The organism is Xylophilus sp. PBN-3R, from assembly GCF_057747805.1.
Window position 1 is genome coordinate 3,951,104 of the sequence record NZ_CM173225.1, and the last position, 55,447, is coordinate 4,006,550.

General features: G+C 64.4%; 54 protein-coding genes, 2 tRNA genes and 1 pseudogene (2 of these 57 cut by a window edge). 31 read left to right on the forward strand and 26 right to left on the reverse strand.

The annotated features are described in order from the left end of the window. The 6 genes from AC3ANW_RS18880 to AC3ANW_RS18905 all read right to left on the reverse strand — a co-directional run. On the reverse strand, window positions 1-348 hold the 5' portion of the coding sequence (locus tag AC3ANW_RS18880) for a cytochrome c oxidase assembly protein (protein ID WP_488342371.1). The gene continues 225 nt to the left of window position 1, outside the view; only the first 348 of its 573 coding nucleotides appear in the window; its start codon is at window positions 346-348; the stop codon falls past the left edge of the window. 10 nt (window positions 349-358) lie between these two features. After that, complete coding sequence (locus AC3ANW_RS18885; protein WP_488342372.1) at window positions 359-469, reverse strand: cytochrome oxidase small assembly protein; 111 nt, start codon at window positions 467-469, stop codon at window positions 359-361. Window positions 470-481: 12 nt separating this feature from the next. Then, on the reverse strand, window positions 482-2,116 hold the full coding sequence (gene ctaD / locus AC3ANW_RS18890; protein ID WP_488342373.1) for a cytochrome c oxidase subunit I: 1,635 nt from the start codon (window positions 2,114-2,116) through the stop codon (window positions 482-484). 28 nt (window positions 2,117-2,144) lie between these two features. Continuing rightward, on the reverse strand, window positions 2,145-3,323 hold the full coding sequence (gene coxB / locus AC3ANW_RS18895) for a cytochrome c oxidase subunit II (protein WP_488342374.1): 1,179 nt from the start codon (window positions 3,321-3,323) through the stop codon (window positions 2,145-2,147). An 89-nt stretch (window positions 3,324-3,412) separates the two neighbouring features. Beyond that, window positions 3,413-3,889 carry a DUF2244 domain-containing protein gene (locus AC3ANW_RS18900; protein ID WP_488342375.1) on the reverse strand — a complete coding sequence of 159 codons (477 nt, stop codon included), beginning with the start codon at window positions 3,887-3,889 and terminating at the stop codon, window positions 3,413-3,415. A 164-nt stretch (window positions 3,890-4,053) separates the two neighbouring features. Beyond that, the gene (locus tag AC3ANW_RS18905) at window positions 4,054-5,031 is read right to left on the reverse strand and encodes a class I SAM-dependent methyltransferase (protein ID WP_488342376.1); all 978 of its coding nucleotides are present in this window, start codon (window positions 5,029-5,031) and stop codon (window positions 4,054-4,056) included. 72 nt (window positions 5,032-5,103) lie between these two features. Here AC3ANW_RS18905 and AC3ANW_RS18910 point away from each other — a divergent pair, with 72 nt between their 5' ends. Together AC3ANW_RS18910 and AC3ANW_RS18915 are read left to right on the forward strand one after the other, a co-directional pair. Continuing rightward, window positions 5,104-5,832: a ComF family protein gene (locus AC3ANW_RS18910; RefSeq protein ID WP_488342377.1), complete on the forward strand. Its 729-nt coding sequence runs from the start codon at window positions 5,104-5,106 to the stop codon at window positions 5,830-5,832. 27 nt (window positions 5,833-5,859) lie between these two features. Continuing rightward, a complete protein-coding gene (locus AC3ANW_RS18915) occupies window positions 5,860-6,333 on the forward strand; it encodes a tRNA (cytidine(34)-2'-O)-methyltransferase (RefSeq protein ID WP_488342378.1) in 474 nt (157 codons plus the stop codon). On the opposite strand, the gene AC3ANW_RS18920 is transcribed toward AC3ANW_RS18915, so the two are convergent. Beyond that, a complete protein-coding gene (locus tag AC3ANW_RS18920) occupies window positions 6,330-7,256 on the reverse strand; it encodes a LysR family transcriptional regulator (protein ID WP_488342379.1) in 927 nt (308 codons plus the stop codon). The two genes, AC3ANW_RS18915 and AC3ANW_RS18920, sit on opposite strands and share 4 nt — an antisense overlap. A gap of 227 nt (window positions 7,257-7,483) precedes the next feature. Here AC3ANW_RS18920 and AC3ANW_RS18925 point away from each other — a divergent pair, with 227 nt between their 5' ends. Further along, window positions 7,484-7,807 carry a hypothetical protein gene (locus AC3ANW_RS18925; protein WP_488342380.1) on the forward strand — a complete coding sequence of 108 codons (324 nt, stop codon included), beginning with the start codon at window positions 7,484-7,486 and terminating at the stop codon, window positions 7,805-7,807. A 76-nt stretch (window positions 7,808-7,883) separates the two neighbouring features. Here the strand turns inward: AC3ANW_RS18925 and AC3ANW_RS18930 are convergent, their stop codons facing one another. From AC3ANW_RS18930 to AC3ANW_RS18960, 7 genes are all read right to left on the reverse strand, one after another. Next, the gene (locus AC3ANW_RS18930) at window positions 7,884-8,468 is read right to left on the reverse strand and encodes a malonic semialdehyde reductase (protein WP_488342381.1); all 585 of its coding nucleotides are present in this window, start codon (window positions 8,466-8,468) and stop codon (window positions 7,884-7,886) included. Window positions 8,469-8,548: 80 nt separating this feature from the next. Next, window positions 8,549-9,550 carry a Bug family tripartite tricarboxylate transporter substrate binding protein gene (locus tag AC3ANW_RS18935; RefSeq protein WP_488342382.1) on the reverse strand — a complete coding sequence of 334 codons (1,002 nt, stop codon included), beginning with the start codon at window positions 9,548-9,550 and terminating at the stop codon, window positions 8,549-8,551. Window positions 9,551-9,639: 89 nt separating this feature from the next. Beyond that, the gene (locus tag AC3ANW_RS18940; protein WP_488342383.1) at window positions 9,640-10,374 is read right to left on the reverse strand and encodes an SDR family NAD(P)-dependent oxidoreductase; all 735 of its coding nucleotides are present in this window, start codon (window positions 10,372-10,374) and stop codon (window positions 9,640-9,642) included. Window positions 10,375-10,409: 35 nt separating this feature from the next. Next, window positions 10,410-11,396, reverse strand: coding sequence for a Bug family tripartite tricarboxylate transporter substrate binding protein (locus AC3ANW_RS18945; protein ID WP_488342384.1), 987 nt, complete (start codon window positions 11,394-11,396; stop codon window positions 10,410-10,412). Further along, on the reverse strand, window positions 11,393-12,598 hold the full coding sequence (pcaF, locus tag AC3ANW_RS18950) for a 3-oxoadipyl-CoA thiolase (RefSeq protein WP_488342385.1): 1,206 nt from the start codon (window positions 12,596-12,598) through the stop codon (window positions 11,393-11,395). The genes AC3ANW_RS18945 and pcaF overlap by 4 nt, the downstream gene beginning before the upstream one ends. A 31-nt stretch (window positions 12,599-12,629) precedes the next feature. After that, window positions 12,630-13,292, reverse strand: coding sequence for a 3-oxoacid CoA-transferase subunit B (locus AC3ANW_RS18955; protein WP_488342386.1), 663 nt, complete (start codon window positions 13,290-13,292; stop codon window positions 12,630-12,632). A gap of 17 nt (window positions 13,293-13,309) precedes the next feature. Continuing rightward, window positions 13,310-14,011, reverse strand: a complete 702-nt coding sequence (locus AC3ANW_RS18960; RefSeq protein WP_488342387.1) for a 3-oxoacid CoA-transferase subunit A — start codon at window positions 14,009-14,011, stop codon at window positions 13,310-13,312. Between the two features lie 135 nt (window positions 14,012-14,146). On the opposite strand from AC3ANW_RS18960, the gene AC3ANW_RS18965 reads away from it, so the two are divergent. Next, window positions 14,147-14,581, forward strand: coding sequence for a DUF1841 family protein (locus tag AC3ANW_RS18965; RefSeq protein ID WP_488342388.1), 435 nt, complete (start codon window positions 14,147-14,149; stop codon window positions 14,579-14,581). 12 nt (window positions 14,582-14,593) lie between these two features. On the opposite strand, the gene AC3ANW_RS18970 is transcribed toward AC3ANW_RS18965, so the two are convergent. Next, window positions 14,594-15,259, reverse strand: coding sequence for a c-type cytochrome (locus AC3ANW_RS18970; RefSeq protein WP_488345463.1), 666 nt, complete (start codon window positions 15,257-15,259; stop codon window positions 14,594-14,596). 193 nt (window positions 15,260-15,452) lie between these two features. Here AC3ANW_RS18970 and AC3ANW_RS18975 point away from each other — a divergent pair, with 193 nt between their 5' ends. The 8 genes from AC3ANW_RS18975 (at window position 15,453) to AC3ANW_RS19010 (ending at window position 25,429) form a co-directional block, all read left to right on the forward strand. Continuing rightward, a complete protein-coding gene (locus tag AC3ANW_RS18975) occupies window positions 15,453-16,307 on the forward strand; it encodes an AAA family ATPase (RefSeq protein WP_488342389.1) in 855 nt (284 codons plus the stop codon). A 1-nt stretch (window position 16,308) separates the two neighbouring features. Continuing rightward, on the forward strand, window positions 16,309-16,926 hold the full coding sequence (locus tag AC3ANW_RS18980) for a GNAT family N-acetyltransferase (protein WP_488342390.1): 618 nt from the start codon (window positions 16,309-16,311) through the stop codon (window positions 16,924-16,926). Between the two features lie 34 nt (window positions 16,927-16,960). Next, window positions 16,961-18,157 (forward strand): vWA domain-containing protein, encoded by a 1,197-nt coding sequence (locus tag AC3ANW_RS18985; protein ID WP_488342391.1) that lies wholly within the window; start codon window positions 16,961-16,963, stop codon window positions 18,155-18,157. A gap of 121 nt (window positions 18,158-18,278) precedes the next feature. Then, window positions 18,279-20,180: an autotransporter assembly complex protein TamA gene (locus AC3ANW_RS18990; RefSeq protein ID WP_488342392.1), complete on the forward strand. Its 1,902-nt coding sequence runs from the start codon at window positions 18,279-18,281 to the stop codon at window positions 20,178-20,180. An 8-nt stretch (window positions 20,181-20,188) separates the two neighbouring features. Beyond that, the gene (locus tag AC3ANW_RS18995) at window positions 20,189-24,268 is read left to right on the forward strand and encodes a translocation/assembly module TamB domain-containing protein (RefSeq protein WP_488342393.1); all 4,080 of its coding nucleotides are present in this window, start codon (window positions 20,189-20,191) and stop codon (window positions 24,266-24,268) included. Between the two features lie 104 nt (window positions 24,269-24,372). Further along, complete coding sequence (locus AC3ANW_RS19000; protein ID WP_488342394.1) at window positions 24,373-24,612, forward strand: hypothetical protein; 240 nt, start codon at window positions 24,373-24,375, stop codon at window positions 24,610-24,612. A gap of 73 nt (window positions 24,613-24,685) precedes the next feature. Next, window positions 24,686-25,279 (forward strand): hypothetical protein, encoded by a 594-nt coding sequence (locus tag AC3ANW_RS19005; RefSeq protein WP_488342395.1) that lies wholly within the window; start codon window positions 24,686-24,688, stop codon window positions 25,277-25,279. Window positions 25,280-25,354: 75 nt separating this feature from the next. Beyond that, window positions 25,355-25,429, forward strand: a tRNA-Arg gene (locus AC3ANW_RS19010). Between the two features lie 293 nt (window positions 25,430-25,722). Here AC3ANW_RS19010 and AC3ANW_RS19015 read toward each other — a convergent pair. Continuing rightward, complete coding sequence (locus AC3ANW_RS19015) at window positions 25,723-26,370, reverse strand: FMN-binding negative transcriptional regulator (protein ID WP_488342396.1); 648 nt, start codon at window positions 26,368-26,370, stop codon at window positions 25,723-25,725. 38 nt (window positions 26,371-26,408) lie between these two features. Next, window positions 26,409-27,068 (reverse strand): MCP four helix bundle domain-containing protein, encoded by a 660-nt coding sequence (locus AC3ANW_RS19020; RefSeq protein WP_488342397.1) that lies wholly within the window; start codon window positions 27,066-27,068, stop codon window positions 26,409-26,411. A 148-nt stretch (window positions 27,069-27,216) separates the two neighbouring features. Here AC3ANW_RS19020 and dmeF point away from each other — a divergent pair, with 148 nt between their 5' ends. The 6 genes from dmeF (at window position 27,217) to AC3ANW_RS19050 (ending at window position 32,817) form a co-directional block, all read left to right on the forward strand. After that, complete coding sequence (gene dmeF / locus AC3ANW_RS19025) at window positions 27,217-28,200, forward strand: CDF family Co(II)/Ni(II) efflux transporter DmeF (protein WP_488342398.1); 984 nt, start codon at window positions 27,217-27,219, stop codon at window positions 28,198-28,200. After that, window positions 28,197-28,742: a cysteine hydrolase family protein gene (locus tag AC3ANW_RS19030; protein WP_488342399.1), complete on the forward strand. Its 546-nt coding sequence runs from the start codon at window positions 28,197-28,199 to the stop codon at window positions 28,740-28,742. The genes dmeF and AC3ANW_RS19030 overlap by 4 nt, the downstream gene beginning before the upstream one ends. Before the next feature lie 66 nt (window positions 28,743-28,808). After that, window positions 28,809-29,384: a glutathione transferase gene (yfcF, locus tag AC3ANW_RS19035; RefSeq protein ID WP_488342400.1), complete on the forward strand. Its 576-nt coding sequence runs from the start codon at window positions 28,809-28,811 to the stop codon at window positions 29,382-29,384. 265 nt (window positions 29,385-29,649) lie between these two features. Next, complete coding sequence (locus tag AC3ANW_RS19040; RefSeq protein WP_488342401.1) at window positions 29,650-29,928, forward strand: hypothetical protein; 279 nt, start codon at window positions 29,650-29,652, stop codon at window positions 29,926-29,928. An 89-nt stretch (window positions 29,929-30,017) separates the two neighbouring features. Next, window positions 30,018-30,947, forward strand: coding sequence for a rhodanese-like domain-containing protein (locus AC3ANW_RS19045; protein WP_488342402.1), 930 nt, complete (start codon window positions 30,018-30,020; stop codon window positions 30,945-30,947). 91 nt (window positions 30,948-31,038) lie between these two features. Further along, entirely contained in the window at window positions 31,039-32,817 is a 1,779-nt protein-coding gene (locus tag AC3ANW_RS19050; protein WP_488342403.1) for a peptidoglycan D,D-transpeptidase FtsI family protein, read from the forward strand. A 23-nt stretch (window positions 32,818-32,840) separates the two neighbouring features. Here the strand turns inward: AC3ANW_RS19050 and AC3ANW_RS19055 are convergent, their stop codons facing one another. The 3 genes from AC3ANW_RS19055 to AC3ANW_RS19065 all read right to left on the reverse strand — a co-directional run bounded on the left by AC3ANW_RS19055 (window position 32,841) and on the right by AC3ANW_RS19065 (window position 36,256). Next, window positions 32,841-34,214, reverse strand: coding sequence for a hypothetical protein (locus AC3ANW_RS19055; protein ID WP_488342404.1), 1,374 nt, complete (start codon window positions 34,212-34,214; stop codon window positions 32,841-32,843). A 123-nt stretch (window positions 34,215-34,337) separates the two neighbouring features. Beyond that, entirely contained in the window at window positions 34,338-35,843 is a 1,506-nt protein-coding gene (locus AC3ANW_RS19060; RefSeq protein WP_488342405.1) for a lyase family protein, read from the reverse strand. Window positions 35,844-35,962: 119 nt separating this feature from the next. Next, a complete protein-coding gene (locus AC3ANW_RS19065) occupies window positions 35,963-36,256 on the reverse strand; it encodes a hypothetical protein (RefSeq protein ID WP_488342406.1) in 294 nt (97 codons plus the stop codon). Between the two features lie 126 nt (window positions 36,257-36,382). Here AC3ANW_RS19065 and AC3ANW_RS19070 point away from each other — a divergent pair, with 126 nt between their 5' ends. Further along, on the forward strand, window positions 36,383-37,297 hold the full coding sequence (locus AC3ANW_RS19070) for a LysR family transcriptional regulator (protein ID WP_488342407.1): 915 nt from the start codon (window positions 36,383-36,385) through the stop codon (window positions 37,295-37,297). 14 nt (window positions 37,298-37,311) lie between these two features. Here AC3ANW_RS19070 and AC3ANW_RS19075 read toward each other — a convergent pair whose 3' ends face one another. After that, window positions 37,312-38,634, reverse strand: coding sequence for an Nramp family divalent metal transporter (locus AC3ANW_RS19075; protein ID WP_488342408.1), 1,323 nt, complete (start codon window positions 38,632-38,634; stop codon window positions 37,312-37,314). 400 nt (window positions 38,635-39,034) lie between these two features. Here AC3ANW_RS19075 and AC3ANW_RS19080 point away from each other — a divergent pair, with 400 nt between their 5' ends. Genes AC3ANW_RS19080 through AC3ANW_RS19090 form a run of 3 tightly spaced genes read left to right on the forward strand, consistent with a single transcriptional unit; the run spans window position 39,035 to window position 39,727 of the window. After that, entirely contained in the window at window positions 39,035-39,169 is a 135-nt protein-coding gene (locus tag AC3ANW_RS19080; protein ID WP_488342409.1) for a hypothetical protein, read from the forward strand. Window positions 39,170-39,200: 31 nt separating this feature from the next. Then, entirely contained in the window at window positions 39,201-39,551 is a 351-nt protein-coding gene (locus tag AC3ANW_RS19085; RefSeq protein ID WP_488342410.1) for a hypothetical protein, read from the forward strand. Window positions 39,552-39,568: 17 nt separating this feature from the next. Continuing rightward, on the forward strand, window positions 39,569-39,727 hold the full coding sequence (locus AC3ANW_RS19090; RefSeq protein WP_488342411.1) for a hypothetical protein: 159 nt from the start codon (window positions 39,569-39,571) through the stop codon (window positions 39,725-39,727). 50 nt (window positions 39,728-39,777) lie between these two features. Here AC3ANW_RS19090 and AC3ANW_RS19095 read toward each other — a convergent pair whose 3' ends face one another. Next, window positions 39,778-40,071 carry a hypothetical protein gene (locus AC3ANW_RS19095; protein ID WP_488342412.1) on the reverse strand — a complete coding sequence of 98 codons (294 nt, stop codon included), beginning with the start codon at window positions 40,069-40,071 and terminating at the stop codon, window positions 39,778-39,780. 256 nt (window positions 40,072-40,327) lie between these two features. Between AC3ANW_RS19095 and gcvH the strand changes: the two genes are divergently transcribed. Beyond that, window positions 40,328-40,702 (forward strand): glycine cleavage system protein GcvH, encoded by a 375-nt coding sequence (gcvH, locus tag AC3ANW_RS19100; RefSeq protein ID WP_488342413.1) that lies wholly within the window; start codon window positions 40,328-40,330, stop codon window positions 40,700-40,702. Here gcvH and AC3ANW_RS19105 read toward each other — a convergent pair. From AC3ANW_RS19105 to AC3ANW_RS19115, 3 genes are all read right to left on the reverse strand, one after another. Further along, a complete protein-coding gene (locus AC3ANW_RS19105; RefSeq protein ID WP_488342414.1) occupies window positions 40,675-41,409 on the reverse strand; it encodes a phosphatase PAP2 family protein in 735 nt (244 codons plus the stop codon). The genes gcvH and AC3ANW_RS19105 overlap by 28 nt on opposite strands. Window positions 41,410-41,517: 108 nt before the next feature. Continuing rightward, on the reverse strand, window positions 41,518-42,612 hold the full coding sequence (ychF, locus tag AC3ANW_RS19110; protein WP_488342415.1) for a redox-regulated ATPase YchF: 1,095 nt from the start codon (window positions 42,610-42,612) through the stop codon (window positions 41,518-41,520). Window positions 42,613-42,823: 211 nt separating this feature from the next. Then, window positions 42,824-43,870 carry a restriction endonuclease gene (locus tag AC3ANW_RS19115; protein ID WP_488342416.1) on the reverse strand — a complete coding sequence of 349 codons (1,047 nt, stop codon included), beginning with the start codon at window positions 43,868-43,870 and terminating at the stop codon, window positions 42,824-42,826. A gap of 212 nt (window positions 43,871-44,082) precedes the next feature. On the opposite strand from AC3ANW_RS19115, the gene AC3ANW_RS19120 reads away from it, so the two are divergent. The 4 genes from AC3ANW_RS19120 (at window position 44,083) to AC3ANW_RS19135 (ending at window position 51,078) form a co-directional block, all read left to right on the forward strand. Continuing rightward, window positions 44,083-45,234 carry a tyrosine-type recombinase/integrase gene (locus tag AC3ANW_RS19120; RefSeq protein WP_488342417.1) on the forward strand — a complete coding sequence of 384 codons (1,152 nt, stop codon included), beginning with the start codon at window positions 44,083-44,085 and terminating at the stop codon, window positions 45,232-45,234. An 833-nt stretch (window positions 45,235-46,067) separates the two neighbouring features. Beyond that, window positions 46,068-47,039 (forward strand): hypothetical protein, encoded by a 972-nt coding sequence (locus tag AC3ANW_RS19125; protein ID WP_488342418.1) that lies wholly within the window; start codon window positions 46,068-46,070, stop codon window positions 47,037-47,039. Between the two features lie 275 nt (window positions 47,040-47,314). Continuing rightward, window positions 47,315-48,049 carry a recombinase family protein gene (locus AC3ANW_RS19130; RefSeq protein ID WP_488342419.1) on the forward strand — a complete coding sequence of 245 codons (735 nt, stop codon included), beginning with the start codon at window positions 47,315-47,317 and terminating at the stop codon, window positions 48,047-48,049. A 260-nt stretch (window positions 48,050-48,309) separates the two neighbouring features. Then, window positions 48,310-51,078 carry an N-6 DNA methylase gene (locus AC3ANW_RS19135; RefSeq protein WP_488342420.1) on the forward strand — a complete coding sequence of 923 codons (2,769 nt, stop codon included), beginning with the start codon at window positions 48,310-48,312 and terminating at the stop codon, window positions 51,076-51,078. A gap of 276 nt (window positions 51,079-51,354) precedes the next feature. Here AC3ANW_RS19135 and AC3ANW_RS19140 read toward each other — a convergent pair. Further along, window positions 51,355-51,456 (reverse strand): annotated as a pseudogene (locus AC3ANW_RS19140) (GTPase); the annotation flags it as partial. A 102-nt stretch (window positions 51,457-51,558) separates the two neighbouring features. On the opposite strand from AC3ANW_RS19140, the gene AC3ANW_RS19145 reads away from it, so the two are divergent. From AC3ANW_RS19145 to AC3ANW_RS19160, 4 genes are all read left to right on the forward strand, one after another. After that, a complete protein-coding gene (locus tag AC3ANW_RS19145) occupies window positions 51,559-52,707 on the forward strand; it encodes an FAD-dependent monooxygenase (protein ID WP_488342421.1) in 1,149 nt (382 codons plus the stop codon). Window positions 52,708-52,754: 47 nt separating this feature from the next. Beyond that, window positions 52,755-53,483 (forward strand): DsbC family protein, encoded by a 729-nt coding sequence (locus AC3ANW_RS19150; RefSeq protein ID WP_488342422.1) that lies wholly within the window; start codon window positions 52,755-52,757, stop codon window positions 53,481-53,483. Window positions 53,484-53,522: 39 nt separating this feature from the next. After that, window positions 53,523-55,355 carry a M61 family metallopeptidase gene (locus AC3ANW_RS19155; RefSeq protein WP_488342423.1) on the forward strand — a complete coding sequence of 611 codons (1,833 nt, stop codon included), beginning with the start codon at window positions 53,523-53,525 and terminating at the stop codon, window positions 55,353-55,355. Window positions 55,356-55,393: 38 nt separating this feature from the next. Next, window positions 55,394-55,447 (forward strand) — tRNA-Met (locus AC3ANW_RS19160) (it continues 23 nt past the right edge of the window).

Here is a 55,447-nt window from a genome sequence, read left to right on the forward strand (position 1 = left end):
GGCGGCCATGCGCCGGTCCTGCGTGTTCTGGAATTCGTACATCACCGTAGCCAGTTCACCCGGATGCACCTTCAGCGACCGCACCGCCGGATGGAAAGACCAGGGCCCACGGGCATTGGCGTCGAACTCGACCGTGATGGTGCGGCTGGTGTCCACCTGCGTGTTGGCCGGCAGCTTGGCCGCGCCTGGCAGGTTGAGTTCGGAGCGCGCCAGCACGTTGATGCCGGTCGCCTCGCAAATGGCGTTGTAGAGCGGCACCAGCGCATAACCGAAGGCGAACATGCCGGCCGCCACGACGACCAGCTTGCCGAGCATGCGGGCGTTCAGGCTGAGGCTGCGCGGTTTCATGTCTGCCGGCCTAGCGGCCGCTCAAGGCCATGCGGGCGAGAAAGCCCAGGAAGAACACCACCGCGATCGACGCCAGGATCAGGCCCAGCCGGCGGTTGGCACGTTTCTGTTCGGGTGTCATGGCCATGGATGTTCAGCCGACGATGCGGGTGGCCGTGGGGTCCAGCCTGGGCGGCGTCTCGAAGGTATGGAAAGGCGCCGGCGACGGCACTTCCCACTCCAGCCCCTCGGCGCCCTCCCAAGGCCGCTGCGGCGCCGCCTCGCCCTTGCCGCGCATCATCGGAAGCACCACGAAGATGAAGAAATACAGCTGGGCGAAACCGAAGAAGAAGGCACCGACCGAGGCCACCGCATTGAAGTCCGCAAACTGCATCGGATAGTCGGCATAACGGCGCGGCATGCCCGCCAGACCCAGGAAATGCATGGGGAAGAAGGTGACGTTGAACGAGATCAGCGACCACCAGAAATGGATCTTGCCGCGCCGTTCGTCGTACATCACGCCGGTCCACTTGGGCGCCCAGTAGTACACCGCCGAAAACATCGAGAACAGCGAGCCCGCCACCAGCACGTAGTGGAAATGCGCCACCACGTAATAGGTGTCCTGCAGCTGGATGTCGACCGGCGCCATGGCCAGGATGAGGCCGGTGAAACCGCCCATGGTGAACACGAAGATGAAACCCACCGCGAACAGCATCGGGGTCTCGAAGGTCATCGAGCCCTGCCACATGGTGGCGATCCAGTTGAAGATCTTCACCGCCGTCGGTACCGCGATCAGCATGGTCGCGTACATGAAGAACAGCTGGCCTGTGACCGGCATGCCGGTGGTGAACATGTGGTGGGCCCACACGATGAAACTCAGGATGGCGATGGACGAGGTGGCGTACACCATCGAGGCATAACCGAACAGGCGCTTGCGGGCGAAGGCCGGCACCACCTGGCTGATGATGCCGAAGGCCGGCAGGATCATGATGTAGACCTCGGGATGGCCGAAAAACCAGAAGATGTGCTGGTACATCACCGGGTCGCCGCCGCCCGCCGGGTTGAAGAAACTCGTGCCGAAATGGCGGTCGGTGAGTGTCATGGTGATGGCGCCTGCCAGCACCGGCATCACCGCGATCAGCAGGTAGGCCGTGATCAGCCAGGTCCAGGCGAACATCGGCATCTTCATCAGCGTCATGCCGGGGGCGCGCATGTTCAGGATGGTGACGATGATGTTGATCGAACCCATGATCGACGAGGCACCCAGGATGTGCATCGCGAAGATGCCGGAGTCCATCGAAGGGCCCATCTGCAGGGTGAGCGGCGCGTACAGCGTCCAGCCGGCCGCGGGTGCGCCGCCGGGCATGAAGAACGAGGTCACCAGCATCAGCGCCGCGGGAATCATCAGCCAGAAGCTGAAGTTGTTCATGCGGGCGAAGGCCATGTCGGATGCCCCGATCTGCAGCGGGATCATCCAGTTAGCAAAACCCACGAAGGCCGGCATGATGGCCCCGAACACCATGATCAGCCCGTGCATGGTGGTGAGCTGGTTGAAAAGCTCGGGGTTGACCAACTGCAGACCCGGCTGGAACAGCTCGGCACGGATCATCAGCGCCAGCAGCCCGCCCACCATCAGCATGGTGAAACTGAACAGCAGGTAAAGGGTGCCGATGTCCTTGTGGTTGGTGGCGAACACCCAGCGCCGCCAGCCGTGCGGCGCACCGTGGTGGTCGTCATGGCCGTCGTGGCCGTGTTCGTCGTGGCCGTGGGGATGCAGTACTGCGCTCATGGTGGAATCCTGTTTGCCTCTGGCCGTCTTATTTGTCGCGCAGTGCCAGCACTTCGGAAGGCTGCACGATCTGGCCGGTCTTGTTGGACCAGCTGTTCTTGGTGTAGGTGGCGACGGCCGCGATGTCGGTGTCGCTCAGCTGTTTCCACGAGGGCATGGTGCCGTTGTTCTGGCCGTGCAGCAGCACGAGGATCTGCACCGAATGGTCGGGGTTGAGCACCTTCTCGTCGCCATCCAGCGCCTTGATGGGGCCGCCTCCCTTGCCGTTGGCCTGGTGGCAGGCAGCGCAGTTGGCCGAATACACCTTTTCGCCGCGGGCGATGCTGTCTTCGAGTGTCCAGACCTTGTTCGGATCGTCGGCCTTGGCGGCCGCCTTCTTCTGCTCTTCGCCGACCCATTTGGTGAAGTCGGCAGCCGACACCACCTTCACGTGGATCGGCATGTAGGCGTGTTCCTTGCCGCACAGTTCCTGGCACTGGCCGTAGTAGTCGCCGATCTTCTCGGCGCGGAACCAGGTATCGCGCACGAAGCCCGGAATGGCGTCCTGCTTGATGCCGAACTGCGGCACCGCGAAGGCGTGGATCACATCGTTGGCGGTGGTGATGATGCGGATCTTCTTGTCGACCGGAACCACCAGCGGGTTGTCGACTTCCAGCAGGTAGTTGTCGGGGATGGTGCCCTTGGCGCCGTTGTTCGAAAGCTCGCGGTGCGCCGGCAGCAGGGTCGAGATGAACGCCAGTCCCGAGCCTTCGCCGGCCAGGTAGTCGTAACCCCACTTCCACTGGTAGCCGGTCGCCTTGATGGTCAGGTCGGCGTTGGTGGTGTCCTTCTGCGCGACCAGGGTCTTGGTGGCGGTGAGCGCCATCACGACCACGATGACGAAGGGCACGATGGTCCAGGCGATCTCGACGACCACCGATTCATGGAAGTTGGCCGCCTTGTAGCCCTTGGACTTGCGATGCTTCCAGATGGAATAGAACATCACCGCGAACACCGCGATGAAGATCACCGTGCAGGTGATCAGCATGCCGGTATGCAGCAGATGCTGGTCGGCGGAAATCCTGGTGACACCGAGGGGAAGATTGAGCTGGCGCACCGAAGGCCCGCCCGGCAGGTCGCCCACGGCATGGGCCGAACCGGCCACGCCGGCAGCCGCCAGGGGTAGCCACCTGGCGAGCTTCTGCAGCTTTTCGGTCGTGCGCTTCATCGTCTTCATTTGTGTCATTTTTAAAACCAAACTTCCAGGCTTCGATCACCACCGGAAACCGCGGCGCGGCAGCAGCCGCGCCTTCGGCCTCAGACCGTGCGCAGCGCCCTGCGGATCTCGGTTGCCAACGCGGGCCGTAGCTCGGGACGCACGAAACGCCCCACCTCGACCGACTTTCCCTGAGCCGACACCCGGATCAGCGAACCATCGCCGACCACCGGTTCGACCCGAACCCATTCACGCCGGAATTCGGCACGCTCCAGCCGGCCCGCGGTTTCTCGTTCGACGACCAGCCGGGCCTCGGTGAGCGAAATGCGCTCGCCGTCGGCGGCATGGCGTGCATAAGCCAGGAAGGCAAAACCAATGGCAGCCAGTTCGAGGCCTGCGAAAGGCATGACCAGCCATGCACCCAGCATCCAGAACATGGCGGCGATGCCGGCCGACAGGACGCAGAGCGATGCATAGACCCACCCCAGTTGCACCGGCGTGACCGAGCAGTTGCGCTTGAGCAACCAGTGCCGGCCCTGGCCCGATACGGTAGCGAAGCGGAGAACGGGGTTCGACACGAATGTTTGGTGGGGGTGGGACGACCGGTGCGGTCGTCGCGCTGAGGGAGGATTCCCGGGGCCTTGTCAGCCCGGATTCTATCGTCGCGCTCACTCCCGCATACCCGTGCAACCCCGGTATCAAGGACCGGGAAAGCCAGTGTTGACGCCGTTCTCCGGTCCTATCAGGGGCCTGCGGATGGTCCGCGGCGGAGCATTCGGCGCATGTCTTCGAGTCCGACCGCGCTTTCCGGCGCCATCCGGGCGCGCGGTACCGGCTTGAAAGCGTGCCCGTAGACAATTTCGAAGGTGATCACGAGGCGGCCGTCTTCGGACGGCGTCGCCAGCCCTTCGGCCAGTGCGCGGACCAGCTTCTCGCGGAAACCACGGCCGCGCAGCGTCGGGAAACGCGCCGGATGCAGGTTGCGGCCGATCTCCCGCAGCTCGGCCAGCAGGCGTTCGGGCGTCTCGTAGGTCAGGACGATGCGCTCCATGTCCATCACCGGCTCGGCAAATCCGGCGTGGACCAGCATGTCGCCCCAGTCGTGCATGTCGGTGAAGGCATGGCCCGCCGCCGGCCAGCCGTTGGCGGCATACACCCGGTGCAGCTCGCGCAGGGTGTCCGGGCCGAAACACGAGAACATCAGGTAGCCGTCGACCGCCAGCGCCTGGTGCCACTGGGCGATCAGGGCCTGCGGATCGGCTGCCGTGTGCAATGCCATGTTGGCCCACAGCATGTCGATGCTGCGCGGTCCAGGCAGTTGCCCGGGCGCGGCCATGAAACGCGGTGCCGCCTGGCCGACACCCCAGCGGCGCGGGCTCCACCAGGGACCTTCCAGCGCGGCACGGGCGGCTTCTGCGCGTTCGGCGGTGGACTCGACCACATCGAAACCGGCGTCGGCATAACGTTTCTGCACCAGGGCGTGGCCCGCCAGGCCGCCGCGCAAGGCCTCCCAGTGGCCCCAGCGTTTTGGTCTGGCGACAATCCATTCCAGCCGTTGTTCCATCCGCCGCGCCACTTCCTCGTGCAGCCAGGGTGATGCCGGCGTTTTGCCGGGCGGCAGGCGTTGCCACCGGCCGGCGGCTGCGGGCGAGATGGTGGGCGGGAGATCGGCAGGCGCCGTGGGAGCGGTTGGAACCGAGGAATTGGAAGACGTGGCCATGTTCTTTGCAGCCGGGGCGCCGCCGGTGCGGCACAGCCACGGCCGAGGCCGCCGAGTATATTGAGCCGACCCATGTTTCGCCCGATCACCGCCCGCATGTCCCGCATCGGCCGCTGGCTTGCCGGAATTCCCGGCCCAGCAGCCGTCTGCGTCGTGTGTTGCGCCTGGCCAGCCCGCACCTTCTGCGACAGCTGTGTCCAGCGATTCGCCCAGCCGGTCCGGCGCTGCCGCAGTTGTGCCGTGCCGGTCGCCAGCGGCATCCACCGCTGCGGTGCCTGCCTGACGAATCCGCCACCGCTCGACAGCTGCCTGGCCGCGGTGAATTACGCATATCCCTGGGACCGCAGCATCGCCGCCCTCAAGTTCCGGGGTCAGGCTGGAATGGCAAGCGCCCTGGGCCTGCTGTTGCGCAGCGCACCGTGGGTCGAGCCGCTGCTCGAATCGACCGACATCCTGCTGCCGCTGCCGCTGTCCGCAGAACGCCTGCGGGAGCGCGGTTTCAACCAGGCCGCCGTGCTGGCTCGCCAGCTGGCATCCGAACGGGTCGACGTGCACAGCCTGCTGCGCATCCGCCACACCGCCGCACTGAGCGGCATGGATCTGAAAACCCGCCATGCCAGCGTGCGCGGCGCCTTTGCCATCGAACCCGCGCGGGCCGGGCTGCTGGCCGGCCGCAGGGTGCTGCTGGTCGACGATGTGATGACCACCGGGGCCACCCTGCACGAGGCCGCGCGCACCTTGCGCCTTGCCGGCGTGGCCACGGTTTCGGCACTGGTCGTCGCACGCACTTCGCTCGACTGAGCGCGCCGGCCCGCGACAATCGCGGCCATGTTCAACATTGTTCTCGTCTCGCCGGAGATTCCTCCCAACACCGGCAATGTGATCCGCCTGGCGGCCAATACAGGATGCGCGCTGCATCTGGTCGAGCCGCTCGGTTTTTCGATGGAAGACCGGCTCCTGCGCCGCGCCGGTCTGGACTATCACGAGTTTGCCGAGGTACGCCGCCATGCCGACTGGCAGGCGCTGATCGACACCCTGCAACCGCTGCCCGACCGCATGTTCGCCCTGACCACGCACGGCTCCCGGCCGGCCCACGACATCGCGTTCCGGCCCGGCGACTGGCTGGTCTTCGGCTCCGAAACCCGCGGCCTGCCACCGGACCTGCGCGAGGGATTCTTTCCGCCGACGCAACGATTGCGACTGCCGATGCTGCCCGGCCAGCGCAGCCTGAACCTGTCGAACGCGGTGGCGGTGACGGTTTTCGAGGCCTGGCGGCAAAACGGCTTCGGTGGAGTCAGCTAGACGCGCAGCAACGGCTGGCGCGGTACGTGCGACAAGGCCATCGGCTCCCGCATGAACTCCATGAAAGCCAGGGTGCGCGCCGGCACCATCTTGCGGGTCGGCATCGCTCCCCAAAGGGTGTAACGCCCACCGATCCAATGCGGCAGCAGGTGCACCAGCTCACCGCTTTCGATCTGTGATTCGGTGAGCAGCCTCGACAGCAGGGCTACACCGGCACCGTCGAGCGCAGCACGGTGCAGCACGTCGGAATGCTGGGTCTGCAGGGTGATCCGCGCCTCCACCTCGACCGGCGCCGCGTCGCCGCTGGCCGGCAGCAGCCGCAGGCGACGGCCCGACGGATGTCGGCTGTTGCGCAGCCAGTGGTGGTCGCGCAGGTCGAGCGGCGACTTCGGCATACCGGCGCGCGCGAGGTACGAAGGCGATGCGCACAGCACCCACTCGCCGCGCATGAGCGGGCGGGCCACCAGGTTGGCATCGAAGCTGTCGTCCTCGATGAGGAAGGCGAGGTCGAACGCTTCCACGTGTTTCTGCGGCTCGGCCTCTGCGGTGATGTCCAGCACCACACGCGGATGCCGGCGGCTCCATTCGGCCACCCGCGGCGCCAGGAAATACGAGGCCAGCACAGGCGTGCTGACGATGTGCAGCACGCCTTGCAGTTCGCGGGTGTGGGCAGTGGCGGCACCTTCGGCTTCTTCGAGCTCCAGAAGGATGCCGCGCAGCCTTTGCAGGTAGTGGTCGCCCGCTTCGGTCAGGGCCAGGCGTCGGGTAGTGCGCTGCAACAGCCGGGTGCCGAGGTGCCGTTCCAGGTCGCCTACCAGCCGGGTGACACCGGCCGGCGACAGGTCGAGTGCACGGGCCGCCGCTGCAAAACTGCCTTCGTCGGCAACCCGCTGGAAAACCTTCATCGACAACAAACGATCCATTCGAAACCCTGGCTGTAATGGCTGCCGTCTGTCGGACGCCGAGCCTCGATTATTTCATCTGGAGCAATGGTGATTTGCCAGCTATCGGGTTTTCACCAAGCGGTCAAAAGCCTAAAGTCCACCCATCGATGAGCCGCAACCGAAACGCTACGACACACCGAGACGGATCGCCGGCAAGCAGAGGCGGACGGAAAAAAACTGAAAAACATCATCTGAAGGAACACATCATGAACGCTCGCAACCTCGCCCAAGCTACCCTGATCGCAGCACTTTTCGCAGCAGGCGCCGCTGCCCAGGCATCCCCGATGGGTGAAGCCGACCTGCAATACACCCAGCCGATGCAGGTCCAGTCGACCCGCTCGTTCGCTGCCCAGCAAGCCGCCAGCCTGGGTTCGTCGCAGGGCCGTGCCGTCGCCAACTCCAGCGAAGGCTACGGCGAAAACGTGCACACCGCCGGCAACACCAACGTCGACCGCAACGCTGTCCGCGCCGCCGCCATCCAGGCTTCGCGTTCGGGCACCATCGAACGCGGTGACGCACTGAGCTTCTAAGCGCCGACGTGCAAGGGCCGCAAGGGCCCTGCAAAAACGCCTGTCTACCTTTCGAGGTCGGCAGGCGTCGTCGTTTTCAGAGCACCGTCACGGCCTGCTCGAACGACAGGCGCGGGTTGCGGTTGAAGGTCTTGGTGCTGTCGATGTAACCGACGTTGATGAGGAAGTTGGCCTGCAGGCGACCGTCGGGGAAAAACTCGGCATTGACCTTGGCGATGTCGAAACCGCTCATCGGGCCGGCGTCCAGGCCCACCGCACGCAACGCCAGCAGGAAGTAGGCGCCGCCCATGGTGCCGTTGCGCGTGGCGGTGGCCTGTGCCATGGGCGGATTGCCCTCGAACATCTCTTTCGCACCCGGGCCATGCCAAACCTGCGGCATGTTTTCGTAGAACTGGGTGTCGGTGGCGACGATCACGGTGACCGGCGCGTTTTTGGTCTTCTCGACATTGCCGGGCGACAGCGTGGGCAGCAGGCGCTCCTTGGCTTCGGGAGTCGTCAGGAACACATAACGCGTGGGCTGCGTGTTCATCGAGGTGGGCGCGAAGCGGGCCAGTTCGTAGGCTTCCTGCAGCAGTTCCTTCGGCACCGGCTGGTCGGTGAAACCGTTGGCGGTGCGGGCTTCGAGGAAAAGCTGGTTGAGCGCCTGGCGGTCGATGGTCATGTCGGGTCTTCCGTGTTTGAAAAAACCCGAGCATAGAGGCAGCGCCAGCGCTGCGCCGGCGCCGCCTCCACTTGGCCGACTTAGTCGACGGTCGCGCCGGATTCCTTCACGACCTTGCCCCACTTGGCGGTTTCGGCCTTGATGAAAGTGGCGAATTGGGCGGGTGTTTCCACGACCGGTTCTGCGCCCTGGTCGGCGATCTTCTTCAGCAACTCGGGGTTCTTGTAGACCTTCATCAGCGCCGCGTCGATCTTGTCGACGATGGGCGCGGGCGTGTTGGCCGGGGCCAGCAGGCCGAACCAGGAAGTCGCCTCGTAGCCGGGCACGCCGGCTTCGGCGATGGTCGGCACGTCGGGCAGTTCGGGCGAACGTTTGGCGGTGGTCACGGCCAGCGGGCGCAGCTTGCCGGCGCGCACGTGCTGGATGGCCGAAGGCATGTTGTCGAACATGATGGCGATCTGGTTGCCCAGCAGGTCGTTCATGGCCGGTGCGCTGCCCTTGTAGGGCACGTGGATCATGTCGACCTTGGTCATCATCTTGAACAGCTCGCCCGACAGGTGGATGGAGCTGCCGTTGCCCGACGAACCGAAGTTGATCTTGCCCGGGTTGGCCTTGGCATAGGCGATCAGTTCCTTCACATTCTTGAAGGGCTGCTGCGGGTTGGCGACCAGCAGGTTGGGCACGTTGGCCACACGCGAGATCGGCGCGAAGTCCTTGATCGGGTCGAAGGGCATCTTCGAGTACAGCGACTGGTTGATGGCGTGGGTGCCCACGGTGCCCATGAACAGCGTGTAGCCGTCGGCCGGCGAACGGGCGGCCAGCTGGCCGCCGATGTTGCCGCCAGCGCCCACACGGTTGTCCACCAGCACCGGCTGGCCGAGTTCCGTCCCCAGGTACTGGCCGACCAGGCGCGCCAGGATGTCGGTGGTGCCGCCGGCCGCGAAGGGCACGATGATGGTGATCGGCTTGCCGGGGTAGGCAGACGCCGTCTGCGCCGCTGCCGGCAAGGCAGTGGCGACTGTCGCCAGCGCGGCGGATGCGAGCAGCGCGCGGCGCGCCAGCAGCTTGAATTGGATGGACATGATTTTTTGACTCCCTTGGAAAAGACCCGCTCGTATCTGGCGGGCCGATGGCCGGCTGTCGCTCGGAAACAGCCGCTGAAAAACCTGGGTCAGACCGGCGCCTGGCCGAGCGTCACTCCGCCGCAGACATACAGGATCTGGCCGGTGACGAAACCGTTGTCGGCCGACAGGAAGAACATCGCGGCGCGCGCTACGTCTTCCGCCGTGCCCATGCGCCCGACGGCGATGCCGTCGAGGATGCGCCGGGTCTGCGGCGCGCCTTCCGGGTTGCTCTTGCGGAACAGGTCGGTGGCGATGGGCCCCGGGCCGATGGCGTTGACGGTGATGCCGTCTCGGCCCAGCTCCAGTGCCATGGTGCGGGTCAGGCCGACCATGCCGGCCTTGGTCGCCGAATAGACGATGCGGTCGGCCTTGCCCAGTGCGGCGCGCGAGGACATGTTGACCACACGACCATGGCCGCAGGCCCGCAGGGACGGCAAAAAGGCCTGGGTCAGCAGCATCGGCGCCCGCAGGTGGAGGCCGACCACGTCGTCCAGGTGGGCGGTGGTGGCGTTGTCGATGGTGCCGGGACGGGTGGCGCCGGCATTGTTCACCAGCGCTTCCACGTCATAGGCGGCGGCCACTTCGGCGGCGCGTTCGCGGGTGGCCTGTTCGCTGGTCAGGTCGGCCTGGAACGACACCAGGTTTTCATGCGTCCAGCCGGGCAGGTTGTAGTCGATGTTGACCACGGTGCGGCCCTGCGCCAGCAGCGCTTCTGCGATGGCGCGGCCGATGCCGGAACTGGCACCGGTGACCACGGTGGCGACGGGTTTCTTGTTGCTCATGGAATGGATCTTTTCTTTCTGTTCGGTTATCGGCTTCAGTCGGCGCTGGCGCCGGAGGCTTTCACGATCGCACGCCACTTTGCGCTCTCGCTGCGGATCAGTGCGGCGTACGACGCCGCATTGCCGACCAGGGGCGTGGCGCCCTCCACATCCAGTCGCGACTGGAAATCGGCAGTGGCGGCCACCTGCGTGACCTGCGCCGACAGGGCCTGGACCACGGTGTCGGATGTGCTGCGTGGCGCCAGGATTCCGTAGGTCAGGCTGCTCTCGAAATCGGCCAATGCCGCCACGCCCGATTCGGCGATAGTGGGCACATCCGGCAACAGCGGCAGGCGTCGGGCGCTGGTCACGGCAAGGGCCCGCAAGCGTCCGCCCCTGACCAGCGCCAGCGCTGCCGGAATGACACTGAACATCAGCTGCACCTGGCCGCCGGCCAGGTCGGAAAGAGCCGGCGCGGTGCCTTTGTAGGGCACGTGGGTCATCCGGCTGCCGATCTTCTGGGCGAACGATTCACCCGTCAGGTGGCCACCGGTGCCGGCGCCGCTCGACGCGAAATTGACTCCGCCCGGCGTGCTGCGCACCAGCGCCATCAAGTCGGCCACCGTGCGCGCGGGCGAGTTCGCAGCCACCACCAGCACCAGCGCCGAAGAGGCGAACATCGCCACCGGCGACAGGTCCTTCAGCGGGTCGTAGCCCAGCTTCGAATACAGCGCCGGATTGATCGACACGGTGCCGGTGTGGCCGAGCAGCAAGGTGTTGCCGTCGGCCGGAGCCCGCACGACGAACTCGGTGCCGAGGTTGCCGCCGGCGCCTGGCCTGTTGTCCACCAGCACGGTCTGCTTGCGCACATCCCCCAGGCCGCGTGCCATCTGACGCGCGAACACGTCGTTGCCGCCACCCGGTGCGAAGGGCACCACGATGCGGATGGGCGGCAGCCCCTGCGCCCGGCCGCCGCCAGCGACCAGCGCCAGCGCCGATGCGCCCCCCAGCAGCACACGGCGGCGCTGCACAGCGAGGGTCACACGCGCTCCAGGATGACCGCGATGCCCTGGCCCACGCCGATGCACATGGTGCACAGCGCATAACGGCCGCCGGTCTTGTGCAGCTGGTTGACCGCGGTGGTGATCAGCCGTGCGCCCGATGCGCCCAGCGGATGGCCCAGGGCGATCGCGCCGCCGTTGGGGTTCACACGTGCGTCGTCGTCCTGCAGGCCGAGGGCACGCAGTACGGCCAGGCCTTGTGCGGCAAACGCTTCGTTGAGTTCGATCACGTCCATCTGGTCCAGCGTCAGGCCGGTCAGGGCCAACACCTTCAGGGTGGCGGGCGTGGGGCCGAAACCCATGATGCGCGGCGCCACGCCGGCGGTGGCCATGCCGACCACCCGGGCGCGCGGCGTCAGGCCGTGGATGCGGGCCGAGCTTTCGTCGGCCAGCAGCAGCGCGCAGGCGCCGTCGTTCACGCCGCTGGCGTTGCCGGCGGTCACCGTGCCGTCGGGTCGCACCACACCCTTGAGTTTCGCCAGCGCTTCCATGCTGGTGTCGCGCGGATGTTCGTCCTTCGACACGACGACCGGATCGCCCTTCTTCTGGGGGATGGTCACCGGCGTGATCTCCGCGTCGAAGTAACCGGCCAGCTGGGCGGCGACCGCCTTCTGCTGCGAGGCCAGAGCCATCCGGTCCTGCGAGATGCGGTCGATCCTGAAGTCGTCGGCCACGTTCTCGGCGGTCTCGGGCATGGCGTCGACGCCGTACTGCGCCTTCATCAGCTTGTTGACGAACCGCCAGCCGATGGTGGTGTCGTACACCGCGTTGGCGCGGCTGAATGCGGTCTCGGCCTTGGGCATGACAAAAGGTGCGCGGCTCATGCTTTCAACGCCGCCGGCGATCATCAGGCCGGCTTCACCCGACTTGATGGCGCGGGCCGCCGTGCCGACCGCATCCATGCCCGAACCGCACAGGCGGTTGACGGTGGAGCCCGGCACCTCGATCGGCAGGCCGGCCAGCAGCAGCGACATGCGCGCCACGTTGCGGTTGTCTTCGCCGGCCTGGTTGGCGCAGCCGTAGATGACGTCGGTGACCGCCGACCAGTCGACGCTGGGGTTGCGCGCCATCAGCGCCTTGAGCGGCACCGCGCCGAGGTCGTCGGCACGCACGCTGGACAGCGAGCCGCCGTAACGGCCGAAAGGGGTACGGATGGCGTCGCAGATGAAAGCCTGGTTGCTCATGGAAATCCTTGTTTGTCTCTTGAATGGGGGATCAGGCGGCAGCGGCTGGCGCGGGCGAAGCGATCGGCAGGCCGATCAGCTCGGACAAGGCTTCGCGGCTCAGCCCTTCGACGGTGTCGATCAGCTGCAGGCCCTCGGGTGTGCAGGCCAGCGTGGCCAGGTCGGAATAGATGCGCTTGACGCAGCCCAGGCCGGTCAGCGGATAGCTGCACTGCTGCACCACCTTCGAGACGCCCTGCTTGGTCAGCAGATCCATCATCACCCAGGTCTGCTTGGCGCCGATGGCCAGGTCCATCGCCCCGCCGACCGCCGGAATCGCGCCCGGCTCGCCGGTGCTCCAGTTGGCCAGGTCGCCGTTGGCCGACACCTGGAACGCACCCAGCACGCAAATGTCGAGGTGGCCGCCGCGCATCATCGCGAAGCTGTCGGCATGGTGGAAGAATGCACCGCCGGCCAGCAAGGTGACCGGCTGCTTGCCTGCGTTGATCAGGTCGTAGTCTTCCGAGCCCTTGGCCGGCGCCGGGCCCATGCCCAGGATGCCGTTCTCGCTCTGCAGGATGACTTCGATGCCGGCCGGAATGTGATTGGCCACCAGGGTCGGCTGGCCGATGCCCAGGTTGACATACGCGCCGTCGAAGATGTCCTTGGCGACGCGCTGGGCCAGCTCGTCCTTGGTCCGTTTTTGGTAGCTCATGTGTGTGGTCTCCCGGCTCAGGCAGCTTGTTTGAAACCACCGGCCTGGGTGGCCACGCGGTCGATCTTCACGATGCGGTTGACGAAGATGCCCGGCGTGACGATGGATTCGGGGTCCAGTTCGCCAAGTTCCTTCAGTTGGTGCACCGTCGCCACCGTCAGCTTGGCGGCGGTGGCCATCACCGGCCCGAAATTGCGGGCCGCCATGCGGAAGGTGAGGTTGCCCCAGCGGTCGCCGGCCTCGGCCTTGATCAGCGCCACATCGCCGTGGATCGGGTACTCCAGCACGTAGTGTTTGCCGTCGATCTCGCGGGTCTCCTTGCCCTTGGCGAGCTCGGTTCCGAAGCCGGTCGGGCAGAAGAAGGCACCGACGCCGGCTCCGGCCGCACGAATGCGCTCGGCCAGGTTGCCCTGCGCCACCAGTTCGAGTTCCAGCTTGCCGCTGCGGTAGAGCTCGTCGAAAACGTAGCTGTCGGCCTGGCGCGGAAAACTGCAGATGACCTTGCGTACACGGCCGGTCTTCAGCAGCGCGGCCAATCCGGTGTCACCGTTGCCGGCGTTGTTGTTGACGACCGTCAGGTCCTTGGCGCCCTGCTCGATCAGGCCGTCGATCAGTTCGGCCGGAATGCCCGAAGTGCCGAAACCGCCGATGAGCACCGTGGAGCCGTCGCGGACGTCGGCCAGCGCCTCGGCGATGGAAGCCGAAATCTTGTTGATCATGAATTGAGTCTCCGGCCTGCCGTCGGCAAGCATGGATTGGGTTATTTTGTTCTTATGGCGAACAAATGTTCATAAAATTGAACGCCGAGGGCGAGTGTACACGCTGGGTTTTGACCCCGTGCTACGCTTTAATCCATGTTTCAGCCCTCCCAACAGGACGTTCGTCGCTTCTTCTGCACCGCTCATGCCAAGGCACGGGACGGCCACACGATGGAGGCCATCGAAACACTCGCCGCGATGTGGATCGCCGAACATCCCGAATACCACGCCGACCTCGAAGACGTGGAAGCCGCCCTGATCCGTGTCTACCCGCCGGACGACGGCAGGCAGAACCCCTTCCTGCATTTGTCGATGCACCTGTCCATCAGCGAACAGTGTTCGATCGACCAGCCACGCGGCATCCGGCAGGCGGTCGAGTTGCTGGCCAAACGCCGGGGTTCTCTGCACGACGCCCATCACGAAACGATGGAGGCGCTGGGTCGCATGCTGTGGGAAAGCCAGCGTGCCGGCCGGCCACCGGACGGTGACGCATACGTGGCCGCGGTGCAGCGGCGGGCGACACAGGACTGACCTGCTTCCGGCTCAGCGCGCGCTATGGAAACGCGACTCGGGCACCGTCTTCAGGTCGCCGTCTAGGCTGGCGATATAACCCGCAAGCGTCTTCAGGTCGGCATTGGAGAACTGCTTGGCGATGCCCGCCATTACGCCGTTGCTGCGGCCGAAATGCGGGTTGTTTTCGGTCTTGTACGACTTGAGCGCCACATACAGATAGTCGGCGTTCTGGCCGGCGATCTTGGCGTAGCTCGGGTCGATGGGTTTGCTGAAGTTCTGGCCGTGGCAGGACACGCAGGTGCCTTTGGTCAGCAGCGCGGCGACCTGGGCGGAGGGCTTGCGGACGGGTTCGTCGGGCAAGGCCGGAGCGCCCGCCACCTTGCCGTGCTGTTCGTAATAGGCCGCGACATCGGCGATGTCCTGGTCGGTCAGGCTGTCGGCCACGCCGCGCATGGTGGGGTGCTTGCGTTCCCCGGCCCGGTAAGCCACCAGCGCGTTGGAGATGTACTTGGCACCCTGCCCGGAGATCTTGGGGACCTTGTAGACCTCGGGAAAACTGGCCTGGTAACCGACGATGCCGTGGCAGCCGATGCACATGTCGACCTTGCGCGCACCGGCCTGGGCATCGCCCTTCAGGTCTGCGGCGTGCACGGTTCCCGCCCATGCCAGCGGCAACGCCAGCACCAGCGGAAGCATCTGAATGAGGGTTTGCCGGGCGAACATCGTGGGGGTCAGCTTAGTCATTTTTGCGCGCACAATTCCGGTGGAAGGTTCACGACCGTAGCGCACGAGTATAGGTCGCGTCCCCTCTGAAACACCCTCTCCCCGCCTCGCGGATTACCCGCATGCAACCCCGTTTTTTGCGCAGTCCGCTGTGCCGGCAAACACCATGAAATTCCAGGGAACCTCGAACTACGTCGCCACCCCCGACCTGATGCTGGCGGTCAATGCGGCCGCCACCCTGCAGCGGCCGCTGCTGGTGAAGGGCGAGCCCGGCACCGGCAAGACCCTGCTGGCCGAAGAGGTGGCCGGCGCACTCGGCCTGCCCCTTCTGCAGTGGCATGTGAAGTCGACCACCAAGGCACAGCAGGGCCTTTACGAATACGACGCGGTGAGCCGGCTGCGCGACAGCCAGCTGAGTTCGCTGGACGGCGGCGACAAGGTGCGCGACATCCGCAACTACATCGTGCAGGGCGTGTTGTGGCAGGCCTTCACCTCCGACCGGCCGGTGGCCCTGCTGATCGACGAGATCGACAAGGCCGACATCGAATTCCCCAACGACCTGCTGCGTGAACTCGACCGCATGGAGTTCTATTGCTACGAGACCCGCGAGCTGATCCGCGCCAGACACCGGCCGCTGGTCTTCATCACCTCCAACAACGAGAAGGAGCTGCCCGACGCCTTCCTGCGCCGCTGTTTCTTCCACTACATCCGTTTCCCCGATGCGCTGACGATGCAGAAGATCGTCGATGTGCATTTCCCGACCCTCAAGGCCGACCTGCTGGCCGCCGCCATGCGGCTGTTCTACGAGGTGCGCGCCCTGCCCGGCCTGAAGAAGAAACCCAGCACTTCCGAGTTGATCGACTGGCTGAAACTGCTGATGGCCGAGGACATTCCGCTCGAAGCCCTGCAGGCGAAGGACGAGAAGATCGTGGTGCCGCCGCTGGTCGGAGCGCTGCTGAAGAACGAACAGGACCTGAGCCTGTTCGAAAAACTGGTGGCCATGAACGCCCGCAACCGCTGACATGAGCCGCGTCTTCACCCCTTTCGCCACGCCGCTCGCACCCGTCACCCTGAGCGGCGCTTTCGCCACCCTCGAACCCCTGTCGGCCGACCATGCCGACGAAGCCCGCGAAGCCGTGGCCGACGGCGAGATCTTTCGCCAGTGGACCACCGACATCCCGTCGCCCGAGGGCATGGACACCGAGATCCAACGCCGGCTGAAACTGCACCGCGAAGGCCGCATGCTGCCTTTCGCCGTGCGTGACGCAGCGGGCAGGTTCGCCGGCATGACGACCTTCATGGAAGTCGATGCGACCAACCTGCGGGTCGAGATCGGCAGCACCTGGTACCGCAACAGCGTGCGCCGCACCGCCCTCAACACGCAGGCAAAACTGCTGTTGCTGGGCCATGCCTTCGAAGTGCTGGGCTGTGTGGCGGTGGAGTTCCGGACCCACTTCTTCAACCATGCCAGCCGCGCCGCCATCGCCCGGCTGGGCGCCCGCCAGGACGCCGTGCTGCGCAACCACCGCATCGCCAAAAACGGCACGCTGCGCGACACGGTGGTGTTCAGCATCCTCGAGAGCGAATGGCCGACGGTGAAGGCACACCTCACCTGGCAACTGGAAAAGCCGCGCGGCTGAAGGCAGGCGCAAGCGCACACGAGCGGAGCAAACCATGCTGATCGATTTCTTCTTCACCCTGCGAGCCGCCAAACTGCCCGTGTCGGTCACCGAATACCTGGCACTGCTCGAGGCCCTGCAGGCCGGTGTGGTCGGCCCCGGCATCGACGGCACCGGGCCGGCCGGCGACATGGAAGATTTCTACCACCTGGCCCGCACGGTGCTGGTGAAGGACGAAAAGCATTTCGACCGTTTCGACCGCGCCTTCTCGGCCTATTTCCAGGGCGTGCAGATGCTCACCGAAAAACTGCACGAGGTGCCCGAGGACTGGCTGCGCAAGATGATCGAGCGCGACCTGACAGCCGAGCAGAAGGCCGCCCTGAAGGCGCTGGGATGGGACGAACTGATGAAGACGCTCAAGGAGCGGCTCGAGGAACAGAAAGGCCGGCACGAAGGCGGCAGCAAGTGGATCGGCACCGGCGGCACCTCGCCCTTCGGCAACGGCGGCGTCAACCCGCAGGGCGTGCGCATCGGCGGCACCGGCGGCGGCAAGAGCGCCGTCAAGGTATGGGAACAGCGGGCCTACCGCGATTACGACGACACACTCGAACTGGGCACCCGCAACATCAAGGTGGCGCTGCGCCGGCTCAGGCGTTTCGCCCGCCAGGGCGCGCCCGACCAGTTCGATCTGGACGGCACCATCGCCAGCACCGCCGCCAATGCCGGCTGGCTCGACATCCGCATGCGCCCCGAGCGGCGCAACAACGTCAAGCTGCTGCTGCTGCTGGACGTCGGCGGCACCATGGACGAACACGTGGCACGGGTCGAAGAACTCTTCTCGGCCGTCAAGAGCGAGTTCAAGCACCTGGAGTTCTTCTACTTCCACAACTGCGTCTACGACTTCGTGTGGAAAAACAACCGACGCCGCTTCGCCGAAAAGATCGACACATGGGACCTGATGCGGCGCTACGGGCGCGACTACAAACTGGTGTTCGTCGGCGACGCCACCATGAGCCCCTACGAGATCACACAGCCCGGCGGCAGCGTTGAATATCACAACGAGGAAGCCGGTGCCGAATGGCTGCAGCGCCTGGTCCACACCTTCCCGCATTACGCCTGGATCAACCCCGAACCTCAGGGCGTCTGGGGTTACCGCCAGAGCATCGGACTGGTGCAGCAGATGATGTCCGGCCGTATGTACCCTTTGTCACTCAAAGGCCTGGAGGACGCGATGCGTCTGCTGTCAAAATGAGTCGATGACCGGGCGCCCGCACCTTCCTTTCCTTCGACGACACCCCCTCTTTCCCTCGACACGCCCGTACCGCACGCCGGCTCCCTCGCCGGCGTTTTTGCGCCCGGCGTTCAGCGTCTGCATGGCGACGCTGCTGCTGGGCGGCTGCAGCCTGATGCCCGGCCAGAAGGACAAGTCGACCGACACACCCATCGACACCACCGACCGGGTGCTGACCGCCAGCGAGGCTTCGGAGGTCGCCGCCCGGAACGACCGGAAACCGGAAGGCCAGGGCAAGCGCGAGGCCTTCACGCTCGACGTGAAGGCGCCCAGCAATGTGCGTGACTACCTCAACCTGCACCTCGAACTGCAGCGTTACCGCCAGCTCGAAGACCTGGAGGGCCAGGAACTCGCCCGCCTGCTGGGCGCTGCCGAAGCCAACACCCGCGACCTGCTGGGCACGCTGGGCTACTTTTCGCCGCGCATCACCATCGCGCTCAACGAGACACCGGACAGCAAACGCGCACCGCGCGAGGTGACGGTGGCGGTCGATCCCGGCACCCGAACCCGCATCGCCGATGTGGACGTGAACTTCGCAGGCGCCATCGCCGACAGCCGCCAGCCCGCCGTCGTGGGCCAGCGCAACGAGGTCAGCACCGGCTGGGGCCTGCGTCCGGGCCAGCCCTTCACCCAGGATGCCTGGGACGGCGCCAAGGGCACCGGCCTGCGCCGCATCACGGCAAAACGTTTCCCGACCGCCAGCGTGTCGGCCAGCCGTGCGGATGTGGACGCCGACACCGGCGAAGCGCGGCTGCAGGTCACCTACGACTCCGGCCCGGCCTACCGTTTCGGACCGGTGCAGGTGCGTGGAGCCGAACGTTATCCGCCCGAGGTGGCACAACGCCTGTCGCTGCTGCCGGTGGGCGCCGAATACGACCAGGCCGCGCTGCTGGCAGCCCAGCAGCGGCTGGCGGCCACCGGTTATTACGACTCGGTCTTTCTCACCATGGATACCGATTCCGGCAACCCCGAAGCCGCGCCGGTGATCGCCCAGGTGCGTGATGCCAAGCTGCAGAAGATCGTCTTCGGCGTGGGCGCCAGCACCGACAGCGGCCCGCGTGTGTCGGTCGACCACATCCACAACCAGCTGCCGCTGATCGGCTGGCGTGCGGTGTCCAAACTGTCGATCGACCAGAAGACCAAACTCATCAGTTCCGAGCAGACCTCCCTGCCCGATGAGAACCTCTGGCGTTGGGTGACATCCGAAAGGGTGCAGCGCGAGCTCACCGGCAGTTACGAGGTCAACAGCGGACGGCTGCGCGGCGGCCGGGCCAAGAGCACCGACCACATCGACCGCGGTTATTACCTGCAGTACGACTACGCCACCACCACCAACGGCAGCGCCGACGCGCCGCCTTCGGGTTCGGCGCTGAGCGTGCCCTGGACCTGGACCGGCCGGTATTTCGACAATCCCACCGCCCCCACCCGCGGTTATGGCGTGGCGGTGGAAGCCGGCCCGGGCACCACCCTCATCGGCGACCGTCAGGCCTTCGTGCGCACCTATGCCCGCGGCCTGGCCTTCATGCCGCTGGGCACGGTGCAGCCCGAAGGCGGCGGCGAAGCGCGCCGCAGCCGGCTGCAGTTCCGGGCCGAGGCCGGCGCGGTCAACATCCGCGACGGCGCCACCGTGCCCGCCACGCTGCTGTTCCTGACCGGCGGCGACAACACGGTGCGCGGCTACAGCTACCGGCAGATCGGTGCACGCACCGTCAACGGCGAAATCTACGCTGGCAAGTACCTGGCGGCCGGCAGCGTGGAATACCAGCGGCCCATCGTCTGGAACGGCGAGATGACCGAATTCGAAGGCGCCGTTTTCATCGACGCCGGCGCCGTGGCCGACCAGCCGGGTGACCTCAAGGCCAAGGTCGGCGTCGGCACCGGGGTGCGCTGGCGCAGCCCGGTCGGCCCGCTGCAGGCCGACATCGCCTATGGCGTGGACCCCAAGAAATTCCGGCTGCATCTGCGGCTGGGCTTCACCTTCTGATGCCCCGCATGGCCGAACAAGAAAACACCTCCCCAGCCAGCCGACCGCCTGCGCGACCACCGCGCCGGCGCCGTGCGCTGCGCTGGACCGCCGGCATCTTCGGTTCGCTGTTGCTGTTGCTGGCCGCCGTGGTTGCGGCCGGCTGGATCTGGGCCGGCAGCGCGCAGTCGCTGGCCTATGCCCTGGCCCGTGCCGCGCAATACCTGCCCGCCGGCCAATCGCTCGAATCGCGCGACGTGACCGGTTCGTTGCGGACCGGCGGCCACATCGGCTGGCTGCGCTGGCAGAGCCCTGCGCTGTCGGTCGAGGTCGAAGACGCCACCATCGGCTGGCAGCTCGCTCCCCTGCTCGACCGCAAGATTTCGCTGGGCGAGATCCACGCGAGAAACGTTGTCATCGAAAACCGCGGCGAACCCGACAAGACTCCCGCCGAGCCGCTGCAGCAGGTGACGCTGCCGGTCGACATCGACCTGCCCTTCCGCGTCGACACCATCCGCTGGGCCGGCCCGCCGGAAGTGCTGGTGACACAGCTTGCCGGGCGTTATCGCTATGACGGCGGCGAACACCGGCTCAAGATCGACAACGTCGAAGTGGCCGGCGGCCGATACGATCTGGATGCCACCCTGCAAGGCGCAGCGCCGATGGCGCTGGAAGCCACTGCCCGCGGCCGGCTCAGCCCGCCGCTGCCGGAGGGCGCCGTACCCATCGTCGTGGGTGCCGGTGTGTACGCCAAAGGCACGCTGTCGGGCACGGCCGCCCGCCTGCAGGTGGCGGCTGCGGTCCAGCCCGCAGACGGCGCGGACGTGCCCGAAGGCATGCACGCCGATGTGCTCGCCACCGTCGCACCGTGGCTGCCCCAGCCGCTGCTCACCGCCGACGGAACCTTGCGGAACGTCGACCTGGCGCGGCTGGTGCCGCAAGCGCCTGCCACCCTGCTGAACGGCACCGTCAAGGCCGGCCCCATCGCATCCGGCTGGCAGGCCCAGGCTTCGCTCACCAACGGCATCGCGGGCCCGTACGACCAGGGCAAACTTCCGGTCGAGAAGGCCGACCTTCAAGTGGCACAGCGCGCCGACGGCGGCTGGGACATCTCGCAGGCGGTGATCCGTGCCGGTGGCGGCGACATCAGTGCGCAGGGCCGCTGGGGGCCTGCGCCCTCAACGGCCGAAGGTGCGGCGGCGACGCCCGCACCGTGGGACATCGTCGCCACGCTGACCGGTATCCAGCCCGGCGCGCTGCACACGCAGCTGGCCGGTCCGGTGCTGTCTGGAAAGGCCAGCGCATCGCAAAAGGGCGAGGCCATCGATTTCGACGCGGCCATCACCGCCACCGGCCGTGCGCCGCCGCGACGCGTGCCCAAGGGTGCCAGCAGCAGCGCCGCCACCCTGGACACGCTGCAACTGCAATCCGCCGCCGGACAGGGCCGCTGGTCCGAAGGCACGCTCGACCTGCGCAAACTCGCGGTGCGCACTGCGGACGCCAGCATCGACGGCGTGCTGCAGGCGCGCCCGGCCGACAAGTCCGGCAAGGGAAAGATCACCGCCGTGCTGCCCGGCGCACAGTTGGACATCGACGGCGCGATGGCCCCGTCCACCGGTGCCGGCCGCGCCCGCCTGTCCCTCGATAACGCGGCCACGCTGCAGCGCTGGATGGCGACCATTCCCCCCCTGCGCACGGCCCTCGGCGCGGTGTCGCTCGACGGCTCGGCCAGCCTCGACGCCCACTGGCGCGGCGGCTGGGAAAGCGCGCTGAAACGGCTGCAGCAAGGCACCGGCAGCACCAACGAACTTTCGCTGGAGGCCGCGCTGAAGGCGCCCAGGCTGGATGTGGTGCTGGCCGGTTCGGGCCAGGCCCATACCTCCATCGCACTGCGCGGGGTTTCGGCCGACCTTTCCGGCACGCTGGGCCAGGCCAGCCTGTCACTGCAGGGATCGGCCGGCACCGGCGGACAGAACGTCGATCTGAAAACCCGCGCCAGCGGCGGCATCGACGGCCCGGGCCGTTACCACGCCGAGGTGTCCGAACTACAGTTGCAGGCGGCACTCGCCAACCTGCCCGGCCCCTGGAACATCAAGCTGCAGGCGCCGGTCAGCGCACAGTTGCGGCAGGCCAGGGACAGCCTTTCGGTCGAGACCTCGTCCGGCAGCGCCAGCCTGTCGGGCCCCGCGGCCGGACAGGTCGGCATCGCCTGGCAGCCGGTCAGCCTGCAAAGCACCGGCAGCGGCCCGGCCGCCAGGGTTCGGGTGCGCTCGCAGGGTGCGCTCAAGGGACTGCCGATGGCCTGGGCCGAGATCTTCGCTGCCGGCGGCAACGCGTCGCTCGCCAAGATGGGATTCGCCGGCGACCTGGTGTTCGACGGCGCCTGGGACGTCGACGCGGGCGACACCCTGCGCGCCCGAGCCAGCCTGGCCCGCACTTCGGGCGACATCCGCATCCAGGTGCCCGGTGCACCGCCCGCCCCTACTGTCATCGCCACCAGCGGCACCGGCAGCGGAGCCGCCAGCGCCAAGGCCTCGGCCGGCGCATCGTCCAACGTACCCACCACCGCGGCCGGTGTCATCGCCGCCCGCATCGAGGTGGCAGCCGACGGCGACGAAATCAAGGCCGACCTGCTCTGGGACAGCGCCCGTGCAGGTGTGATCAAGGCTGCGGCCTCGACCCGCCTGTCGCGCGGTGCAGAAGGCTGGAGCTGGCCGACCGACGCGCCCATCGGCGGCAGCCTGGACGCCAGCCTTCCTCAACTCGGCGTGTGGTCGGTCCTGGCGCCGCCGGGCTGGCGGGTCCAGGGCACCTTCGAGGCCAAGGCGCAGCTGTCGGGCACCCGCAGCGCGCCGCGCTGGGCCGGCACCCTCAACGCCAACGGGCTGGCCGTGCGTTCCGTCGTGGACGGCATCGACCTGCACGACGGCCTGTTCCGCTCCACGCTGCAGGGCGACCGGCTGGACATCACCGAGTTCCGCCTGCGCGGCGGCAACGGCCCCAGCACCCGCATCGCGGGCATCGCCGGCAGCCTGGCGACCGCCAGCAGTGTCGCCGGCAACGTCGACGGCGGGCAGCTGCGCGGCAGCGGCAATCTGTCCTGGGGCAACGGCATCCGCATGGACATCCAGGCGCAGGCCGAGGCGCTGCGGGTGTCGGTGCGCACCGACCGGCAGGTGACGCTGTCGGGCACGGTGCAGGCAAAACTGAATCCAGACGGCCAGCTGGTGCTGCGCGGCAACCTGAAAACCGACCGGGCGGTGATATTGCTGCCCGACGACAGCGCGCCCACGCTGGGCAGCGATGTCTTCGTGCATTCGTCCGCCAAGGACCGCGAGGCCGCCCTCAAGGCGCAGAAGACCGCCACTGCGCCCACCGCCGTCGGCACCGCCAAGCCGCCGGACATCGTCATCAACTTCGACCTGGGCAACGACTTCGCCGTCCAGGGCCGGGGCATCACCACCCGCCTGACCGGTGCACTTGAAATCACCAGCAACGGCGGCCTGGGCGCCTTGCCCAAGGTCATCGGCGAAATCCGCACCGCATCCGGGCAGTACCGTGCATACAGCCAGCAACTGGACATCGAGTCGGGAGTGATCCGTTTCAGCGGCCCGCTGGACAACCCCTCGCTCGACATCCTGGCCATCCGTCCCAACATCACCGTGCGCGCAGGTGTGCAGGTCACCGGCACGGCGCAGGCGCCGCGGGTCAAGCTGTATTCGGAATCGGGCCTGACCGATGCCGAAATCCTGTCGTGGGTGGTGCTGGGCCGCAGCACCGCCAACGGCGGTGCCGAAGCCGCGCTGCTGCAACAGGCCGCGCTGGCGCTGCTGTCGGGCGGGAAGGGCAGCTCGGGCAATGTCGCGAAAAAATTGGGCCTCGACGAGATCGGCTTCAAGGGCCCGGGCAGCGGTGCCGATGCCAGTGCCGCCGCGCTCACGTTCGGCAAACGCCTGTCGCAGAAGCTGTACGTGACCTATGAACACGGCCTGTCGGGTGCGCTGGGTTCGCTCTACATCTTCTACGACCTGACCCGCCGGCTCACCTTGCGCGGACAGGCCGGCGTCAAGAGCGGGCTGGACCTGATCTACACGCTGACCTACAACTAGGATGCAGCGCACCAGGCCTTGGCACGGCTGGAAACGTATGGGCGCCACGGCGCCCATACAGTGGGTTTTTACCCATGATTCCAGCCCACGGAAAGGCCCAAACGATGACTACCTCGATCCGTTTCGCATTCGACGCCGCCACCCTGACCGCCATGCCGGAACTCGATTCCGGCGCCGTTGCCACCGGTGAGAACCTGGCGATACCCGACGTCGGCGACAGCGTGACATTTGCATCGGCCGGAGGACATGCCTTCGTGGTGGACGAGCGGCACTATGCGTACGACGCCTCGGGTTCTGTCACCGTCACCATCAAGGTGACCCTGGCCAGCGAACGTTCGATCTGACCTTTCCTGGGGTTTTGCGGCAAATAACTGTATATTTATACAGATGCTTGCCGCGCATCTGCTTTCACCCCCCATGAAAAACCGGATTCCCCAACCGGACGGCCAGGTCGAAGCCGACCCTGACAGCGTCCATGCCGATGCCAGGGCAGCGGTACGGATCAGGTTGAGGGACCACGACTGCGAGACGGAATCCGCCAGCGACGACGCCGAGGCGCGGTACCGTAAGACCTTGGAACGCAGCCTCGGCGGCCCGGTTGAAGTTGCAGCAGTCTTTCGTGCCTACCAGCTGGCCTGCGAAAACGATCCAGAAGAAATGGACGCCGACGACCGGGCAGCCGCAGAAGCCTGGGTCAAGGCCAGCCAGCGCGCCCGGTCAGACGCACTCGGCGGACTGGAAGGCGCAGAAGAAGCCTGGTTCGAAGTGACGGCCACCAGGACGCCTGCGGGCTCCCCTGCCGCAGCGTCGCGCCTGCCGGTTGTGCCGCTGTCCGTCGCACCGCGTCGGTTGTACCTGCCACCAGCCCCTGCAGAGCTGCCGACTGACCTGTTTCCCGTCAGCCCTGCAGCCACGCAGCTGGTCGCCGCTTGTGAAGCGGCCCCCGCGCGAACCCGTACACGGACCAAGGTGGCCGAACCGATGTTTTCACCGCAGCTCGAACTTTTCTAGGGCGCGAGTCGAATCAGCCGCCCGGCTTCGCGACTCGGCGGGGCACCTCTTTTGTTGCCCCTACAATCGGCCGCTCTCTTCGTAGTTCAATGGATAGAACGAGTGCCTCCTAAGCGCTAGATACAGGTTCGATTCCTGTCGAAGGGACCATCACGACCCGCATGCCTCACCGCATGGCGGGTTTTTCTTTTTCCGGCGCCCGCCACCGCCCCAGGTCATAACCCGAACATCTTTCGCACCTGCAGAGAAATTTGGCGACAACGTCACCGCGTGCAGCATGGAGAGCGGCGCCGAACCTCGCGTTCCCTGCGCTGGTGAACCGCCCGCAGGGCTTCATCGGATGCAGCGGCGCTGGCCGCCGTGCAGTCGCGTTTCGACCGGCTGCAGGCCTATGCCGATCTTGGCTGGGTGGAAATCCCCATGATGCAGAAGGCTTTCAGCGCCTAAGTCGTGCAGGCACCGGCCGCATCGCCCATTGCCCGCCCCAGGGCTTGCGCCTCCTGCGACTCCCGGCTCAGCAGAAGCTCCGCCGCACCCACGCGGTCGCGCGTTTCCTTGTTCTGGCTCAGCTTGGACTTGGCGACCACCCGGCTGACTTCGATCTCCACGCCCACGATGGCTTTCAGCATGCCGTCGATGAAATCGGGTGCCGAATCGCCCATGCGCCAGGGCTTGGGTTCGGAAGCTTCGTGCACTCGCGTCAGGCGCGCCACCAGGCCGCGCAGAAACGCCTCGTCATGACGGAAGCGGATGCGGCCGTGCACATGCACCACCTGGTAGTTCCAGGTCGGAACCTGCCGGTGCGTGTCGTGTTTGGACGGATAGCCATTGGGCGACAAATAGGCCTGCGGGCCATTGAACACCACCATCACCTCGGCACCGTCCTGAATGTCTCGCCACAGCAGGTTGGCGCGGGCGATGTGGGCCTTGAGGGTGACGATGCTGTCGTCCGGACCTTCCACCTCGAAAGGGATGTGGTTGGCATCCAGCCCGTCCGGCCCCTGGTTGACCAGGCAACCCAGCGGATGGTCGCGCAGCAGTTGGCGGATGGTTTCGGGGCGGGTTTCGAGGAAATGGGCGGGCAGGTACACGGGAGAACAATGGCCTCGATGAATAGGTCGATGAAAAGCTAGTGCCGCGAGTGGGAGTGTGTCGCCACCACCACCAGCCGGCCGATGAAGATCGCCGACAGCACCAGCAGCACGATATTGAGTGCGTACAGGCAGAACTGGGTGCGGGCATAGTTTTTGCGGACCACCAGCTGGGCCTTCTTGCCGCCATTGCTGTTGAATTCCGCCAGCCGGCCGAGCGTCTGGGTTGCCCGGTCGAACGCCTCGTCGGACACGGTGATGAAACTTTCTATCCGAGCCTGCTTGTCGCCGTTCTGCTGCATGACCAGCTGGTCCTGGATTTCCAGGAAAATATCGCGCTGCTTTCGGTAGGTGTCGAACAGTTGCTGCTCTTCGTTGGGTGTGACCAGCGGGGCGTACACCGCTTCTGCCCGTTTCAGATCGTCCTTGCGGTCGGACTGGATGGCGCGGCAACGCGGCGAACTGCAGTCGTCACCCGCGATCACCACCGAGGCACCGGCGCGCCGCACCTGGCCCAGCGCCGAGCGAATGCCGCCGACCGCCTGCACGCTGGGCAGCCAGTTGCGTGCGACGTCTTCCGATGCCGTGTAGATATTGGAAGTCGTGTTGAAGATGTAGATGCCCAGCGCCAACAGGAAGGATGCGACCGTGGTCAACACCGCCAGGGTCCAGCTTCCGGCTTGTCGGGGGGCGAACATAGCATTGCGCATGAAAGACCTGGACCAGAGTTGCGGTGTCGGCAACATCCTACAAGACGCAGGGGGAAGAGACCAAACGTCACGGACCGTCCATCTGACGGGGGCACGATACTCCGCGCCAACATTTTCGAAGCCGTTCCAAACGACCATGAGCAACTCCACCACCACCCCGCAGCATTCGCATGTCTTCGACGAAGGCAACCCGATGGCCGAGCGCAGCACCCGCTGGGCCACGCTGTTGACCGCCGCCATGATGGTGGTCGAGATCGTGGCGGGATGGGGTTTCAACTCGATGGCGCTGCTGGCCGATGGCTGGCACATGAGTTCGCATGCGCTGGCATTGGGCCTGTCTGCAGCGGCCTATGCGGCGGCGCGCAAGCTGGCCGGCGACCACCGGTTTTCCTTCGGCACCTGGAAGATCGAGGTGCTGGCCGGCTACAGCAGCGCCATCCTGCTGGTGCTGGTCGCCGGGCTGATGCTGTTCCAGTCGGTCGACCGGCTGCTGTCGCCCAGCCCCATCCATTACGACCAGGCCATCGCCATCGGTGTGCTGGGCCTGCTGGTGAACCTGGCCTGCGCCTGGCTGCTGCGTGGCGGTCATCACCATGGCCACGACCACGGCCATGCGCATGGGCACAGTCATGACCACGGCCATGCACACCACCACGGCGAACACCGGCACCACGACCTCAACCTGCGCTCCGCCTACCTGCATGTGGTGGCCGACGCCGCCACCTCGGTGCTGGCCATCGCCGCGCTGGCCGGCGGCAAGCTGTGGGGCGCCGCCTGGCTGGATCCGGTGATGGGCATCGTCGGCGCGGTGCTGGTCGGCAGCTGGGCCTGGAGCCTGCTGCGCCAGACCGGCCGTGTGCTGGTGGATGCCGAAATGGACGCGCCGGTGGTCGAAGAAATCCGCGAGGTCATCGCCGCCAGCCCGGTGCCGGCCACCATCGGCGACCTGCATGTGTGGCGGGTCGGCAAGGCGCAATACGCCTGCATCGTCTCGGTCTTCACCGACGGCCCGGCGACTCCGGAATTCTTCAAGCAGCAACTGCGGGTGCATGAAGAACTGGTGCACATCACGGTGGAAGTGAACCCCTCAACCCAGCTCTCGCAGGCAGCCACGGCATGAAACAGGCTCTGCTGATCATCGACGTGCAGCGCGCCCTTTTCGATGCGGCGCCCCGCCCTTTCGAGGCCGATGCGGTCGTCGAACGCATCAACGTCCTGTCGGCCCGCGCCCGGCTGGCGGGTGTGCCGGTGATCTTCATCCAGCATGAAGACGCAGCGTCGCTGGCGCCCGATTCCGCGGGTTGGCGGCTGCAGGCCGGGCTCAAGGTAAGACCGGCCGACCACTTCATCCGCAAACGCACCGCCGACAGCTTTCTGGGCACACCGCTGGGCGAGCTGCTGGCCGCCCGCAACATCGGCCAGGTCGTCGTCGCCGGTTATGCATCCGAGTTCTGCGTGGACACCACGGTGCGCCGCGCCGCCGCCCTGGGCTTCGCGGTGCTGATCGCCGCCGACGCCCACACCACTCACGACAAACCGCATGCGTCGGCTGCGCTCATTCGCGCCCACCACAACGCCACGCTGTCGGACATCTCCAGCTTCGGGCCGAGCATCCAAGCCCTGGCGGGCGACCGGATCCATTTCGGCGATGGTGCCGTCTAACGCTTCAGGAATTCAAAGGCATCCATGCATCTATACGTCGATTCCCAATTCATCTCTCCCTGGGCCATGTCCGCCTTCGTGGCGCTGACCGAGAAAGGCCTGCCGTTCGAGCTGAAGCCGGTCGACCTGCAAGCCGGTTCGCACCTCGCGCCGGGTCTGGCGCAGACCTTGCCGACACGACGGGTTCCGACCCTGGTCGACGGCACGTTTTCACTGGCGGAATCGACCGCCATCACGGAATACCTGGAGGACATCCAGCCCGAACCGCCGCTGTACCCGACCGACCCCCGTCAGCGGGCGCAGGCACGGCAGATCCAGGCCTGGGTTCGCAGTGATTTGACGACGATCCGCGGGGAGCGGCCGACGGAGGTGGTCTTTTTGGGGGCCGAGCCGAAGCCGCTTTCACCGCAGGCGAAGGCGGCGGCGCAAAAGCTGTTTTCGCTGGCCCGGGCCTTCATGGCGCCGGGTGACGAATACCTGTTCGGTCAATGGTCGATCGTCGATGTGGACCTGGCGCTGATGCTCAAACGGCTGGCCGGTGCCGAGGATGGCGTGCCAGCGGCACTGGTCGAATACGCGAGCCGGCAGTGGGCGCGGCCTTCTGTGCAGGCGTGGACCAGGCATATGGAAACCGCTGCTTAGGCGCACCTACAATTCAGCCGCGCGTCCGAAAGGACGCGGCGGGTTTGGAAGCCCGAACAACCTAGTAAATGCAAAGCTACGCCGCCGTGATCACGGTGGTGCAGCTTTGCCGTCCTTGTCCCATTTTTATGGCGGCTCGGGCGGGAGGGCTTGCCCTGCCGGTTTGCTAGTTTGTTGTCCGGTCTTCCAACCTGTTCGGGCCGCCGCCATCGTTTGGAAGCGATGGCGGTGGTTGTTTCCACAACCTAGCTCTGGAAGGCCACTCATGGCTGAACGCTCCCTCTTGTCGATGGCCATCGACATCAACACCGAAACCACCGCGCTGCGCGAAGTCCTCGGCGCCTATGCCGGCCTGGAAAAACTCCTGGACCATTGCGGTACGGAAGACGATCCGGAACTGCCCCTGGAACGTGCCGAACTCCACGGCCTGCTGCGCCTGATGAACGGCGGCATGCACCGGCAGATCGAACTGATGGAAGACACGGTCTGCACCCTGGTGCTGGCCCTGCGCGAAGCACCGCCGATGCAGGTCACCACGCCCTAGCACCGGCACATCGCCCGCCCGTCGACACCGATACCAAGGAGCAGCCCCGCGCCGGCCGCGGGCGGCACCCTTCGCGTAGAGTTGCCCGCGTGCACCATCTCATCGAACTCATCGGCCAATACGGCGTCTTCCTGGTTTTTGCCTGGGTCCTGCTGGAACAGGCGGGCATTCCGGTCCCGGCGTATCCGGTTCTGATGGTGGCGGGGTCGCTGGCCGCGATCGGGCAGTTGTCGATGCCCTTGCTGGTGCTGGTCACCGTGCTGGCCTGCCTGATCGCCGACACCGGCTGGTACCTGGCCGGCAACCGTTACGGCGGCCGGGTGCTGCGGACCATTTGCCGGCTTTCGCTCACACCCGACAGTTGTGTGACGCAGACCGAATCGGTGTTCGACCGCTGGGGGCCGCGATCGCTGATCGTCGCCAAGTTCGTGCCCGGTTTTGCGTCGGTCGCCACGGCCATGGCCGGTGCCACGAAGGTCAGCCGCGGTGCCTTCCTGGCGTATGACGCCGTCGGTTCCGCGATCTGGGGCGGCCTGGGCCTGGCGCTGGGCTGGATGTTTGCGCCGGCGGTCGAAACCATGCTGGTCACCCTGCAGAGTTTCGGACGTTGGGGTTTGATGCTGATCTGCGGCGCAGTGGCGCTGTTCGTGGCGCGCAAGGCCTGGAACCGGGTGAGCTTCCGCCGGCAGCTGGTGATGCAGCGGCTGTCGATTGCAGAACTGAACACGCTGCGAAAAGGCACTAAACCGGTGGTCTTCGTCGATGTGCGCCAACGCAAGCTGTGGGAACAGGACCATATTCCGGGCGCCGTGGCCTATGACGCGGACGAATGGGCGCCGGCCCACCGGAGCCCGCATCGGGATTCGGCCATCGTGGTCTATTGCGATTGCCCGGCCGAGGCGTCCGCGGTCATCGTTTCCAAGGCGCTGCGAGCCAAGGGTTTCAAGACCGTGCATGCACTCGGCGGTGGGTTGCAGGCGTGGCGCGATGCGGGCCATCCGGTCGCAAAACCGCAGTAATGTACCCGCTCTGTTATTTCTGGTAATAAATAATATCCAGAAAGTGTCGATTAGGCTGCCATAGAATGCCGCACCACCGCACAGGCCCGGCATGCAGAATAATCGCAGCGTCAGATATACCACCAGCCCATTATTGGCCAGCCCGACGCCCACCTGGCGCAGCAAATTCATCGTGGCGGTGATTGCTGCCGGATTTTTATTGCTGGCCTGCCGGGCATTTTATGTGCAGGTGCTCAACAATGACTTCTTCATTCGCCAGGGCATTATCCGGTTTTCACGTAACCTGATATTGCCGGCGAGCCGTGGTCGCATATTGGACCGCAACGGCCTGGTATTGGCATCGAGTGTGCCGGCGCCGGATGTGTGGGCAATTCCGCAGGATATCGAGACCGATGATCCGGCCGTGGTCGGGAAACTCACCGAACTGTCCAGGTTGCTGGGCATGCCGCTGAAGGAACTCGACAAGAAACTGGACGACGACGACAAGACTTTCGTCTGGATCCAGCGGCAGGTCGATGCCACGGTCGCCAGGAAAATCGCCGAACTGGCGATACCCGGGGTGTACCTGAGAGCCGACTACAAACGTGAATATCCGTCCGGTGAGGGCGACGCACACATCGTCGGTTTTGCCAACGTCGAGAACAACGGCCAGGAAGGCATCGAGCTGAGTTTCAACAAGGCATTGAGCGGCACTGCAGGTTCACGCCGGGTGATCAAGGACCGCTTCGGCCGCATCATCGAAGACGTGGGTGAACAGGTGGCGCCGGTCGACGGGAAAGACATCACCTTGAGTGTCGACGACCGTATCCAGTTCGTCGCTTATCAAAAACTGCGCGATGCGGTGGTCGCCAACAAGGCCAAGGCCGGCAGCGTGGTGGTGGTGGACGCCCATACCGGCGAACTGCTGGCAATGGCCAATTACCCGAGTTACGACCCGAACGACCGCAGCCACCTGACCGGCGAACAGCTGCGCAACCGGGCGATGACCGATGTCTTCGAGCCCGGTTCGACCATGAAACCCCTGACCGTCGCCACCGCTCTTCAATTGGGCCGTGTCACACCCAGGACGATCATCGACACCAACCCCGGGTATATCAACGTGACCGGCGCGACCATCCACGACGATGCCAACTTCGGTGTATTGACGGTGCAGGGCGTCATTCAAAAATCCAGCAACGTGGGCGCTACCAGGATTTCCCAGCGTATGAGTGCGGAAGAAATGTGGAATTCATTTACCGCAGTCGGCCTGGGCCGCAAGCCGGATACGGTTTTCCCCGGTGCCGTCACCGGTCGGCTGCGTCCGTGGAAAACATGGCGGCCTGTCGAACAGGCGACGATGTCTTATGGATATGGATTATCCGCATCGCTGTTCCAGATCGCCCACGCCTACACCTCATTCTCCAACGACGGGGAAGTGATTCCGGTGAGCCTGCTGAAGCTGGACCATGCGCCGCAGGGAGTGCGGGTGTTTTCTTCCGAGGTCGCCGCCGAGGTCCGGGAAATGATGCACATGGCCGCATCGCCCGACGGCACGGCACCACAGGCGCGCACCGAGGGATATTCGGTCGGCGGTAAAACGGGCACGGCCCACAAACAGGTCGGCAAGGGTTATGCGAGTAATCAGTACCGGGCCTGGTACACCGGCATGTCGCCCATCGACAAACCGCGTGTGATCGTCGCCGTGATGATCGACGAGCCCGGCGCGGGCAAGCATTTCGGCGGCCAGGTAGCGGCACCGGTGTTCAGCCAGGTGGTCGGGCAGAGCCTGCGGATCCTGGGTGTGGTGCCCGACCTGAACGTGCAGCAGGGATTCAACATGGCGAAGGAAGGCACCCTGACGGCCTCGCATTCGCCGATGGCCAACGACTGAACGCCCGAGCACCTGAACGTCGTTCAGTCGATCAGGCCGACCTGCATGAATCCCTGGGTTCCCACATTGCCGCGTGCGCCGACCATCACGCCGAGCTTGTTGCTCTGTGACAGCCAGTAGCCGCTGCCGCCGTTGCCGATATTGCTGGCCTGCGCCACCCGCATGCCGGTCGGGCCGGAAGTTCCGGTGGTGGCCAGTACCAGGCTGGCGGTGACGCCGGCGCCGGTAGGCAACACGCCGGTCGAGCTGAAGGCGGTGCTGGTCACCGCAGCCGAACCCCAGGCGCCGTCGGTGCTGCCGCCGCGCACGGTGACGTTGTTGAAGCTGCCTTCAGGCGTGCCGATGCGGAGCTGCACGGTCGGCACGCTGGCGCCGGACACGGTGCTGGCGTCCAGGTAGACGTTCTGGCTGCCGATGGTGGCGATGGAGAAGCTTCCGGTGTCGTTGGCGTCGGCCACGTTGACGCCGTTCCAGGTGCCTGCCGTGCTGGCCGCCGCCACCGCATAGGTGCGCACCGAGCCGGGCGGGCAGGTCGCCACGGTGTAGACGACCGCATCGTTGCAGACATCGAGGAAGGTGCCGGCGTTGCGCACGCGGATCTGGCTGATGAGCGAGTCGCGGCCGGTGGAGGTCACGCGGATGGCCAGGCGGTTGTAAGTGCCGTCCAGCGCCGACTGGGTGGTGACCAGGGAACGGGTGGCGACGAAGGGCTGCACGCTGTAGCTCACCGGCGATGCATGGGCGGTGGCGAACGGGAAGGTGCCGACCACCGTGTCGGTGGTGGTGCGCAGGCGGGCGGTGTTGGCGGCCGAGCCGGCATTGAGGGCCGACACCATGCGGTAGGTGCCGGTCTCGGTGGTGTCGGCGGTGAGGGTGCCGCTGGTGGTCACGCTGGCGGCGTCGGTCATGTCGTAGACCAGGCCGTTGAAGTCCAGCGCCAGGGTCTGGCGGGTGCCGTTGGCGGCGAACACGGTGTAGTTGCCGTTGCGGGCATCGCCTGCGGCAACCACCAGGTTGATGCTGGCGCTCAGGCCGTTGGCTGCGGTCGCGCTGACGGTCAGCGTGCCGGTGACGGTGCGGCCGTTGAGGATGGTGGCGGCCCAGGTCTGGCTGGCGACCGCACTCAGGCGGGCCTTGGTGGCGGCGCCGGCAAGGGCGGCACTGACCACGTTCACCGCCTGGTTGGAGGTGATGCTGACGACGTCGCCGGCATTGATGGCGATGTTTCCGTTGGCGTCGGCCGTGCGGGTGACGCCATTGACCTGCACCGACAGGGACACCGCGACCGGTGCCGTCGCCGTGGTGGTGGTGGTGCCGCCGCCGCCGCCGCCGCCGCCACAAGCCGCCAGGGAAGCGGCAACTGCCAGGAGACCAGCCTTCAGGAAGGAATACTTCATTTTGTCCATGGAGAAGAGAGTTTCCGCACACGTCGGCGGCGCGGGATTGTATGCGCCGCCGATACGTTTCCTGACACTCTTGCTACGTTCGGCACCGGTGCCTGACCACCGGGCGGACGGGTCTCAGCGCGTGGAGCCCAGCTTCTCGAAGTCGGCATTCAGCCGTGCCAGCGAAGACGAGATCTGTGCGCGGCGGTCCTTCACCCAGGCGTCCTGCCGGGCCACCCGCTGCTGTGCGTCCTTCAGCATGCGGGCCATTTCAGCCGGCTGCGGGCCGCCCACGGTCTCGCGGTTCCTGACGATGGCGACCGGGTCGAGCGTGGCGCGAAACTCGGCTTCGGACATCGGCAGCGCGGGTGCGAAGTCGGATCCCTTCACGGTTTCGGCATAGATGCGCTGGGCTTCGACATATGGGAAGGCCAGCGGCTTGATGTCCTTGGCCTTGGCGTACTCGACCACTTCCGACGCGAAATGGTGGCCGACCCGGAAAGGCAGCTTGTACTTGCGCATCAGCACGTCGGCCAGCTCCTGCGAAGCGGTCCAGTCGCTGTTGAGTTCTTCCAGCGCGCGGTCCGGATCGATCACCAGGGCGGTGAGGATCTTGTCGAGGCTGGCCAGCACGGCGGTGGCGCTGTTGACCATGGCGCTGTTGGCGCGCACCTCTTTCGGGTCGCTCATGCCGGGCGGAATGTTGTGCGCCTGGATGGCCGCGCCCAGGCCCAGCGTGAAGGCGGTGGAAGCATCGCGGCGGGTGGCGTTGAGCAGGCCGGGGTTGCGTTTCTGCGGCATGGCGCTGGACACATACGTGTTGCCGCCGCCTTCCTGCAGCAGGATCCACGGGCGGGCCTGGGCGTATTGGGTCATCACGTCTTCGATGAAGCCGCCGACATGCAGCGAAATGGCCGCCACGATCTGCCCGGCCTCGACAGGTTCGTCGACCGACGAGATCTGCGATGCGTCGTATGCGTTGTCGACCAGGGCTGCAAAACCGAGGTAGTCGGACATGCGTTTGCGGTTCAGCGGCCAGCTGGTGCCGTTGAGCACGGTGGTGCCCATCGACGACCGGTCGATGCGGGCGTAAGCCTCGCGGATTCGCTGCGCGTCGCGGTCCAGGCCGGCCGCGATGCCCAGCAGGTAATGGCCGTAGCTGTTGGGCTGGGCGGCCACGCCGTTGGTGTAGTTGGGGACGATGGTGGCCTGGTAACGCTCGGCCTGTTTCACCAGCGTGGCGGTGGTCTTGTTGAGCTGGTCGGCCAGCGCCAGCATGTCGTCGCGCAGGATGGCCGACCGCAGCGTGGCCAGCATGTCCTGGCTGGAGCGCCCGGCGTGCAGCAGCGTGATCTGCGGACCCGCGGCCTCGATCAGCAGGGGTTCGAAGGTGATGACGTTGGCGGGGCGTTTGCCGCCGGGCTTGTCGCCGTCGGCCAGTACCTTGGTGATACCGGCATAGGCCAGCGGCGTCATGCTCCTGTCGAGCAGGCCTTCGTCGGTGTTGATGACGGCGGTGGCCTTGTTGATCTCGCCGAGCCAGAAGAACTCGTCGTGTTTCGGTTTGGCCTGGGCCCAGGCACCGGGAGCGACCAGGGATAGGGAAAGAGCGGTCGCAAGGGCGAGGGTCGAGAGTTTCATGATGGCTTTTTGTCTCTGGGAAGCTAGGCAGCCAACGACGATACAAGCGGCCAAAACTCGCGGTCAAATTAAATTAACACCGGGCGTCATATCGAAAACATATGGCGTCGCCGTGGCGCTCAGTGGGCGACGGCGGCCAGGCGCACCTTCTGTGAAGCGGTCTGGACGGGCGGGATGTCGATGCCCCATTCATGGCCGGCCTGCATTTCACCGCGTGCCCGTGCCGATTCCATTTCGGCGACGACTTCGGCGCGGGTGCGTCCGGCGGCCGGACCATCGGCGGTGGCCTTCGCCGATGCGGTGGTGAGCGGTGCCGACAGTTCGGCTTCATCGCCGGAGGCGAAGGAAGCGGTGGAAACAATGCCGGCAGACAGTGCGAAGGCGACGGCAGCGAGAGTGTTGAAACGATTCATGTCAGTCCTTTGGGGGTTCGGTCACCAGCGATCTGCTGGGGTGAACGAACTTTAGGATTTGCATGAATGCATGAAAACTGACTATTTTCGCAGCATTGATCTGCGTATTTGCATAACATCAGGTCCATGAACGCCAGTGCCCTGCCCCGCCCCGACAGCCGCCGCGCGCTGGCCTGGGATGATGTCCAGATGTTTCTTTCGGTGGTCGAGGCAGGTTCGGTCACCGCCGCCTCGAAGCGATTGAAAGTCAACCATTCGACCGTGCTGCGGCGCATCGGCAACCTGGAGACCACGCTTTCGACCCGCCTGTTCGACCGCCTGCCGGGCGGCTACGCACTCACCGCACCCGGCCACGAGTTCGCCGAGAAGCTCGCGGGCGTCTCCGAGCAGATCGAGGATGCCCATCGACACATCGCCGGGAGCGACGTGGAAGTGCGCGGCACCTTGCGTGTGACCGCGCCCGAAATGCTGTTCAAGACCGTGCTGATGCCGCTGATGACCCGGTTTTCGTCGCTGTATCCCGCCGTGCAGCTGCAATTGGCGATGGGCACCAACAACCTCAACCTGACCCGGCGCGAGGCGGACGTGGCAGTGCGTGCGTCCAACCACCCGCCGGAAAATCTGGTCGGCCGCCGACTTGGCCGGGTGCAGACGGCGCTGTATGCGTCACGCGACTACCTGGCATCCTTGCCGCCCGGGGCGACATCCGCTGATTACCGCTGGGTGGCGCTGGACGAAACGGTGATCCAGATGGATTCGGCCCGCTGGGTGCGCCGCAATATCGACGAATCGCGTGTGGTGATGCAGCTCGACAGCGTCGGCGGCATGGTCGATGCGGTGGCCTGCGGCACCGGTGTGGGCCTGCTGCTGTGCCCGGTGGCCGACCTGAGGACCGAACTGGTGCAGCTGTCGCCGCCCGACCCGGCGCTGGACTTCGGTATCTGGCTGCTGACCCATCCGGACCTGAAACAGGTGGCCCGGGTCAGGGCGTTCACCGATTTCCTGTTCGACGCGCTGGAGCGTGACGGCACGCTGAAGTAACGGTCGCCCTAGCCTCAGGCCAGCGCCAGCGAACCGATCAGCCAGACGTTGGCGATCGCGATGACGGCGAACAGCAGCCAGGCGGCGCCTTTCATCAGCCCGCCGCTGGCAAAACCGCCCATCACCTCGCGGTTGCCGGTGAAACGGATCAGCGGCCACATGGCAAAAGGCAGCTGGAAACTCAGCACCACCTGGCTCAGCACCAGCATCTTGCCGACGCTGCCTTCGCCCAGCAGCCAGACCCCGAGAAAGGCCGGGATCAGCGCCAGGCCGCGGGTGATGAGGCGGCGCTGCCAGCAGGGAATCTTCAGGTCCAGAAAACCCTCCATCACGATCTGGCCGGCGATGGTGCCGGTGAAGGTCGAACTCTGGCCGGACGCCAGCAGCGCGATGCCGAAAAGCACCGCCGCCAGGCCGCTGCCGACCAGCGGTTCGATCAGCCGGTAGGCGTCGCCGATGTCGTTGACATCCCGGTGGCCGTTCGCATGGAAGGCGCTGGCGGCCAGCACCATGATGGCGGCGTTGATCAGCAGCGCCAGCGACAGCGAGACGACCGCATCCAGCGTGCAGAAACGGATGGCTTCCCGTTTGCCGGCATCGTCGTGCGAGGCCAGCCGGGTCTGCACGATGGACGAATGCAGGTAAAGGTTGTGCGGCATGACGGTGGCGCCCACCACACCGATGGCCAGGTAGAGCGCGCCGGGCTGTTGCAGGCGTTCCAGGCTGGGCGCGAAACCCATGGCGACCGACGACCACAGCGGTTGGGACAAGGCGAGTTCGACTGCGAAACAGGCCGCGATGGTGGTGACCAGGCCGAGCACGATGGCCTCGACCCGCCGCACGCCCGCGCCCTGTAGGCCCAGCACCAGCACGGTGTCGAAGGCGGTGATGGCGATGCCGACCGGTATCGACACACCGAACAGCAGATGCAGCGCCAGCGCGCTTCCCAGCACTTCGGCCAGGTCGCAGGCGATGATGGCGAGTTCGGCGCCCAGCCAGAGAAACCGGTTGACGCCGGCTGAATATCGCTGACGGCAGAGTTGCGCCAGGTCTTTTTGCGCCACCAGGCCCAGTCGGACGCACAAGGTCTGCAGCAGCATCGCCGCCAGGCTGGCCAGCAGCACGACGAACAGCAGGCCGTAACCGAAACGCGAGCCGGCCTCGATGTCGGTGGCCCAATTTCCGGGGTCCATGTAGCCGACCGATACGAGCAGGCCCGGGCCTGCATAACGCATGAGCTTCCGGAAGAACGGCAGGTCGGCCGAGACCTGGACGCTGCCCTTGATCTCGGAAGGACAGAAGGGCGCGGTAGCGGTGCGCGGCAGGCGGAAGAACATCGCCAGGATGATAAACAGCCGAACCAGTGCAAGACGCCCGCGCTTTCTATGGCCGTCATAGGAACCACGGCCCGGACGGCAGGCTGAAAACAAAAAAGCCCGCGAGCTTTCGGCTTGCGGGCTGATCTGATGAATGTGGTCGTGGACTCTGACGCGGTCCACGTTACGGCATTTTCACTTGCAGGAACCACCTTGTTATTTTTCTCGTCGTGGTGATTCTGGTCCGACGTGCCGTTATGAGATCCGGCTTTGCCTGCGCAGGCAACCCTCATGCGTGAATGCACAAGGACAACCCGGATTATATATCGAAAGTGATAGATCAGGACTTCCGCATCGAACTGTGGCAAAAATGCCTCCGCAATCTGTTCTACTGCCGGGCAGCCACCACAAAGGAGCCGCCATGGCAAAGGGTCAACAACGCAGCACCAAGGAACCGAAGAAGCAGAAGGTGGACAAGTCGCCGCCCAAGCCGGTGACACCATTGAGCACTGCTCCCATCACGGTGGTGCCCGACCGCAGCAAGAAGAAAAAGTAAGCGGCGACCGTGCCGTGCATCGGTCCTGCCGATGCTTTTCGACACCTATTGCCGGCCCGCCGGCATCACCATCGATTGCATGAACCGATTCGCTCTTCGCCGCCGTGCGGCAACCTTTGCTGCCAGCGGTGTCTTGCTGGCCGGCTGCAACAGTGTGATTCCGGCAGCCGCCGGCGGCACAGCGCCTTCGTCGGCTGCGAACGATTCGGTCACCATCGAACACACCAGCCTACGCAGCCGCATCTCGGTCTACGAAAGCGCACTGCGCGCCTGCAAACAGCGCGGGCACGAACAGGCTATCTTCCAGATGCAGGCCAACGAGGATGCCCAGAAGCCACCGGCCACCGGGCCGCAGCTGAGCACCTTCGCCTGCCGCTCCTGAACCACGCCGGAGCCACCATGCAGCATTCACATCACCCGCGTCATGACGACGAGACGCCTGCCGAGCATCTGGCCGACCTTCCCGTCGAGCCAGAAATGCCGCAGGGCGACATTCCGCCGGAGCAGTCCGAAGACGTGGCGACCGGCGTGCCCGGAACGCCTGCCGCTCCCATCTAGGCATTCAGCCGCAACGCCCTGCCGTGATGTGGCCCGGTTGCAAGCAGGGGTTACATGCGGCGTGCAGTTCGCGGTGCCGTCACCACCGATGGCACGGCCTGGTTCTGCATTTCCGGGCAACTTTCGTTATTGGATCCGAAGACCATCAGCGATGCGGAGGGGAAACGCCGATTGAGTGTTTCGCTGATCGGCCTGGACATGTCCACCGGCGACTTGCGCGACTGGTGCAGCACACGTCCGCTGGCATCCAGCACGGTGAAACAGACATCTGCCCGCGCCGAACTGGCGGCGACCGAAATGAGGATCAAGGCAAGAGCGGAAGCGGCAGAAGATGGCAGTCGCATGGTGGAGTCCTGGTTGGGCGTGCGGCACGATCTTAAAGAAGGGGCAGGTGCGCCGACTGTAGTCCGGCTCCCGACACACGATGGGCAATCGTCCTGCATTGGCAAAACAGCTCAGGCGCTGCAATGTATTCATCACTCGAATGATGCGACGGAGAGCTCGTCTCCTCTTGGGCCCGCTTCGGCGGGTCTTTTTTTGCCCGCTCCACACCATCCCGGACAATCGGCTTTTCCAGACAAAAAGCCTTCGAGGAAACCCATGGCCGTCCACTATTCCCGCGAACATCAATGGATCGACACCACCACGCCCGACGTGGCGCGTGTCGGCATCACGCCTTTTGCGCAAGAGACGCTGGGCGACATCGTTTTTGTGGACCTGCCGGCGCCCGGCAAGGTTTTCAGCCAAGGGGAAGTCGCTGCGGTTGTCGAGTCGGTCAAGACGGCTGCCGACGTCTTCATGCCGGCGTCCGGTGAAGTGGTCGCGGTGAACGAAGCGCTACGAGCCGACCCCGCCATGGCCAACACCGACCCGCTCGGCGCTGCCTGGTTCTTCACGGTCAAGCTGGCCGATCCGGCTGAACTCGATGGCCTGATGGACGAGGCGGCCTACGCCGCCTTCGCCAACGAAGGCTGAAGCGCCAGCGCCCGGTTCCCCAGGCCGGCGAGGGTCCAGCAGATCCAGGCCGTCCAAAGGGTGTGGCTGGTGAAATGTGCACCCCGCATCTGCTGAGAAAGGCCCAAGACCAGGCCGGTCAGCAAGGCAAGCGTCAGCCAGGTCAGGGCCAGCCGGGGTTTCGCCCGGGCCAGCACGAAGAAACCGGCCATGAAGGCAAACCCGGTAGACGCATGACCCGCCGGAAAACAATGGCCGCCGCCGCCATCGCTGACACCGGGCAACCAGTGCGAGACCTGTTCGAGCGTGCCGCCGAACTCCCGGAGATCCCAAGGGCAGCTGGTAACGCTGCCGTATTTCATGAGCGTGATGGCCAGCAGGCATAGCAGAGGCAGCGCCCACAGGCACAACCGCTCGCGCGGCGTCAGGGCCCGCAGAAACCCCGTTGGAAAACGGCTTCCGACGGCGAGGGCCGCCAGTAGCAACCATCCGACATCACGCGCGCCCTGGTGAAACACCGCCTCGAGCCAGAAGCTCCCACGTAAGGCAAAACCGTGGCTGTCGCCGAAGAGGCGGGCCAGCGGCAGGTCCAGGCCGGAGGCGTCCCAGAGGATGAGGGGCGCCAGGGCGACCAGCGAGATGCCGGCCCATCCGGTCGCAAGACGGGCGGTGATGGAAAAGGCGTCGGCCCCATGGGCACGATCAGGAAAACGAACGATGACACGCATCCGCCAAGGCTAGGCACACGTGCTGAAACCGCCGTGAACCGACGGTTCATCCTTCGTTCATGCAGACAGAAAATCGGTCCTGTCTGGCAATCACTCGCCCAGGACGGGTCAGGACGGGCTGAACAGGAAGTTCATCACGTCGCCATCCTTCACGACGTATTCCTTGCCTTCGCTGCGCATCTTGCCGGCGTCCTTGGCGCCCTGCTCGCCCTTGAGGGCGATGTAGTCGTCGAAGGCGATGGTCTGGGCTCGGATGTAGCCTTTCTCGAAATCGCCGTGGATGACGCCTGCAGCCTGCGGACCGGTGTCGCCGATGCGGATGGTCCAGGCGCGGACTTCCTTCACGCCGGCGGTGAAGTAGGTCTGCAGGCCCAGCAGCTTGAATGCGGCGCGGATCAGTCGGTCCAGGCCGGGCTCTTCCTGGCCGATTTCGGCGAGGAACATCTTCTTGTCCTCGTCGTCCATGTCGGCCAGTTCGGCTTCGATCTTGGCGCAGATGGCGACCACGGGCGCGTTCTGTTTGGCGGCGTATTCACGCAGGCGGTCGAGATAGGGATTGTTCTCGAAACCGTCTTCGCTGACGTTGCCCACGAACATCGCCGGCTTGGCAGTGATCAGGGTGAAGCTCTTCACCAGCGGCATTTCCTCCTTCGAGAATTCCAGTGCGCGCACGGGAATGTTCTCGTTCAGCGCCTTCTGGCAACGCTCGAGCAGGCCGACCAGCTTCTGCGCGTCCTTGTCGCCGGAACGTGCAACCTTGGTGTGGCGATGCAGGGCTTTTTCGACCGTTGCCAGGTCGGCCAGGCAGAGTTCGGTCTGGATGACCTCGATGTCGGAAATCGGGTCGACCCGGCCGGAAACGTGGATGACGTTGTCGTCGTCGAAGCAGCGCACCACGTTCACCGTGGCGTCGGTCTCGCGGATGTGCGCCAGGAACTTGTTGCCCAGGCCTTCGCCGGTGCTCGCACCGGCCACCAGGCCGGCGATGTCCACGAACTCGACGATGGCCGGCACGATGCGTTCGGGCGAGATGATGGCAGCGAGCTGTTGCAGGCGCGGATCAGGCACTTCCACGATGCCGACATTGGGCTCGATGGTGCAGAACGGGTAGTTCTCGGCGGCGATGCCGGCCTTGGTGAGGGCGTTGAAGAGGGTGGACTTGCCGACGTTGGGCAGGCCCACGATGCCGCATTGGAGGCTCATGAAAATTCCTATATGAATCAATCCCTTCCGCACCATCGAGCCCAATGTCGGCATCGTGGAAATGCCTGATCCGCGCTGTCACACGCGGGCCCCGACAAACGAGGCACACTGGTTAGGAAAACGGTGACGTCCGGAGGTTTTGTCCTCGCTGCGCCTGGGAAAACTGGTCGCAATTGTATTGGGGCGCGCCCTAGCGCTGCGGAGCTTCGGGCTAGGCCGGGATATACAGCCGCTTCAAAGGCACCAGACGTTTAGTCTCTGCGTCGGTCTTGTCGTAATGCTCGATCAATGCCCGCACGACGGTGTCGATGGTCCACAGCGTGAGCGGCACGGCGGCGCGATCGGCCTCGTAGAACGCATCGCGTGTAAACCCTCCGGTACTCACGTACAACCCTCGGTCATCTTTGTGGCGCCCACCAAGGAAGCTGCGGATAGCCTTGCTGTCCATCTGCCCACTACGGTGTTTGACTTCAACGACGATTCGCGGATGCTCGAAACCGAAGCCATCAGGTGAGGCCACGATGTCCTTGCCACGATCGGGCCCAGGTGGCGATACAAGTGTCTTGTATCCCATGGCTCGGAGGATCCCCGCAACGAGCTCCTGCATATCATCCCAATCGATTTTGACAACCAGGTCTTTGATACGCTCAAGTGACACTGTTTCGATTCCCAGCAGCGGATCGACTAGCGACGCCGGAGGTGAAGCCGCCTCTTCAGCCGGCTCAATATCTGTTTCGTCAGGCTCCAACTCCTCCATTTGGGCCGAAACCTGCACTACACCCCCAGCAGCGACCGCGCGAACCTCAGCGGCTGCACCTTCTGGCACCACGAACACAGTCAAGGTCGAGCCAAGACTGTTTTTTGCGCCCTGGGTGAGCTTGTCCCGCTCTATCTCCACCGGCTTCCAGTCGACCGAACGAACCAACGCAAGACCTTCTGACGCCGTCTGGGCTGAATACGAAGCTGGTGCGGTGACTTGTCCGAATAAATAAGTTCGGTTGTCTGGCGAGTAGGTCACCACGTCATCGCCTACTTTGATCTCGTTGAAGAATCGCCAGATCTGAGCGGCGCCAGCGATGATCGTTCCGCGCTTCAGCTTGGGCGCTCTTCGCGTATACAGCGCAGCGATATCCTGTTTGGTCATCCCTGCTGTGATTTCCGAAGTAAATTCCCCCCAGCCTATTGCAGCCAACGAGTGCTCCCGGAAGGCTTCATACAAACGCCCGGCCTCACCTCGAACCATCCACATCTTCGGCATGTTTTCGTCCGCGCAAAAGAATCGATCGTAGCCCCATACCAATTCAGTTTGCCGCCGGTGGCACCGCATGGCTCAGCGGTGCCCAGACACGTTTGATTGATCCTTTCGCTGGCCCGCATGGCGTCCTAGGATCGCGACATGCTCGACGTAAACCACAGTCGCCCACTGCATAAATCTGCAGCCTTGATGTCCTCGCTGGCAAGAGGACGCCCATGCCAGTAGTGCTCATAACCGAGTCGCTGATGCTGCGCAGCAGGGTCACAGACGGGCGGATCTTTCGGGACCGCATGTTGAGCGGTTTTGTTGTCAGGATGAACGTCCGAAAGCGCACCTTCCGAGTCGTCACCAGCGTCGCCGGCAAGCATTTCCGGATGAACCTCGGCTATTGGCCCCTGATGAGCGTGGACGAGGCCAGGGCTGCAGCCATGGACATTCTGCGGCAATGTCGCAAGGGCGAATGGCCTACGCGCCCATCCCGCCCAAAGGCCCTCCCCACCTTGCGCGAAGCATGTGCCGCCTACTGTGCAGCAAAGGCCATCAAGGACATCAGCAAGAAGCGGTACGACTCACTGTTCCGGGTGCATTTCGGGGAGTGGTTGGACCGTCCTGTGAAGGAGCTGGCCCACCCGGAGTTTTTCGACCACTGCCAGGAATTCGCTGCCAGCAAGGGCGCATCCATTGTCGAGCTAGGTCGCGGCGTCCTGGGCGCGGTGCTCAAGTACGTGAACGTCTTGCACGAGACCGACCTCGTCTCACCCTTCACGAAGCTGGCTGTCATCGGGCTAATGCCTGACCGGACGACGCCCCGGGCGCGCATGCTCCAAGAGGCCGACCTCCCAGCGTGGAGAGCCGCCGTGGACACGCTCGATGAGTGCAGGCGCGACTTCCTGCTTTTCAGCCTCTACACGGGCTTGAGGCGTAATGAATGTAGGGAGCTTCGTCTTAATCAGATTGACGCGCCACAAGGCGTTTTGATGCTTCCTATGACCAAGAACGGCAAGCCCCACACCCTGCCCATCACGCCCCTGATGCGCACGCTTTTGGTGAGAAGGATGTCAGGGCTCTCGGGTGATGCTGAACTGTTCCCCATCTCGGCCAGCCACCTCACAGACTTGGCAACGCGTGCCGGAGCACCCAGCTTTCGACTTCATGATCTTCGCAAGCTCCTAGCCACCTCAGGAGCGCGTGTGGGGGCTGGCGACGTGGTCATGCGCCGGGTGCTGAATCACAGCCCCCTTCGAGGCGACGTGCTCAACCGACATTATGTTGAGTTGTCGGTCGAGGACGTTCGCGGACCTCTCGAGCAGGTGCAAGAGGCCCTCGAAAGTTTAATGCGCCCTGCACCAGGCAACATACTGATCTGACTTAGCAGGCATTTAGGGAGCATTTAGCATGCATTTCTAGTGCGCTCACATTGCAATGTTGAGCCGGCGTCTTATACATGTCGAGAATCACACGACGTTTTTGTTGAAGGCATGGGGTTGATGTCCTTAAAATCCTTATACATACGGCATCAACTCCGCGCCAGCGAGTGGCTATATAAGCGTGTCTCACACGCGCCTGGAAAAACGGCATGAAGGGCCAATGAGGGTGACGACGTTGCCTAGGGGTATGAAGGTCCTTCGGCACATACCACTTCTTGGCGCCGTTTAGTTGCGACCCCATCTCAGACCCTATAACTTTCGCGTATCCTAGTTGCCCAAAATGGGCACTACATGAGGTCGGGTTGTCAACGGGCGTCTACATTCCAAGCGATTTTCTGGAGTCCCTACGGACTCATGTTCCAGGTTTCGGGCTAGAGTCTGAACGTAACCAGTGGGGGCTCGCCCTCATGGCATGGGAGCGAAGTCAGAAGCGTCGGCAACATCGATCAGAACCGGGGGCGCTCAGCTTCGGCGAAAGCGAACTTGCAACCCTGTTCGGCCGTGACAAGCATGCGCCGCTGCTCCGCACTGCGTTCGCGAACTGGTCTCCGAATTGGTCACACCGCGAAGGCACAACGAGGGCATATCGCTTTTCGCTTGAGGTTCGAGAAGCGCTCGATGCATACGCGGCCGGCCCTGCAGCCCGCTCCGCCACACTTCTGACTCTAGTAGGCACGCGCCTTAAGGCGCCAAAGCGCCTTTTGAGCGCAGTCTCCTCAACTGGGACGAATGGAAAGCTCACTAGGACCGCTGACTGGGACTGCGCGAAGCACATGAATGCCGTGCCAGTAAACGGTGAGATGCTTGAAGCCCTTCGTCAATGGCTATCGGATCACTTAACCGGTTCGCTGCTTGTCGATCGTGAACTGGAACTTTTTCTGCGTCGCCTTCTCGATATCGTAGTTAAGGTAATAAAAACGTCTCTCGCTTCCCTAGCAGGTCCGGACCACCTGCCACAGGTATATGCAATCGCCCCAACGGGGCGACTGTATGCGCGAGGGCTGAACCTTCAGAACGCACCGTCACTGGTCAAGGACGCCGCTCTTCATGGGCTTTGGGAATACGACCTTGCAAACTGTCACTTCAGCATCGTTGCCCAACTTGCAGCTGAACGTGGAACCCCTTGCCCAGCGATCCAGCATTACCTGTTAAACAAAAAGGCGGTTCGACAGCAGATCGCCAACGACGCCGAAATCACTGTCGACCAGGCTAAAAAATGCTTGCTAGCAATGCTGTACGGTGCAAGGACCGCGACCTGGATTAAGACTGCCATCCCCTCGACAATTGGCATCGATGCCGCAAAGCGCCTCTATGCTGAGCCTCAATTCCGGTCTCTCACTGCAGAGCTAGACGCTGCTCGCCGCGCGATTCTTGCAACATGGCCCAGGACAGCGAACGGCAGCCTGACTAACGCAAGCGGCAAGGCTATCCGGGGCGACGCATCATCAGCGCGGAAATTGGCCCATATCGTGCAGGGCGTTGAAGCCAGGGCACTCAGGGCCATAGTAAGCAAGCACCCGGACGACATCGTGCTTCTGCAGCACGACGGGTTCGTGAGCCGCGTCCAACTTGATCGAATCGCGCTTGAGGAAGAGGTGCTGTCTGCTGTCGGTTACCACCTCGCCCTGGATGAGGAGCAGCTCGAGCTGCACACCGATGCCGCATCACTGGTCAACAGAACGAAAAGTGAAATGGCCTCGGAGGCCGCATCCAGCCTGGTTTCAGATCCCTTCGCTGCGGATTAAAGGTAGGGTGGTGGTGGATGGGTGTACGGTACACCTGCTCCTTTTTTTCATACCCTCCGTCTCCAGGGTCCCGGTGTCATCGATTCCCCCGGTGTAGGTGGGTGCGTTGCTTGTGGTCCTTGGCCTGCTGCGCCCCTCACCCCGGCGTCCGCCGTCGTCACACTTCGGCCAGCATTTGCACTTCCATCCTTCTCAAATTATGGCTGGTTCGATAGGCTTGGCTACACATAGGACGGTCGTCCTTTCATGTAGCCACTGCTCGGATCGAGTCCCCCATGAGCCAACCCGCTTTCGTCGCCTATTACCGAGTCAGCACCCAACGTCAAGGAGCCTCCGGGCTCGGCATCGATGCCCAGCAGCAAGTGGTCCAGCGGTTCCTCGCAGAACGCGATAGAACGGCGATAGACGAGTTTTTCGAGACCGAGACCGGCAAGGGCGCCAACGCGCTCGAAAAACGTCCTCAGCTGCGCCTGGCGCTTGAGCGATGTAAGAGGGCGGGAGCGACGCTGCTGATCGCGAAGCTGGACCGTCTGGCCCGCAACGTGCATTTCGTGTCGGGCTTGATCGAGACCGGGGTGGACTTCGTCGCAGCCGACATGCCCCATGCAAACAAGGTGATGATTCAGATGCACGCGGTGATGAGCGAGTGGGAGCGCGACCAGATCAGCGAGCGCACTCGGGGCGCCTTAGCAGCAGCCAAGCTCCGGGGCGTAAAACTTGGGGCGACGGGGCCGACGAACCTGCACCGTCACACGAAACATCGTCAGCAAGCCGCAGACGCGTTTGCATCTCGGCTGGAAGGTTTGGTCGCAGGCTTTCAGGCGCGAGGCTTGTCGCACCGGGCGATGGTTGCCGAACTGAATTTGATTGGAGTAAGGGCACCAGGTGGAGGCATCTGGCGGCTAGGCCAGGTGCAGCGACTGCTAGCCCGCCTTTCGGTGCCTTCAAAAGTGAGTGGGCCACCTCACAAAGCAAAAATCCAGGATGGGTTGGAGGCACTCCCAACATGAGGATTTCGCCCCAACAACAGGTCCGGTCGGGACGGGCTGAAGCGGCAAAGCGAGAACTTCAGTTTCGCGGTTGAGCGTACGGTAGAAGCAAATGCTTCTACATGGCCACGCGCGAACTTCCAGTCACGCAGGCTTCTCAAAGGTCGATATGCCGCAAAGTCGCGCGGCTATGCGTGCAGCGTCTCCGTGACGGAAGGCGGTTCCGCCCGACCGTTACCATCGACCGTTTTTGCCTAAGAACGTGCTCGCCGCATAGCAACATGATTGATTCCCCAGAAGCTGCTTTGAGTCAGCCAAACGTCATCGAAGCCCTCGCACGAGGCTTCATTGAATTTAAAGGTGGGCGCGTCCATTACAACCTGAATCAGAAGAAGAGCTACGACTGGTCAGATCCCGAAGAATGGGTCCGCGCACACACAATTGCGTTCCTTATCGTAGCGAAAGGTTATCCCGCGAACCGACTTCGCACTGAGGTGACAGTGCCGCGTCGCACCCCTTCGGACCAAGCTGACGTCGTGGTCTACGAGGACGACAGGTGCCAAACCCCCTACCTCGTTGTAGAAAACAAATCGGATTCCCAGTCGACAGTGTCACGTCGGCAAGGGATCGAACAGTTGTTCGGAAACGCAAACTCACTCCGGGCCCCACTCGGCCTATATGACGAAGGGGACGAGCACATCTTCTTCGATGTGGCGAACTTCCCCTTCACTGAGCGTTCGAGCAACCGTCGCGGCAATCGACAATCGGTTCCTTCGCAGTACGGTAGAGCACCGGTTTACAGCTACATCGCGGGCTCCGAAGCGGACATCCAGCCGGTGCGCTCCGCAGTGCTCGAAGGCAAAATCAGAAGAAGTCATTCCATCATCTGGGCTGGAGGCAAGCGAGATCCGCTGAACGCCTTTGACGAGTGGAGCAAGCTCCTTTTCGCGAAGGTTGTCGATGAGCGCAACACGCCAACGGGTAATCCGCGGTCTTTTCAGATCGGCTCCGATGAGACGATCGCTGCAGTGGCCAACCGGGTGCACCGTCTATTCCGACAAGGATGTCAGGACGACCCAACGATCTTCCCGCCCGACACGCGCATAAACCTCACAGACCGAAAAATTTTCGACGTTGTAAGGGTGCTTCAAGAAGCGAGCTTGATGGGTACCGACGTTGACACCATCGGTGGAGCTTTCGAGAATTTCTTCGGGTCGATCTTCCGGGGCGAGCTCGGCCAGTACTTCACCATGCGCCAGATTGCCCGCTTCACGGTGTCGCTGCTCGACCTCACTCACGAAGACTATGTGATGGACCCGACCTCCGGAAGTGGAGGATTTCTGCTCGAAGCGTTACTCCAGGTGTGGCACCGTGTGGACGAGCAGTTCGCTGGCCAGAGACCAGCTCACATCGACCGAATTAAGAACGACTTTGCACTTCTTCGGGTGTATGGCATTGAAATTCACGAGATCCTGTCTCGCATCTGCAAGATCAACCTTCTGCTGCACCACGACGGCCACACGAACATCGAAGGTGACCGCAGTTGCTTGGACGACCACTTCACCAAGCCGCGCCTGCAGAGCGGGCATGGCATGTTCAGCAAGATCGTCGGCAATCCTCCATTCGGCGATGAAGTGGCGACTGGTGACGAGGATCTCCTGGGGGGCACCGACCTGGCCACTTTTGCGGTCGCTGCCGGGCGCGACAAAGTGCCTTCGGAGCACGTCATCATGGAGCGCGTGGTGGACTTCCTTGAGCCGGGCGGACGCTTCGGCCTAGTACTTCCCGACGGCCTATTCAACAACCAAGGCGAACTATCGAATTGCCCGCAGGTTAGGATGTGGCTTGCGAAATGTGGCCAGATTGAAGCCATCGTTTCCCTCCCAGACTACGCGTTTCGCAAGTCGGGGGCCCAGAACAAGACATCGATTCTTTTCTTCAAGAAGTTCACTCGCGCGCAGAAGCAGAGCTTCGACAGGAAATTCGACCGCGAGCTCGAGCGGCGCACTAGGCTAGCTGAAACGGCGAGGGCGCGAACGCAAGATCAAGCCTCATCAGACACCAGCGAGGCGGCCTTGATTGGAGCGGTCTATGCTGACCCAGCGTTTCGGGACTTGAGAGTCTTCATGGCGGAAGTGAACCACATCGGGTATTCGACAACCGGTGCGCCGACGGAGGCGAACGAACTTTATAAGGGCGGACCCGGAGGTCGCCTAGATCTAGACCAAAGCGACACTGTGCTTGGTGAATGGAGAGCTTTTCAAGGCAATCCGTCGGCATATTCGGGACGAGTCAGTCCCGACTGCATGGCGGTGCCTTTCCATGAAGTGTGGACCGCCACTGAAAGCCACCGCCTGGACCCGAAGTACCACCTCTTCAAATCGAATGAGGCGGCATATACCCCTCAGGGGTGGGTCCGCGCAAAGGTTAGAACCGTGATGCGGAAGCGTGAGGCGGAGATCGATCCAGCCCAAACGCCAGATGTGCGTTTCAAGGTTATGACGATTGCGCAGACCGGCGACATCAGACCGCGCGAAGCAGGTAAGGGAGTCAATCCACCGGACTGGCTCGGCATGTACTTCGAGAACGGCTCGTCGCGATGGTTTGAAGCGCGCAGCGGCGACGTTGTGTTTTCTTCCATCGATCTGTGGAAGGGGTGCATCGCGGTGGTGCCCGATGATTTCGACAGGGCTATCGTCACGAAGGAATTTCCGATTTACAACGTCACTGACGAACGACTGAGCGCAGATTTTTTGTCTTACTTGCTACGGAGCCGCTACTACCAGCGCGCGTTCCGAGCAATCACAACTGGGCACAGCAATCGGAGAAGGACACAAGCCGGCGACTTCGAGGAACTGGAGATCTGCTTCCCGCCAACCGTTGCAGAACAGCGGGCGTTAATCGAGCGACTTGTCGCTGCACGTGGGAATCAGCGATCTTCAGCCATCGAACTTCGCGACGAGATGCTGTCTTTCAGTGACACCGTTGACGGCCGTCACGACGGTGAACTTCCAGAGGTGGACGCAACGCTTGAGGAGGGTGGTGAGTGACGCGGTGTCTTCAAGTTTCACCGAATGCAGTGGCGACCATCGCGCCGATCATCTAGAGCAGTTGCAATTGATCGCGGGGATCAAGAAGCTGGAGGTCCTCTGAACCACCACAGTGCCCCCTGGCCTATGCAGATAGGCTGGGAACGCATTGTCGAAAGCGCTTCAGACGCTGCCGGGACGATTCTGGTGACTCCGGCCTTGTCCTGGCATCGCCAGGCGGCGCGGCAGTTCCACATTAAGTCTTTGATTTATAAAGACTTATTCCAAAAATCAGGCAAACGGGTAGTTCTCGGCGGCGATGCCGGCCTTGGTGAGGGCGTTGAAGAGGGTGGACTTGCCGACGTTGGGCAGGCCCACGATGCCGCATTGGAGACTCATGAAAAAATTCCTTTGATTGCCGCCAATTGTATTGGCCGTGTCCGGGGTGCCTGCCGGACACGGCTGTGAACATCCGTCACCGACCGCTCCCTACAATGCCGCATGGTGCAAAACCCCGATATCTGTATCCGTGGCGCCGGCGTGGTGGGCAGCACGCTCGCCCTGTTGCTGGCCCGTGACCGTCTGCGTGTGGGCCTGCTCGCGCAGGCCGCGACGTCTTCTTCCCAGCCGCCCGCCGGTGACACCAGCGATGTGCGTGCCTATGCGCTCAATGCGGCATCGCGCGACTTGCTGATGTCTCTGCGCGCCTGGCCCGAACCCGAGTTCGCCACCCCGGTAGCGGCCATGGAAATCCATGGCGACAGCACAGGAGTTCTGCGTTTCAGCGCAGAAGCGCAGAAGGTGCCGGCCCTGGCCTGGATCGTCGACCTGCCGGCGCTGCAGGCACGCCTGGCCGATGCCCTGCGTTTCCAGCCGCTGGTCGAGATGCTCGAATCCGAACGCCCGGCCGCCCTGACCGCCGTCTGCGAAGGCCGGGCCAGCGCCACACGCCAGGCTTTCGGTGTCAGCTTCGAGACTACTCCGTATCCGCAGCACGCCATCGCCGCTCGCCTGCGCTGCGAAAAACCGCACGGCGGCGTGGCCCGCCAGTGGTTCCTGCCTGACGGCGTGGTCGCGCTGCTGCCGATGGGCGGGAGCGCCGGAGACACCGTCGCCATGGTGTGGTCGGCAGAAAACGCCCGCGCCGCCGAATTGCTGGCACTGGAAGGCGAAGCCTTTGTTGCCGAAGCACTGGCTGCCACCGGCGGCGCGGTCGGCGCCCTTTCGCTCATCAGCCCGCGTGCCGACTGGCCGCTGCAATTCGCCCGCGCCAACCGCTGGTGCGGGCCGATGCCCGGCGATCAACCGAAAACCGCCAGCTGGGTCCTGGCCGGCGATGCGGCACACAACGTGCATCCGCTCGCAGGCCAGGGGCTGAACCTGGGCCTGGCCGATGTGGCGGAACTGGCGCAAGTCCTGCACGACCGCGAATACTGGCGCAGCCCCGGCGACCTGCGGCTGCTGCGCCGCTACGAACGTGCGCGCAAGGCCGGCCTGTGGCCGATGGGCCTGGCGACCGACGGCCTGCAACAGTTGTTCTCGATGCCGGGCACGCCCTGGCAGACCCTGCGCAACTGGGGGCTGAGCGGCTTCGACGCGGCCGGACCGGTCAAGTCCTGGCTGGCCCGCCAGGCCATGGGCCAGGGTTGAACCTTCGGCCAAAGCCGGGCTCCCACTGTTTTATCGAAAGTCTTTCCATGACCCCACGCCGTCTTCTTTCTGCACTGCTGGCTGCCGGCGCGCTGGCTGCCAGTTGCATGTTGCCCGCCCAGGCACAGGACACCGCCGCCATCCGCAAGGCCCTGAGCGAACGGGTGCCGCAACTGCAGCAGATCGACGAGATCACCCGCACGCCAATGCCCGGCCTGTTCGAGGTGCGGGTCGGCACCGACGTCTTCTACAGCGATGCCAAGGGCGACTTCCTGCTGCAGGGCGAACTGCTCGACACCCGGGCCAAACGTAACCTGACCAGCGAACGGGTCACCAAACTCTCGGCCATCGATTTCGCCAGCCTGCCCGAGAAGGATTCGTTCACCATCGTGCGCGGCAACGGCAAACGCCATGTCGCCGTGTTCGAAGACCCGAACTGCGGCTACTGCCGCCGTTTCGAGGCCGACCTGAAAAGCATCGACAACGTGACGGTGCATGTGTATCTGTACCCCATCCTCGGGCCCGACTCGACCGAAAAGTCGAAGAACCTGTGGTGCGCCAAGGACCGCGCCCGCACCTGGCAGGACTGGATGATCGACAGCAAACCCATCCCCGCCGCCAGGTGCGATACCGCCGCGCTCGAGCGCAACGTGGCTTTCGGCCGCAAGTTCAAGATCACCGGCACCCCGACGCTGATCTTCGCCGACGGCACCCGGGTGCCAGGCGCCATCGCCGCCGCGGAAATCGAAAAACAGCTGAACACCGCTACCCGTTGAAGCCCCCAGGTTTACGCTTACCGAGCCACCCAACCGCCCATGACCGCACCGAAGCGCAGCGCCTCCCATGAAATCCATTACCTCGTCGAGGCAGCCGACCTGCATGCGCATCTGTTCCGCGTCACGCTGACCATCGCCCAACCGGCCCCCGAACAGACGGTTTCGCTGCCGGTGTGGATTCCCGGCAGTTACCTGGTGCGCGAATTCGCCCGCCATTTGCAGAAGCTGACCGCACGCCCGCAGGGTCGGCGCAAACCGGTGGTGGAGCAACAATCCAAGTGCAGCTGGACCATCCGATGCCAGCCCGGCAGACCGCTGGTGCTGAGCTACGAGGTCTACGCTTTCGACAACTCGGTGCGCGCCTGCTGGCTCGACAGCAGCCGTGGTTTCTTCAACGGCACCGGCCTCTGCCTGCGTGTCGAAGGCCAGGAAGCGCGGCCGGTGACGGTCGAGATCGTCCAGCCGGCCAATGCCGGCCACTGGAAGGCCGCCACCGCCCTGCTGCCGCAAAAGGTCGACAAACGCGGCTTCGGCATCTACCGCGCCGACGACTACGACACCCTGGCCGACAGCCCGGTCGAGCTCGGCGATTTCTGGAGCGGGGAATTCACCGCCGGCGGCGTGCCCCACCGTTTCGTGGTGGCCGGCGCTGCAGCCGCCAGCTTCGACGGTGCCCGGCTGTTGGCCGACAGCCAGCGCATCTGCGAGGCGCAGATGCGTTTCTGGCACGGCGACGGCAGCAAACCGTCGCATGACCGCTATGTATTCATGCTCAACGCGGTCGACGATGGCTACGGCGGCCTGGAACACCGGCACAGCACCGCCCTCATCTGCACCCGGCGCGACCTGCCGCGCATCGGCGAGCCGCGGCAGTCAGAGGGCTACACCACCCTGCTGGGCCTGATCAGCCATGAATATTTCCATACATGGAACGTCAAGCGCCTGCGCCCGGCCGAACTGGCGCAGTACGACTACACACAGGAGAACTACACCCGGCTGCTGTGGTTCTTCGAAGGTTTCACCAGCTACTACGACGACGTGCTGCTGCGCCGCGCCGGCCTGCTGGACGATGCTGCTTATCTGCGCCTCCTCAACAAGACGGTCAATCAGGTGCTGCAGGCCCCGGGCAGGCTGGTGCAGTCGGTCGCGCAGGCCAGCTACGACGCGTGGGTGAAGTACTACCGCCAGGACGAAAACACCGCGAACGCCACCATCAGCTACTACACCAAAGGCTCGCTGGTCGCGATGTGTTTCGACCTGACCCTGCGCCGCGAGGGCAAGGGCTCGCTCGACGACGCCATGCGAACTCTGTGGGCACGCTGCGCCGCCGGCCCCATGACCGAGGCCGACTTCGCCGAGGTGCTGGCCGGCCAGGCCGGCCGTGAATTCACCGCCGAATTCGCGGCCTGGGTGCATGGCACCGCGGACTTGCCCCTGGCCGAACTGCTTGGCGAACACGGCGTGGACATCGCCGACGACCCGTCGCAGCCAGCCCAGCGACTGGGCCTGCGCGCCACTGAAAACGGCGGGTCAGTACAGGTCAAGGTGGTGCTGCGCGGCGGTGTGGCTGAAAAAGCCGGTCTGGCCGCAGGGGACGAATGGCTGGGCCTGGAAACGCCCGACGGCGCCGCATGGCGCATCGGCAAGCTGGACGACCTGGCGCTGTACCTCGGCCAGGGCCGCAAGGCGACAGCACTGGTGGCCCGTGACAAGCGGCTGTTGAAACTGCCCCTCGAACTCCCCACCACCGACAAGACCGCGAGACTGGTTCTGCGTGATGCGGCAAAGGTGACCGCCTGGCTCGGCGAACCCGCTACGCCAACGAAGAAGACGTCTGCGAAGACCGTTGCCAAGGCCAAACGCCAAAAATAATTTGGCCTCTAAAAATCTCGGGCTATAATTCGAGGCTTGGCGCTTTAGCTCAGTCGGTTAGAGCGATGGAATCATAATCCACAGGTCCGCGG

Bases quoted from the DNA above. Each gene is read 5' to 3' on its own strand.
- AC3ANW_RS18885 (WP_488342372.1), bottom strand. From the start codon at position 469: ATGACACCCGAACAGAAACGTGCCAACCGCCGGCTGGGCCTGATCCTG.
- ctaD (WP_488342373.1), bottom strand. From the start codon at position 2,116: ATGAGCGCAGTACTGCATCCCCACGGCCACGACGAACACGGCCACGAC.
- coxB (WP_488342374.1), bottom strand. From the start codon at position 3,323: ATGAAGCGCACGACCGAAAAGCTGCAGAAGCTCGCCAGGTGGCTACCC.
- AC3ANW_RS18905 (WP_488342376.1), bottom strand. From the start codon at position 5,031: ATGGCCACGTCTTCCAATTCCTCGGTTCCAACCGCTCCCACGGCGCCT.
- AC3ANW_RS18910 (WP_488342377.1), top strand. From the start codon at position 5,104: ATGTTTCGCCCGATCACCGCCCGCATGTCCCGCATCGGCCGCTGGCTT.
- AC3ANW_RS18915 (WP_488342378.1), top strand. From the start codon at position 5,860: ATGTTCAACATTGTTCTCGTCTCGCCGGAGATTCCTCCCAACACCGGC.
- AC3ANW_RS18920 (WP_488342379.1), bottom strand. From the start codon at position 7,256: ATGGATCGTTTGTTGTCGATGAAGGTTTTCCAGCGGGTTGCCGACGAA.
- AC3ANW_RS18925 (WP_488342380.1), top strand. From the start codon at position 7,484: ATGAACGCTCGCAACCTCGCCCAAGCTACCCTGATCGCAGCACTTTTC.
- AC3ANW_RS18930 (WP_488342381.1), bottom strand. From the start codon at position 8,468: ATGACCATCGACCGCCAGGCGCTCAACCAGCTTTTCCTCGAAGCCCGC.
- AC3ANW_RS18935 (WP_488342382.1), bottom strand. From the start codon at position 9,550: ATGTCCATCCAATTCAAGCTGCTGGCGCGCCGCGCGCTGCTCGCATCC.
- AC3ANW_RS18940 (WP_488342383.1), bottom strand. From the start codon at position 10,374: ATGAGCAACAAGAAACCCGTCGCCACCGTGGTCACCGGTGCCAGTTCC.
- pcaF (WP_488342385.1), bottom strand. From the start codon at position 12,598: ATGAGCAACCAGGCTTTCATCTGCGACGCCATCCGTACCCCTTTCGGC.
- AC3ANW_RS18955 (WP_488342386.1), bottom strand. From the start codon at position 13,292: ATGAGCTACCAAAAACGGACCAAGGACGAGCTGGCCCAGCGCGTCGCC.
- AC3ANW_RS18960 (WP_488342387.1), bottom strand. From the start codon at position 14,011: ATGATCAACAAGATTTCGGCTTCCATCGCCGAGGCGCTGGCCGACGTC.
- AC3ANW_RS18965 (WP_488342388.1), top strand. From the start codon at position 14,147: ATGTTTCAGCCCTCCCAACAGGACGTTCGTCGCTTCTTCTGCACCGCT.
- AC3ANW_RS18970 (WP_488345463.1), bottom strand. From the start codon at position 15,259: ATGCTTCCGCTGGTGCTGGCGTTGCCGCTGGCATGGGCGGGAACCGTG.
- AC3ANW_RS18975 (WP_488342389.1), top strand. From the start codon at position 15,453: ATGAAATTCCAGGGAACCTCGAACTACGTCGCCACCCCCGACCTGATG.
- AC3ANW_RS18980 (WP_488342390.1), top strand. From the start codon at position 16,309: ATGAGCCGCGTCTTCACCCCTTTCGCCACGCCGCTCGCACCCGTCACC.
- AC3ANW_RS18985 (WP_488342391.1), top strand. From the start codon at position 16,961: ATGCTGATCGATTTCTTCTTCACCCTGCGAGCCGCCAAACTGCCCGTG.
- AC3ANW_RS18990 (WP_488342392.1), top strand. From the start codon at position 18,279: ATGGCGACGCTGCTGCTGGGCGGCTGCAGCCTGATGCCCGGCCAGAAG.
- AC3ANW_RS18995 (WP_488342393.1), top strand. From the start codon at position 20,189: ATGGCCGAACAAGAAAACACCTCCCCAGCCAGCCGACCGCCTGCGCGA.
- AC3ANW_RS19000 (WP_488342394.1), top strand. From the start codon at position 24,373: ATGACTACCTCGATCCGTTTCGCATTCGACGCCGCCACCCTGACCGCC.
- AC3ANW_RS19005 (WP_488342395.1), top strand. From the start codon at position 24,686: ATGAAAAACCGGATTCCCCAACCGGACGGCCAGGTCGAAGCCGACCCT.
- AC3ANW_RS19020 (WP_488342397.1), bottom strand. From the start codon at position 27,068: ATGTTCGCCCCCCGACAAGCCGGAAGCTGGACCCTGGCGGTGTTGACC.
- dmeF (WP_488342398.1), top strand. From the start codon at position 27,217: ATGAGCAACTCCACCACCACCCCGCAGCATTCGCATGTCTTCGACGAA.
- AC3ANW_RS19030 (WP_488342399.1), top strand. From the start codon at position 28,197: ATGAAACAGGCTCTGCTGATCATCGACGTGCAGCGCGCCCTTTTCGAT.
- yfcF (WP_488342400.1), top strand. From the start codon at position 28,809: ATGTCCGCCTTCGTGGCGCTGACCGAGAAAGGCCTGCCGTTCGAGCTG.
- AC3ANW_RS19040 (WP_488342401.1), top strand. From the start codon at position 29,650: ATGGCTGAACGCTCCCTCTTGTCGATGGCCATCGACATCAACACCGAA.
- AC3ANW_RS19050 (WP_488342403.1), top strand. From the start codon at position 31,039: ATGCAGAATAATCGCAGCGTCAGATATACCACCAGCCCATTATTGGCC.
- AC3ANW_RS19055 (WP_488342404.1), bottom strand. From the start codon at position 34,214: ATGAAGTATTCCTTCCTGAAGGCTGGTCTCCTGGCAGTTGCCGCTTCC.
- AC3ANW_RS19060 (WP_488342405.1), bottom strand. From the start codon at position 35,843: ATGAAACTCTCGACCCTCGCCCTTGCGACCGCTCTTTCCCTATCCCTG.
- AC3ANW_RS19065 (WP_488342406.1), bottom strand. From the start codon at position 36,256: ATGAATCGTTTCAACACTCTCGCTGCCGTCGCCTTCGCACTGTCTGCC.
- AC3ANW_RS19070 (WP_488342407.1), top strand. From the start codon at position 36,383: ATGAACGCCAGTGCCCTGCCCCGCCCCGACAGCCGCCGCGCGCTGGCC.
- AC3ANW_RS19075 (WP_488342408.1), bottom strand. From the start codon at position 38,634: ATGTTCTTCCGCCTGCCGCGCACCGCTACCGCGCCCTTCTGTCCTTCC.
- AC3ANW_RS19080 (WP_488342409.1), top strand. From the start codon at position 39,035: ATGGCAAAGGGTCAACAACGCAGCACCAAGGAACCGAAGAAGCAGAAG.
- AC3ANW_RS19085 (WP_488342410.1), top strand. From the start codon at position 39,201: ATGCTTTTCGACACCTATTGCCGGCCCGCCGGCATCACCATCGATTGC.
- AC3ANW_RS19090 (WP_488342411.1), top strand. From the start codon at position 39,569: ATGCAGCATTCACATCACCCGCGTCATGACGACGAGACGCCTGCCGAG.
- AC3ANW_RS19095 (WP_488342412.1), bottom strand. From the start codon at position 40,071: ATGCGACTGCCATCTTCTGCCGCTTCCGCTCTTGCCTTGATCCTCATT.
- gcvH (WP_488342413.1), top strand. From the start codon at position 40,328: ATGGCCGTCCACTATTCCCGCGAACATCAATGGATCGACACCACCACG.
- AC3ANW_RS19105 (WP_488342414.1), bottom strand. From the start codon at position 41,409: ATGCGTGTCATCGTTCGTTTTCCTGATCGTGCCCATGGGGCCGACGCC.
- ychF (WP_488342415.1), bottom strand. From the start codon at position 42,612: ATGAGCCTCCAATGCGGCATCGTGGGCCTGCCCAACGTCGGCAAGTCC.
- AC3ANW_RS19115 (WP_488342416.1), bottom strand. From the start codon at position 43,870: ATGCCGAAGATGTGGATGGTTCGAGGTGAGGCCGGGCGTTTGTATGAA.
- AC3ANW_RS19120 (WP_488342417.1), top strand. From the start codon at position 44,083: ATGCCAGTAGTGCTCATAACCGAGTCGCTGATGCTGCGCAGCAGGGTC.
- AC3ANW_RS19125 (WP_488342418.1), top strand. From the start codon at position 46,068: ATGAATGCCGTGCCAGTAAACGGTGAGATGCTTGAAGCCCTTCGTCAA.
- AC3ANW_RS19130 (WP_488342419.1), top strand. From the start codon at position 47,315: ATGAGCCAACCCGCTTTCGTCGCCTATTACCGAGTCAGCACCCAACGT.
- AC3ANW_RS19135 (WP_488342420.1), top strand. From the start codon at position 48,310: ATGATTGATTCCCCAGAAGCTGCTTTGAGTCAGCCAAACGTCATCGAA.
- AC3ANW_RS19145 (WP_488342421.1), top strand. From the start codon at position 51,559: ATGGTGCAAAACCCCGATATCTGTATCCGTGGCGCCGGCGTGGTGGGC.
- AC3ANW_RS19150 (WP_488342422.1), top strand. From the start codon at position 52,755: ATGACCCCACGCCGTCTTCTTTCTGCACTGCTGGCTGCCGGCGCGCTG.
- AC3ANW_RS19155 (WP_488342423.1), top strand. From the start codon at position 53,523: ATGACCGCACCGAAGCGCAGCGCCTCCCATGAAATCCATTACCTCGTC.